We start from the raw sequence: 57,671 nt of genomic DNA, 5'->3' as shown, positions 1-57,671 counted from the left end.
GATCGGTGACGACGGAGGTGCGGCCAGCGGCAAGCGCGGGAATGAGATCGCCATAACCCGGCTTGTCGAGACCGTCATTCTTCAGCGCCCAGAGCAGCGTGATGAGTTCGGCCGGCGCGGGCTTCAGCAGCGCCGGCATGAAGATATGGTAGGCGCCGAAGCGGATGCCGTAGCGGCGCAGCGAGGCGCGCGCATCCTGATCCAGCGTCTTCACCTCTTCGGCGACGTCGCGACGGAACATCACCCCGAGATTTTCGACCAGCTGGAAAGCAAGACCCTTGGCGAGCCCCTGCAGGTCCTCGGCGCGCGACAGGTCGTCGAGCGGCTTCAGCACGGTCGCGACATGGTGATTGACGAAGCGCTCCAGGCGGGCGGCAACATGATCTCGGGCATTGCCGGTGAGCTGCTCGTCGGCCAGCAGGATGAGGCGCGGATGCATGATGTGATCACTGGCCGTGAGGCGTGCCACCGGATCGCCAAGCCAGCGGACGAAACCGTCCGAACCGACCGCCAGATCGCTGTTGCCGCAGGCATAGAGACGCGCCGCGCGCGCCTCGAATTCCAGTGCGAGCGCCTTCTGGGCCGCTACCTGCACGGCCTTCGCATCCGGGCCGTCACCCCCGGAGACGGGCGTAAACCGGAAACCGGCTAGTTGACCGACGTGGTGTCCCTCGACGAAGACATCCCCATTCACACTGATTTCAGCTTCCAGCATCGCATTCTCTCTCAGGCGCTTCATGAGCACAGATGTCCTGCGATCAACAAAGCGTTTCGTCAACCTTTCATGTAGCGCGTCCGACAACCTGTCCTCGATTTCTCGCGTCTTTTCTTGCCAGTGTGTCGGATGCGCCAGCCAGCCTGGACGGTTGGAAACATAGGTCCAGGTCCGAATTTGGGCGATACGCGCAGAAAGCGTATCGATTTCGCCGTCGGTACGGTCCGCGCGCTGCACCTGCTCGGCCATGAAACTCTCATTGACCGTGCCGTGGCGCACGAGATCGAAAAACAGCGTCGAGATCAGATCGGCATGCTGCGCCGGCGTAATGCGCCGGTAATCGGGAAGCGCGCAGGCCTCCCACAGCTTTTCCACCCGCTCGGGCGTCGTCGCCAGATCGACAACCTCCGGATAGCGGGAGAGATAATCCAGTGCCTGACTGTCGGTCGCCGGCAGCGCGCGCGTCAGCCCCGCAACGGTCGGCGCCGCATCGAGACTCGCGCGAAGGTCGCGAAGCGAGGCGAAATCGAGCGCCTTGGAACGCCACTGCAGCACCTTCACCTGATCGAAATGATGGCCCTCGATGCGCTCCACCAGTTCATCGTCGAAGGGCTGCACCTGGCCGGTCACGCCGAAGGTGCCATCCTTCAGGTGACGGCCCGCGCGGCCGGCGATCTGGCCGAGCTCGCCGGGATTGAGATTGCGGAACTGGTAGCCGTCGAACTTGCGGTCCTGGGCGAAGGCCACATGGTCCACATCAAGGTTGAGGCCCATGCCGATCGCATCGGTCGCCACCAGATATTCCACGTCGCCAGCCTGGTAGAGACCCACCTGCGCGTTTCGGGTGCGCGGGCTCAGGGCTCCCAGCACAACGGCCGCCCCGCCCCGCTGGCGGCGGATCAGCTCGGCAATCGCATAGACCTCGTCCGCCGAGAAGGCGACGATGGCGGAGCGCTGCGGCAGGCGGGTAATCTTCTTCTGGCCGGCATAAAACAGCGTCGACAGACGCGGACGTTCCACCACGGTGATGCCGGGCAGCAGCTTTTCGAGAATGGGCCGCATGGTGCCGGCGCCGAGAAGCAGCGTTTCCTCGCGCCCGCGCAGATGCAGGATGCGGTCGGTGAAGATGTGGCCGCGCTCCAGATCACCGGCCAGCTGCACCTCGTCGATGGCGACGAAGGCAGCCTTCGTCTCGCGCGGCATGGCCTCCACGGTGCAGACGGAAAAGCGCGCGCCAGGCGGCGAGATCTTTTCCTCGCCCGTGACCAGCGCCACATGCTGGGGGCCGACCTTCTCAACCACCCGTGTATAGACCTCGCGCGCCAGAAGGCGAAGCGGCAGGCCGATCACGCCGGACCCGTGCGCGACCATCCGCTCGATGGCGAAATGCGTCTTGCCGGTGTTGGTCGGGCCGAGGACCGCGGTGACGCCGCGACCACTCAAGATCATGGGGTTGGAATTCAAGGCACTATCCGCACTTTTCGTGGCGCTGCCGGCACACGCGGCGCCGAGATTGCGCCACACATGGCGTCCCGCGCGCCGGAAGGCAAGCGGCAAGCGATGCAGGTCCCGTTTTTTTGGTCGGCGCCCGCGTGCAAAGCCATGCCCGGCGGGCAGACAAAGGTGGAGGCAGAACAGGGTGGGAACGAATCAGCGACGAATCGCTGACCGCTGAAGATTCAGGATTTGTTCACGACAATATATTGTGTTCACAGTCGATCCACACACCAGATCAAGAAATACGGCGCCCGATTGCAGCCGCCCTCGCCACCATCCGCACCGAGTCTGCCCGTTGCCGGGAATCGCGTGAGTCAATCCCCCTGCCCTCCTTCCCGTTGAACCCGGTTGAATTGTCCGCCGCCACACCGGCGCATGCATCAATACTGGCAGGAACGAGCTGGATACATGACGTATACAGGCGATCAGTTCACCCGAAGCGATAGGACGCAGAGGCCCCGCAGCGGCTGGCATGACGGGGACCGCAGGGGTTTTTACGCCCCTGGAACCAAAAACATCGAAGCACGTTCTTGCCGCACCATCACAGGCATTTGCGCAGCGGAGACCATCGCATGCTCGGAACAGTTCTCCTCATCATCCTCATCCTCCTGCTGATCGGCGCCCTGCCGAACTGGGGCTACAGTCGCGGCTGGGGATATGGACCATCCGGCGGCCTGGGTCTGATCCTGTTGATCTTGATCATCCTGCTGCTCATGGGCAGAATTTAGATTGCGAATATTCGCACGGACACAGGGAAGGAAAACGGACATGAAAAAGATCCTGGCAGTCGCCGCCGTCATGGGCATGCTTGCATCCTGCACCACCACGGAAAAGGGCACGGCGATCGGCGCGGGCACCGGCGCGGTTCTGGGCGGCGCGATCAGCAACAGCTGGGGTGGCGCGGCCGTCGGCGCCGTCGCGGGCGGCCTGGTCGGCGCTGCCATCGGCGAATCGCAGAAGCACAAGGGTTACTGCGTCTACCGCGATCGCTACGGCCGCACCTATGAGGCACGTTGCCGATAAACCTTTCCTTTGCCTGCGGAAAAGCCGGTGCGCAGCCCCGGCTTTTCATGCAGCAAGACCTGCAGCGGACACGAGGCAGATGGCAGGACGCCGGAGCGGAAGCCCCGGCGCCCTTCGCGGATCAGAGATCTGGCAAGCCTCACATGAAGTACTGGCCGCCATTGGCCGTGATGGTCGAGCCGGTGATGAAGCCGGCATCGTCAGAGGCGAGGAACACCACGCAGCGGGCGATCTCCTCCGGCTGGCCGAGCCGGCCGACGGGGATCTGCGGCAGGATGCGCTCGTTCATGACCTTTTCCGGCACGGCCATCACCATTTCTGTGGCGATATAGCCGGGGCAAATCGCATTGACGGTGATGTTCTTCGCCGCCCCCTCCTGGGCCAGCGCCTTGGTGAAGCCGATATCGCCCGCCTTGGCGGCCGAATAATTGGCCTGGCCCATCTGGCCCTTCTGGCCATTGATCGAGGAAATGCTGATGATGCGGCCGAAGCCGCGATCGCGCATGCCGCCCCAGACCGGATGCGTCATGTTGAACAGGCCGGTCAGGTTGGTGCTGATCACCTCGTTCCACTGCTGCGGCGTCATCTTGTGAAACATCGCGTCGCGGGTAATGCCGGCATTGTTGACCAGGATGTCGACGGGACCGACAGCGGCCTCCACCTTCGCGATGCCTTCGACGCAAGCCTCGTAGGAAGAGACGTCCCACTTGAAGACGGCAATGCCTGTCTCCTCCTGGAAAGCGCGGGCGCGCTCGTCATTGCCCGCATAATTGGCGGCAACCGTGTAGCCGGCCGCCTTCAGACCCACCGAAATAGCCGCGCCGATCCCGCGCGTGCCACCGGATACCAATGCCACTCTCGTCATGCTGCACTCCCCTTCACGGATAAAACGCCCGGCCCTTCTGGCGTGGTCGGATGAAATGAAAGCGCGCTGCAGCGATTGGCCTCGGGCAACGCGCCGTAAGGTCTGCCTTTCAAAGCCGCGATGAGCACGGTTTCGCCCTGCGTCCCGTGCTCACCGGGTCTGAAGCGCAATCACATGGCTTCGAAGCACATGGCAACGCCCATGCCGCCGCCGATGCACAGCGTGGCAAGGCCCTTCCTGGCACCGCGACGCTTCATCTCGAACACAAGCGTGTTGAGAACGCGTGCACCGGAGGCACCGATGGGATGGCCGATGGCGATCGCACCGCCATTGACGTTGACGATCGACGGATCCCAGCCCATGTCCTTGTTGACGGCGCAGGCCTGGGCGGCAAAGGCCTCGTTGGCCTCGACCAGATCGAGATCGCCGACCGACCAGCCTGCCTTTTCCAGCGCCTTGCGCGAGGCCGGGATCGGACCCGTGCCCATGATCTGCGGATCCACGCCGGCAGTGGCCCAGGAAACGATGCGCACCAGCGGCGTGATGCCGCGGCGGGCAGCTTCGGCCTCGGTCATCAGCAGGGCGGCGGCGGCGCCGTCATTGATGCCGGAAGCATTGCCGGCCGTCACGGTGCCTTCCTTGTCGAAGGCCGGGCGCAGCTTGGCCATGCCGTCGAGGGTTGCCCCTTCGCGGATATACTCGTCCTTGTCGATCGTCACGTCGCCCTTGCGGCCCTTCAGCACGAAGGGGACGATTTCGTCGGCGAAGCGCCCGGCCTTCTGGGCGGCTTCCGCCTTGTTCTGCGAAGCGACGGCGAACTGGTCCTGCTCGTCGCGCGACAACTGCCACTGGCGGGCGATGTTTTCCGCGGTAATCCCCATGTGATAGCCGTAGAAGGCGTCGGTCAGACCATCCTTGATCATGGTGTCGATCATCTTCATGTCACCCATCTTGGTGCCATTGCGAAGATGGGCGCAGTGCGGCGCCATGGACATGGATTCCTGGCCGCCGGCCACGATGATCTTCGCATCGCCGAGCGCGATCTGCTGCATGCCGAGGGCCACCGCGCGCAGGCCGGAACCGCAGAGCTGGTTGATGCCCCAGGCGGTCGCCTCCTGCGGCAGGCCGGCCTTCATCGCTGCCTGGCGCGCCGGGTTCTGCCCCTCACCGGCCGGCAGCACCTGACCGAGGATCACCTCGTCCACCTCTGCCGCCTCCACGCCGGCGCGCTCCAGCACGCCCTTGATCGCGGTTGCACCAAGCTCATGCGCGGCAACGCTGCCGAAGGCGCCGTTGAACGAACCGACAGCGGTTCGGGCGGCGGATGCAATTACGATCGAGGGCTGTGTCATGGGCGTCTCCTCATTGTCCCTGGTTGTTGTTCCAGAGACTGACAAAGGTTCAGGTCCAAGTCAAACGGGCAATGCTATCAATTTATTGAGCTTTGTCAGAACTCTGACGATTGTATCAGAACGGGCTTGCAGACTGCCGCATTGCACAATTCATTTGTCAGCCCGGCTTGTTTGCGCATAAGGTTGCAGAGGGAGTGAAACATCACCTAACCATATTGACGGGATCAGGAGGCAATCATGGCGAAAACGGATGGCGAAGTGGTCATAAAGAAATATGCCAACCGCCGCCTCTACAATACGGGCACCAGCACCTACGTGACGCTGGAAGACCTGGCGACGATGGTCAAGAAGGGCGAGGACTTCGTGGTGCAGGACGCCAAGAGCGGCGAGGACATCACCCATTCCGTGCTGACGCAGATCATTTTCGAACAGGAGTCCAAGACCGGCAACACATTGCTGCCCATCTCCTTCCTGCGCCAGCTGATTTCCTATTACGGCGATCAGATGCAGATGGTCGTGCCGACCTTCCTCGAGCATTCGATGAAGACCTTTGCCGACCAGCAGACGCAGATGCGCGAGCACATGTCGCGTGCCTTCGGCGACACGCCGCTGACGAAGAACCTGCAGGTTCCGATGCAACTGATGGAAGAGCAGGTGCGCCGCAACACCGACATGTTCCGCCAGGCGATGCAGATGTTCTCGCCCTTCGGCACCCCGGGTCAGCCGGCAGGCGGCGAGGCGAAGAAGAGCCCGGACGCAAAGGATCTCGACGAGTTGAAGGAGCAGTTGCGCGCCCTCCAGACCCGGCTCGACAGCCTCGGATCCTGAGGGCCGGCGGCAGAAGCAGGGAATGCGTCGAGGGCCGCCATCATGCGGCCCTTTTTCATGCCCGCTTGATGGCCGTGCCGGCAATCTGCGGCAGCCGCCGGCGCAAGACGGTATCGCAGGCAACAAAAAAGGCCGGTCAATGCCGGCCTTCCTGATGCAGTCTCCCGGATGGGATTATGCGCTTTCCTTCGGCGTCAGAACCTGGCGACCGCGATACATGCCCGTCTTCAGGTCGATGTGGTGCGGACGGCGCAGTTCGCCGGAGTTCTTGTCTTCGACATAGGTCGGGGTCTTCAGGGCGTCAGCCGAGCGGCGCATACCGCGCTTCGACGGGCTCACTTTTCTCTTCGGTACTGCCATTCTCGTTACTCCAAATAGGCGTGCAAAGCGAAATCCGCGGCCGGGTTCGACCGTACAGGACCTGCCTCGATCTCGGAAATTGCGGGGGCTTATACATGCCCCACGGGGATTTGACCAGTCCCCGCACGGATTTTTTAAAGGCCGCGCGCGAATCAGGCCTCGTCTGCCGGAACGATCCACGTCTCCTTCAACGCCGCCTCCCGCCATTCGATCCAGGCGGGGTGCGCCTGTAGCGCCTGCATATAGGTCGCAACCGGCGTGTCAACCTCGAAATCATAGACATCGAGACGATTGACGACCGGCGCGAACATGGCATCGGCCGCCGAGAAGGCACCGAACAGGAAGGGACCGCCGGAGCGAGCGCAGCAGGTGGTCCAGATTTCGGTGATGCGCGCAACATCGGCCAGCACCGCATCGGAGACCTCGATCCGCCGCTTCGGCCGGCGCATGTTCATCGGGCAGGCGCCACGAAGCGCCCGAAAGCCCGAGAGCATTTCCATGGAGATGGCGCGGGCCACGGCACGATCCTGCAGCGCTTGCGGCCACAGACCGGCGTCAGGGAAAAGCTCGGCCACATATTCGATGATCGCCAGCGATTCCCACACCCGCACATCCCCATGATGCAGCACCGGCACCTTGCCGGTCGGCGAAATCTCGTGGAACAGCGGATTGCTGGCATCGTCATCGAAGGGAATGAGCACCTCGTCGAAATTGATGCCGGCGGCCTTCATGGCGATCCAGGGGCGGAACGACCAGGAGGAATAGTTCTTGTTGGCAATGTGGAGGGTCAGTCTGTGCATGGCGTGATCCTTCGGCGCTTCCCGGTGGCGAGACTAGGCCGAACGCCGGACCTTCACCAACGATAAATCCTGCTGTCAGTCATAAAGGCATCTGATGTATTCGCCGGAGGCCCGGGCCCGGCGCTCCACAAGGCTGGCGAGCCGTTGCATGCCGCGACCCGGCTTGCTGGCCACGCGGGTGAAGGGATTTGGCAGCGCCACCGCCAGGAGCGCCGCCTGCCGGCGGCTGAGCTGCGCGGCCGGAACGCCGAAATAATGCCGGGCCGCGGCCTCGACGCCGTAAATGCCCGGCCCCCATTCGGCCACGTTGAGATAGGTTTCCATCATGCGCCGCTTGGACCAGACGAGATCGGCCCACATGGCCAGCGGCAGTTCCAGCGCCTTGCGCAGGAAGGAGCGGCCGTTCCAGAGAAACAGGTTCTTTGATGTCTGCATGGGAATGGTGCTGGCCCCGCGCGTTGCCTCGCCATCGAGCGCATCCTCGACCACGCCGCGCATCTGCACCCAGTCGACCCCGTCGTGAAAGCAGAATTGCCCGTCCTCGGACATCATCACCGACTGCACCAGCACCGGGGCAATGGCATCAAACCCCACCCAGCGACGGTCATAGCCCTGGAAACGGGCAAGATCGGCCAGCATGAGAGTGGAGACTGGATGGATGAACGGCAGGGCATAGAGAAGAACAAGTGCGTAAGGCAGCACGAGCAGGCCCGCCAGCCCCAGAAGGGTGCGCCTCATCCACACGGGCAGCGATCGGCCATGCCACGATCTCGGCCCCGATGCTGGCAAAGGCTCCTCCATTTCGGACTGCCGTTCGGGTATGACGCCCAACTTTTCCACTCGTTTTCGTCTCTCCCTGCGGTACATAGCGGCTGATGGCGCCAAAGGCCAGTTGGCAACGGCAAAAGCCGGGCTGTTTTGCGTGAAACGCCGTTGCCAGCCTCGCGCGCGCATGCCAATGAACCGCCATGACGACGATCGACACCACCGCCTTCGAGACCCTTCTGCACCAGGCCGCCCGCGAGACGGAAACGCTGCTCTCTGCCCTTCTGGCACCGGAGCCGCTGGCGGACGAGATCGCCCGGCCGGCCGAACTTCTGGCCGCCATGCGGCACGGAACGCTGAACGGCGGCAAGCGGCTTCGCCCTTTCCTGGTCGCGCAGGCAACCGCGCTGTTCGACGGACCGGCTGCGGCGGCCGCCCGCGTCGGTGCGGCGCTCGAATGCCTGCACAGCTATTCGCTGGTGCATGACGACCTGCCGGCCATGGACGACGACGACCTGCGCCGCGGCCAGCCGACCGTGCACAAGGCCTTTTCCGAAGCCACCGCCATTCTCGCCGGCGACAGCCTGCTCACCTATGCCTTCGACATCATTGCTGCTGCGGAGACGGCGCTTCCCGACGACCGAAAGGTGCAGCTGGTGCTGGCGCTGTCACGCGCCGCCGGTCTTGGCGGCATGGCCGGCGGACAGGCACTCGACCTGGCGGCCGAGACGAACGCACCGGACGAAGCGGGCATCGTGATGCTGCAGGCGATGAAGACGGGCGCGCTCCTGCGCTTTGCCTGCGAGGCCGGAGCCATCATCGCCGGCGCGCCGGCGGCCGATCGCCAGCGCCTGCGTCGCTTCGGCGAGATCATCGGCCTTGCCTTCCAGCTCGCCGATGACGTGCTCGACATCACCGCCGATGCCGCGACCATGGGCAAGGCGACCGGCAAGGATGCAGGCCGCGGCAAGGCGACGCTGGTGGGCCGCCACGGCCTCGACTGGGCGGAGGCACGCCTCGACGCGCTGGTCGGCGAGGCGATCCTGCTGCTCGACCCTTATGGCGACAAGGCCGCCATTCTGATCGAAACAGCCCGTTTCGTTGCCAACCGCAAGAGCTGATGGCCGGCATGGATCACGCAGGCTGATGCCACCGATCACATCTTGGCGCGTGAAGGGGCTGCATTTTCCGATAGGATGGCCGCAGAACAACCGGATCAAGGCCCATGTCTGACCTTCTCGTGCATCTGCCGCAGCTCGCCGCGGCCTACCTGATCTATCTGATTGCCGTGGTGAGCCCCGGCCCGGCCAACATCGCCATCATCGGCACCGCCATCAACCAGGGCCGAAAGCCGGCCATCGTGATCGCACTCGGCATCTTCGCCGGTTCCTTCACCTGGGCCATGGCAGCGGCACTTGGCCTGTCCGCCATCCTGACCCGCTATGGCGAGGTGCTGCAGGTTCTGAAGGTTCTGGGCGGTCTCTATCTGCTCTATCTCGGCTTCAAGGCCTGCCGCGGCGCGCTGCGCCGCACATCCGTTGCGGACCTCGCCAAGCGCAGCAAGGACACGCCCTTGTCGAAAACCTTCCTGACCGGCTACGGCATCCACCTGACCAACCCGAAATCAATCTTCGGCTGGCTGGCGACCATTTCCGTCGGCCTGCCTCACGGCGCGTCCGCCAGCTCCGTGGCGCTTGTCGTCGCCGGCTGCCTTCTCACGGGCCTTGCCGTGTTCCTCGGCCATGCACTGCTATTCTCGACGGCGCGCGCCGGAAAGCTCTACCAGAGTGCACGCCGCCCGCTCGATGCGCTGATGGCGCTCGTCTTCGGAACGGCCGGCGTCAAGATGATCAGCAGCGCCCTCTGATCCACGCCAAAAAGGCGCCGCTTGCGCGACGCCTTTCGCTGGACATTCGAGCGGCCGATCAGCCGTTGTTGGTGATCGGTGCGATCTGCACTTCCACGCGACGGTTCTGGGCGCGGCCTTCCGGCGTGGCATTCGAGGCCACAGGCTGCGAGGCGCCGAAGCCGAGCGTCGACATGCGGCGCTGGTCGACACCGCGCGTGGCAAGATAGTTGGCAACCGAGGCCGCGCGGCGTTCCGACAGAGCCTGGTTATGGGCCACGCTGCCGGTGGAATCGGTATGGCCGTTCACGTCGATGAAGGTGCGGTTGAACTTGTTCAGCACGATGGCGACCGAGTTCAGCGTCGCATAGAAGCCGGGCAGCACCTGGTCCTGGTCCGTCGGGAAGGTGATGTTCGACGGCATGTTCAAGACGATGCGATCGCCGACACGGGTGACGGAGACGCCGGTGCCCTGCAACTGGGCGCGCAGTTCCGCTTCCTGCTGGTCCATGTAGTTGCCGATGGCGCCACCGGCCAGCGCGCCGATGCCGGCACCGATCAGGGCTGCATCGCGACGGCCATGCGCCGAGCCGCCGACGGCCAGACCTGCCAGCGCACCGAGGCCGGCGCCAATGGCCGCACCGCCTGCGAGGTTCGAGGTCTTCTGTTGCCCCGTATAGGGATCGGTCGTGGTGCAGGCGGAAAGATAGGTCGCGCACATCGCGACAAGCACAATTTTCTTCAGCATCGAATCTTCGTCCCCGTCATGTCGGTTCGCATTCCTTTAACATGAATTGCGGCAATAGCGAGGACGTCCAGCCGCCGTTCGATGAGCGCTCCAACCTTACTCGGCAGCCGTCTTCTGGCCGAAGCGCTTCTCGATATAGTCGATGACCAGCGCCTCGAAATCCGAGGCGATGTTCGGGCCGCGCAGCGTCAGCGCCTTCTGGCCGTCGATGAACACGGGGGCGGCCGGCGTCTCGCCGGTGCCGGGCAGCGAGATGCCGATATCGGCATGCTTGCTTTCGCCCGGGCCGTTGACGATACAGCCCATCACGGCGACGTTGAGCGCCTCCACACCCGGATATTTTTCGCGCCAGACCGGCATGTTCTTGCGGATATCGTCCTGGATGCGCTGGGCAAGTTCCTGGAACACGGTGGAGGTGGTGCGGCCGCAGCCGGGGCAGGCGGCAACAACCGGAATGAACTGCCGGAAGCCCATGACCTGCAGCAGTTCCTGCGCCACCTGCACCTCACGGGTGCGGTCGCCATTCGGCTCCGGCGTCAGCGACACGCGGATCGTATCGCCGATGCCCTGCTGCAGCACATAACCCATGGCCGCAGAGGAGGCGACGATGCCCTTCGATCCCATGCCCGCTTCGGTGAGGCCGAGATGCAGGGCGTGGTCGGAACGCTCGGAGAGCATGGAATAGACGGCGATCAGGTCCTGCACCTGGCTGACCTTGGCCGAGAGAATGATGCGGTTGCGCGGCAGGCCGATCTCTTCGGCGAGTTCCGCAGACAGCAGCGCCGACTGACAGATCGCTTCGTGCATCACCTGGCGGGCCGAAAGCGGCGAGCCGGCCTTCTGGTTCTCGTCCATCAACCGCGTCAGGAGATCCTGGTCGAGCGAGCCCCAGTTGACGCCGATGCGCACCGGCTTGTCATAGCGGATCGCCATCTCGACGATCTCGGCGAACTGCTTGTCCTTCTTGTCCTTGAAGCCGACATTGCCGGGATTGATGCGATATTTCGCCAAAGCCTCGGCACAGGCCGGATGATCGGCCAGAAGCTTGTGGCCAATGTAATGGAAATCGCCGACCAGCGGCACATCCATGCCGAGCCTGAGCAGCCGCTCGCGGATCTTCGGCACGGCAGCGGCACTCTCGTCGCGGTCGACCGTGATGCGCACGATTTCGGAGCCGGCCCGGAAGAGCGCCGCCACCTGGGCGACGGTCGCATCCACATCGGCGGTATCGGTGTTCGTCATCGACTGGACGACGACCGGCGCGCCACCGCCGACGATGACGCCGCCCACATCGACGGCAACGGAGGCACGACGCGGTTTCGGATCATAATCGGCAACCATCGGAGATCTCGCACTTGAAGCAGAAGTGCCTTTCAGGTGGATCAAGCGCGGGGGCTTGTCAACACCCGCGCCGGATCACATTCGCGCCGTCACGGCGAATGCGCGCTGCCCGCGGCCCTGTCCGCATGGCGGGCAAGGCCCGAAAGCGCCAGCACCACCAGATGCAGCACCGGCAGGCCGATGAAGATGGCTGCCAGACCGGTATGTTCGGCAATGAAGCCGATGGCGGAGGGCGCAACGAGAATGCCGGAATAGCCCATGGTTGTGACGACCGAAAGACCGATGCCCTGCGCCATGCCCGGCAGGTTTCCGGCGGCGGAAAAGGCAATCGGCACCATGTTGGATATGCCGATGCCGGCAATGGCAAAGCCCAGAATGGCCATTGCCGGCCCGGTCGCAAGCCCCGCCGTCAGCAAGCCGATGATCGAGGCGACCGTGCAGAAACGCAGCGTGTTGACCGCCCCGAAACGGTCACGCACAAGATCGCCGGCAAAACGCATCGCCGCCATGGTGAGCGAAAAGGCGCCGAAGGCAAGGCCCGACAGCTGTACGGAGGCACCGAGTTCGTTGCGGAAATAGAGCGCGCCCCAATCGAGGATCGCGCCCTCCGGGATCATGCTGAACAGTGCCACGACACCGATAAGCCAGGGCAGCGGCGTCATCGGCAGGCGTACCTTTTCCTTGGCTTCTTCCGGATGCGGCTGGTCCAGCAGCATCATGGGCCACGCAGCCGCCACCATGGCCGCCGCCAGCAGCGTGACGAGCAGGCTGTGGCCGACGACGCCGAGCCAGGCGATCAGCAGGCCGCCGCTTGCCGAACCGAACAGGCCACCAAGGCTCCAGAACGCGTGGCAGGAGGACATGATCGAGCGCCGCATCCGCTTCTCCGTCGCCACGGCATTGGCATTCATCGCGACATCCATCGCGCCGATCAGGCCGCCGAACAGGAAGATGGCGATGGCACCCGTCCAGATGCTGCCGACCAGGCTGAGGAAAAGCAGCGTCGGCAGCGCCAGAAGGGCCGCAATGCGCGTGACCCAGGTGGAACCGAGCCGGGCGATCTGGATGCCGGCAACCGGCATCATCAGGATCGAGCCGACGCCGAAGGCCAGGATCATCAGGCCGAGCGCGCCTTCGCCAAGCGACAGTCGCGCGGCAAATTCCGGAATCTTCGGCGCCCAGGCGCCGATCAGGAAGCCGTTCATCAGGAACATCAGCGCCACGGCCGCGCGCTCGCGGGTGACGACGGGCGCGCGGGCAAGCGCGCCGCTCACGGCTGGATTGTCAGTCATTGCAATGCTCTCTCCCCGGGGTCCTTTCAGACCCCTCACGTCCCGGCCACGACGATTTGGCAGCCGGCATCCCGAACGGACCTCAGCCGAGCCGGATCGATACCCGGCTCGGTCAGCAGGCAGTGATATTGGTCGGCCGCCGCCACCGTATAGGGGGCCGAGACCTCGAATTTTTCGCGCGTCGCCGCCACGGCGACCCTGCGGCTGCGGGCGGCAACGAACTGCTTGAAGGCCGCATCCTCCAGCCCGAAGGCTGAGAGCCCGCCATCGGCATCGATGCCGCAGGTGCCGATGAAGCAGAGATCCGGACGGATGTGTGCCATGGCCTCGATGGCGCGCGCCCCAACCGATCCGCCCGCCACCCGGTCCAGGCTGCCGCCGATCAGGATGACTTCCACCAGCGGCTTCTCCTGCAGGGCAAGGGCAATGGCCGGCGAATTGGTTGCAGCGGTAAGCGCCAGATCGTCCGGCAGCGCCTCGGCAATGGCAAGATTTGTGCTGCCCGCATCGAAATAGACGAGGCATTGCGCCGGGATCAGCGAGATGGCCGCAGCGGCAAGCGTCTTCTTGCGCTCGGCTGCCACGCCGATGCGCTGCTTCAGCGTGGTGCGGCCGGGACCGATGGCAAGCGCACCGCCATAAACCCGCTCGCAGAGACCGGCGGTCGCCATGTCGCGCAGATCGCGCCGGATCGTGTCTTCCGACACGCCGAACAGGCTGGCCAGCGCGGTGGCAACCACCCGCCCCTCCTGCTTCAGGCGCCGCAGGATTTCCGCCTGCCTCTCCTGCACCATCAGTTCCGTCATCACACTCTCCGCAAAACCACGCATCAACACGGATAAACATGCATGAACCAGCATTCAAGCCACAAAAGCTGGCAGCCCGTCACCTTTCGTGAGCAGGCCGGGTGAAGACAGAGAATTGAGGGGGGTGCCCGAAGGCCCGGCAGGGCCGGAAAGCGGAGTGCAACCATCCGCCGCGACGGACATGAATCACACGGTTTCGCTGGTCCCTTCTCCCCCTCGCCTGCGGGGGAGAAGACGCATTGCTGAGGCAGGCCGCCGGATGCCCGGCCGGCCTGAGACAGGCCGGAGTGGATCAGGCCGTATAGGTGATCAGCAGATCCTTGGCGTCAATCTGGTCGCCGGCCTTCACCAGCACCTCCGCCACGTCGCCGTCCTTTTCCGCATGCAGCGCCGTTTCCATCTTCATCGCTTCGATGGAGAGCAGCACGTCACCCGCCTTGACCTTCTGGCCGGCGGCCACGAAGACGCGGGAAATGACACCCGGCATCGGCGCACCCAGATGCGCGGCATTGCCGGCTTCGGCCTTGCGACGGGCAATGCTGGCGGCCGCCCGGCTGCGATCCGGCACCTTGATGCGGCGCGGCTGGCCGTTCAGTTCGAAGAAGACGGTGACGAGGCCCTGCGCATCCGGCGCACTCGCCGCCTGGTTCACCACCACCAGCGTCTTGCCCTTTTCGATATCGGCAAACAGTTCCTCGCCATCCGCCATGCCGTAGAAATAGGCGGGCGTCGGCAGAACAGAGACCGGACCATAGGTATCGGCGGCCAGCGCGAAGTCGGTGAAGACCTTCGGGTACATCAGGTAGCTGGCGAATTCGAAGTCATCGATGGCACGCCCGAGCTTCTCCTCGATCACCTTGCGCTCGGCCTCGAGATCGGCCTCCTTCAACAGTGAGCCGGGACGCTCGGTATAGGGTTTGTCGCCCTTCAGCGCCTTCTTCTGCAGCGCTTCCGGCCAGCCGCCCGGAGGCTGACCGAGATCGCCCTTCAGCATCGAGACGACGGAATCGGGGAAGGCGATGTCCTTGTCGGGGTTTACGACATCGGCGACCGTCAGGTCCTGCGAGACCATCATCAGCGCCATATCGCCGACGACCTTGGACGACGGCGTGACCTTGACGATATCGCCGAACATCTGGTTGACGTCCGCATAGGTCTGCGCCACCTCGTGCCAGCGGGTTTCGAGCCCCAGCGACCGGGCCTGTTCCTTGAGGTTGGTGAACTGGCCGCCCGGCATTTCGTGCAGATAAACTTCCGAAGCCGGCCCCTTGAGATCGCTCTCGAAGGCCGCGTACTGGTGGCGCACGGCCTCCCAATAGAAGGAGATGCGGCGGATCCAGGCGGGGTCGAGACCCGGATCACGCTCCGTGCCGGACAGCGCTTCCACGATCGAACCGAGGCAGGGCTGCGAGGTGTTGCCGGAGAAGGCGTCCATGGCGGCATCGACCGCATCGACGCCGGAATCAACGGCCGCCAGCACGGTGGCCGCGGCAATGCCGGACGTGTCGTGCGTGTGGAAGTGGATCGGCAGGTCGGTCGCCTCGCGCAGCGCCTTGAACAGCACGCGGGCAGCCGCCGGTTTCAGGAGACCGGCCATGTCCTTTACCGCGATGATATGGGCGCCGGCCTTCTCCAGCTCGGCGGCAAGAGCGGTGTAATATTTGAGGTCGTATTTCGGCCGCGCGCTGTTGAGCAGATCACCGGTATAACAAATCGTTGCCTCGCAGAGCTTGTTCTCCTCCTGGATCGCATCCATGGAGACGCGCATGTTGTCGACCCAGTTCAGGCAGTCGAAGACGCGGAACAGGTCGATGCCACCTTTCGCTGCCTGCCGGACGAAATATTTCACCACATTGTCCGGATAGTTGGTGTAGCCGACGCCGTTCGCACCGCGCAGCAGCATCTGCAGCAGGAAGTTTGGCGCGCCCTCACGGATCAGCGCCAGACGCTCCCACGGATCTTCCGTCAGGAAGCGCATCGAGACGTCGAAGGTGGCCCCGCCCCAGCATTCGAGCGAAAAGAGGTTCGGCAGCGCCCGCGCATAGACCGGCGCGATACGGGCAATGTCGAAGGTGCGCATGCGGGTGGCGAGCAGTGACTGGTGCCCGTCGCGCATGGTCGTATCGGTCAACAGCACCTGCGGCTGCGCCCGCATCCAGGCCGCAAAACCCTTCGGGCCGAGTTCGTCGAGCTTCTGCTTGGTGCCGGCAGGAACCGCACCGTTGATGTAGGGCACCACCGGCTTCGGTGCCTTTTCCGACGGTTTCGGACGCCCCTTGACCTCCGGATGGCCATTCACCGTGACATCCGCCAGATAGGTGAGCAGCTTGGTGGCACGGTCCTGCCGCTTGACCTGCTGGAAGAGCTCCGGCGTCGTATCGATAAAACGCGTCGTATAGGAATTGTCGCGGAAACTCGGATGGCCGATGATCGCTTCGAGGAAGGTCAGGTTGGTCGCGACACCGCGGATACGAAATTCGCGCAGCGCGCGGTCCATGCGGCTGATCGCCTCCTGCGGCGTGCCGCCCGAGGCCGTCACCTTGACCAGCAGCGGATCATAATAACGCGTGATGATCGCCCCGGTATAGGCAGTGCCGCCATCGAGGCGGATGCCAAAACCGGCCGCCGAACGGTAGGCGGTGATGCGGCCGTAATCGGGAATGAAATTCTGCTCCGGATCTTCCGTCGTGATTCGGCACTGCAGCGCATGGCCGTTCAGACGGATGTTCTCCTGTGCCGGAACGCCCGATTCCGGCGTGCCGATCGCCTCGCCTTCGAGGATGTGGATCTGCGCCTTGACGATGTCGATGCCGGTGACGACTTCGGTCACCGTGTGCTCGACCTGAATGCGCGGATTGACCTCGATGAAGTAGAATTTGCCCGTATCCGCATCCATCAGATATTCGACGGTGCCGGCGCCGATATAGTTCGTGGCGGCTGCGATCTTCAGCGAATAGCCGGCCAGTTCCTGCCGCTGTGCTTCCGACAGATAAGGCGCCGGCGCCCGCTCGACGACCTTCTGGTTGCGCCGCTGGATGGAGCAGTCACGCTCGAAAAGATGCACGACATTGCCATGCGTATCGCCCAGCACCTGGCTTTCCACGTGGCGGGCACGCTCCACCAGCTTTTCGAGATAGACTTCATCCTTGCCGAAGGCAGCCATGGCTTCGCGCTTGGCTTCCGTCACTTCCTTGGCAAGATCGGCTTCGGAGCGGATGACGCGCATGCCGCGGCCACCACCGCCCCAGGAGGCCTTCAGCATCACCGGGTAGCCGATTTCGGCGGCCATTTTCTTGACGGTCTCGATATCGTCCGGCAGCGGCTCGGTGGCCGGCACGACCGGAACACCGACGGAAATTGCCAGATTGCGGGCCGCGACCTTGTTGCCGAGCTGGCGCATGGTATCGGCCGTCGGGCCGATGAAGATAATGCCCGCCTCGTTGCAGGCCTCGACGAATTCCGGGCTTTCGGAGAGGAGGCCGTAACCGGGATGAATCGCATCCGCGCCGGAAAGCTTGGCGATGCGGATCACTTCCGAAATGGAGAGATAGCTTTCGATGGGGCCGAGATCACGCGAAAGATGCGGGCCGCGGCCGACCTGATAACTCTCGTCCGCCTTGAACCGGTGCAGCGAAAGCTTGTCTTCCTCTGCCCAGATCGCAACCGTTTTTATGCCCAGTTCGTTGGCCGCGCGAAACACGCGGATGGCAATTTCGGATCGGTTGGCGACAAGAATTTTCGATATCTTCAAGACGATCTCCCACTCGCTTTCGCGGGCATGCTGCACCCGCGAAGGAGATCATTACCGGCTTTTTAGCGAAGTGCAATTTCCCGCCGGCAGGGGGCGCAATTTTTATATGCGCTTGCTGTCACCCAGCTGTCAGCTGACCAGTCCGAGACGAAAGGCCATGGCAATGACATGCTGTCGGTTCTTGGCGTTGAACTTCTCCTGGATCACGTTGATGTACCAGTCGACGGTATGGCTGGAAATCTGCAGCTCGCGGGCGATCTCGTTCGAGGTCATCCCGTCGGCCAGCAGCGAAAGCACCTCCATCTGCCGCTTGGTCAGCTCCGTGTCATGGCCGCCGCTGCGCTCCAGATCGCTGGCGGCACCCTGCATTTCCAGAAGCCGCCAGAACAGTCGTCGCGCCGCGGTGTCAAACAGGGACAGTTCAGCCGGAGAAAGATCAACCGGCTGGCCGCCAATGGCAACCTGTCCGAGCAGGCCGGTGCGGCCATGGATCGGGAATGTATAACCGTCGATAATGCGGTAGCGGGCTGCGTCCTGCAGCATCCTAGCGGTTCGCTTATGATAGGGGTCGTCGCGGAACGCCTCCACGGCATCGCACCAGCGGAACGGACGCTGCGCCACCATCAGCATGCGCCGCATCGGATCGATCAGCCCATATTTCTTGGTGGCATAGGTCTTGCGCCATCCCTCCGGCCAGTGGCCGGCGAGCATAAGATTGGCCTGGTCTGAATTCGGCTTCTGGTTCAACCAGATACCATAGAAATCGAAGTCGTAGATGGAAAGAAGCGCCTCGAGTTCCCGCGTCAGTTCTGCCGGCGTCTTCGTTTCATTGATCAGGATCAAGAGCTGCAGAATTGAGTGAATCTTCACTCATACCCCCTGCCACGCAGTCCGTGGCCTTCTAATGTTAGAACTTTATTATTTTCACGTTTATAATCAAACCCTTATCAGGCGCAATCGAGACCGAGAAAAGTTCGATGTCATCGATAGTGGGCGCCATTCTCGCACAGATTGCAAGCCTGTTCTTGCTCCTTCCCATTTTTGGGCAATATTGCTCCACAGGCGAGGCCGGTTCCCGTTCACACTGCATACAGGTGGGGCGTGCTAACGCTGCGGCCGTTATACGTATCGACGTCACACCGAGGTCACACCGTTGAGTCTGTTCCAGGTCTATGCCCGCGCTCTGAAATATCTCGGATCCAGCCGGATCCGCGTAACGCTCGTGGTCATTGCAAACATCGTTCTGGCGGTCATCACCATTGCCGAGCCGATCCTGTTCGGGCGCATCATCGACGCGATTTCCGGCGGCGGCGACGTGACGCCCATCCTGCTGCTGTGGGGCGGCTTCGGCGTGTTCAACACGCTGGCCTATGTGCTGGTGGCGCGCGAGGCGGACCGTCTGGCGCATGGCCGCCGCGCCACGCTGCTGACCGAAGCCTTCGGCCGCATCATCTCCATGCCGCTTGCCTGGCACCACCAGCGCGGCACCTCGAACGCATTGCATACCCTGCTGCGCGCCAGCGAGACCCTGTTCGGCCTGTGGCTGGAATTCATGCGCACGCACCTTTCCACCATCGTGGCGCTCGGCCTGATGCTGCCCACGGCCCTTGCCATGGACTGGCGGCTGAGTTCGGTGCTGATCGTGCTTGGCATTCTCTACTGGATCATCGGCCGCACGGTCATGAACCGCACCAAGGAAGGCCAGGCCTCCGTCGAGGGGCACTATCACACGGTCTTCTCGCATGTCAGCGATTCGATCAGCAACGTCACCGTGCTGCACAGCTACAACCGCATCGAGGCCGAGACCCGGGCGCTGAAGGGCTTCACCGAGAAGCTGCTGACCGCCCAGTATCCGGTGCTGGACTGGTGGGCGCTCGCCAGCGCGCTGAACCGCATCGCCTCCACCGTCTCGATGCTGATCATCCTGGTCATCGGCGTGGTGCTGGTGCGCAATGGCGAGATCAAGGTCGGCGACGTGATCGCCTTCATCGGCTTTGCCAACCTGCTGATCGGCCGCCTGGATCTGCTGCGCCAGTTCGCCACGCAGATCTTCGAGGCCCGGTCCAAGCTTGAGGACTTCTTCCGGCTGGAGGATTCCGTCAAGGAGCGCGAGGAGCCGGCGGGCGCCGCCGAGCTTGCGCATGTGCGCGGCGAGGTGGAATTCCGCAACGTCTCCTTCGATTTCGCCAATACCACGCAGGGCGTGCGCGAGGTATCCTTCACCGCGCGGGCCGGCCAGACGGTCGCGATTGTCGGCCCGACCGGCGCCGGCAAGACCACCCTCGTCAACCTGCTGCAGCGCGTCTATGACCCGCAGCAGGGCCAGATCCTGATCGATGGCACCGATATCGCCACTGTCACCCGAAAGTCGCTGCGCCATTCCATCGCCACCGTCTTCCAGGATGCAGGCCTGCTGAACCGGTCGATCACCGAAAATATCCGGCTCGGCCGCGAGGATGCGAGCGAGAGCGAGGTGGTCGCCGCGGCCGAGGCTGCCGCCGCAACGGAATTCATCGAGAGCCGTCTGGCCGGCTTCGACACCCATGTCGGCGAGCGCGGCAACCGCCTGTCCGGCGGCGAGCGCCAGCGCATCGCCATTGCCCGCGCCATCCTCAAGAATGCACCGATCCTGGTGCTGGACGAAGCCACCAGCGCGCTGGACGTCGAAACCGAGGCCCGCGTCAAGGAAGCGATCGACCGGCTGCGCCGGGACCGCACCACCTTCATCATCGCACACCGCCTCTCCACCGTCCGCGATGCGGATGTGGTGCTGTTCCTCGATCATGGCCGTGTCATCGAAAAGGGCACCTATGACGAACTGTCGGCGCTTGGCGGCCGCTTTGCCTCGCTTCTGAAGACGAGCGGCATCCTGACGGACGACACGCGCGCCGTACCCGCGCCCGCGCCGGTTGCCCAGCCGGCCTGAAACGGCCGTCACACGCTTCGCACTCTTTACCAGGCGCTCACCTCGCTCTGTCACTGGACCTGCTATACCTACCGTATAGTCGGTTAATTTAGGGAGACGCCCTGCCGCGATCTTTTGCACCGGCAGGCATGAGGAGGGAGGAGCGCATGAAAGAGGAATTCGCACGGAAAGCAACAACGGGCCTGCTGGTACTGATCGGTCTGATGGGCCTTTCGGGAACGGCGGCCGCCGCTGGCTGCGGCACGCCGCAGGATGCAGGCCGCTACACGATGGAGGTCCGGTCGGGCGACAAGGCACGGCAGGTCGCCTATTTCATTCCGTCCGGCTATGACGGCAGCCGCAAGGTGCCGGTGGTCTTCGATTTCCACGGCAGCACCAGCACCGGCAACGAGCAGCTCGACCGCAGCGAATGGGAGCGCTTGGCCGAAGCCAAGGGCTTCATCGCGGTTGCGCCGCAGGGCCTGATGCCCGGGCAGAAGCCGGAGACCTTCTCCTGGAACGTGCCGGGTGTCACGGCGCCCGGCGGTCCGGACGACATGGCCTTCATCCGCGACGCGATCAAGGCGGTGGAAGACAGGTTCTGCGTCGATGACACCAGGATCTTCGGCACCGGCTTTTCGGGCGGCGGCCGCGTGCTGTCGCAATATATCTGCAATGGCAATACCGAGTTTGCCGCGGCAGGCTTCGTGGTCGGCCTGCGTGCCGGCTATCCAAAGGAGACGGCCGGCACATGGGCGCCGGACAGCGACACATGCAAGCCGGCCCGGCCGCTGTCGCTGATCGCCTTTGCCGGGCTGCAGGACAAGATCAATCCCTATGACGGCGGCGGCCTGCCCTACTGGCAATATGGCGCCGAGGCTGCCCTGCAGCGCTGGGTGGCGCTCGACGGCTGCAAGGGCGAGCCGACGGTCAGCGAAAACGGCACGGTACGCACCAGCCGGTACGAGGATTGTGCCGGCAAGGCGCGCATCGTCTCCACCGTGATCAGCGATGGCGGCCACACCTGGCCGTCCTCCACTGCCCTGCTGCGCTACCAGAAGCAGCTCGGCAAGATCTCCTACGCCGTCAACGCGACCGACGAGATCTGGCGCTTCTTCGAAACCGTTACGCCCTGAGAAGAGGGCTCCATCAGCAAGCCCCTCACGAAGAAGGCCCCGGATCGGTCAATCCGGGGCCTTTTCTTTGCGTGCTCGATCCGGCTCAGCCGAGGCGGAAGCCGTCTTCGGCCGTAACGGCCGTGCCGTTGACGGTCACGCGTGCCTCGCCATCCGTCATTTCGACGGCAATCGCATAGGTCCTGTCATCCAGCGTCAGCTCGGCCGAGAAGCCGCCCCACTCCGCCGGCAGGACCGGACGGACGAAGAGACGGTCACCCTCGCGGCGAATGCCGAGAATGCCTTCGACGGCGGCGCGGTAGAGCCAGCCGGCCGAGCCGGTATACCAGGTCCAGCCGCCGCGGCCGGTGAGATCGCCGACGCCGTAGACGTCCGCCGCCACGACGTAAGGCTCGACGCGGTAGTGATCGGCCGAGGCCCGGTCGAGCGCATGGTTGACCGGATTCAGCAGCTTGAAGGCCTTCCAGGCATCATCGCCGCGCTTCAGCGCCGCCAGCGCCAGCACCACCCAGATCGCCGCATGCGTATACTGGCCGCCGTTTTCGCGCACGCCCGGCGGATAGGCCTTGATATAGCCCGGATCCTTCGGCGTGGTGGCAAAGGCCGGCGTGAACAGGCGGATGAGGCCATCCTTCTCGTCCACCAGCTTGTCCATCACGGCATTCATCGCCTGCTGCTGACGGGCTGGATCCCCTTCGCCGGACAGCACGCTCCACGACTGGCCGAGCGAATCGATCGCGCATTCCAGATTGCCGTTGGCACCAAGCGGGCCGCCATCGTCGAAATAGCCGCGACGATAATAGCTGCCGTCCCAGCCCGCGGTTTCCAGCGCCTGCTTCAGCGCGGCAAGATGCGCCGTCCAGCGTTCGACGCGTGCCTGATCGGCCCGCTCTTCCGCGTAAGGCAGGAAGCGCCGCAGCGCTGCCGCCAGGAACCAGCCCAGCCAGACGCTCGTGCCGCGACCGCCGATGCCGACGCGGTTCATGCCGTCGTTCCAGTCACCGCCGAGGATCAGCGGCAGACCATTGGCGCCGGTCCGCTTGATGGCGAGATCGAGCGCGCGGGCGGCATGCTCGTAGAGCGAGGCCTGCTCGTCGGTCACTTCCGGCTTGAAGAAGGCATCATGCTGGCCTGCGGTCAGCACAGCCCCCTGCAGGAAGGGCGTTGTCTCGTCGAGGATCGCGGCATCACCGGTCGTCTGGATATACTGGTGCGTCGCATAGGCCAGCCACACCACGTCGTCCGAGATCGAGGTGCGGACACCTGCGCCGGTGCCCGGCAGCCACCAATGCTGCACGTCGCCTTCCTTGAACTGGCGGCTTGCGGCATTGACGATCTGGCGACGGGCAAGATCCGGCTCGTGCATCAGGAAGGCCAGCGTATCCTGCAACTGGTCGCGGAAGCCATAGGCACCCGACGACTGGTAGAAGGCCGTGCGCGACAGGATGCGGCAACCGAGCGCCTGATAGGGCAGCCAGGTATTGACCATCAGATCCATCGCCTTGTCCGGCGTCGAGATCTTCAGGCGGCCGGTGAAATCCTGCCAGAAGCCGTTGGTCTCCTTCAGCACGCCGTGGAAGGACTGGACCTTCACCTCGGCGGCCAGACCGGCCGCTTCCTCGCGGCTGGCGCAATCGCCCATGAAGAAGGTCACCACCTTCTCCTCGCCGGCGGCGATCTCGATATCCCGGGCAAGCGCCGCGCAGGGCGCGCCGTCCGGCTCCAGCGAGCCATTGAGCGCCGAACGTCCGGTCACTGCGGTCGGCGCGGCAATCGTACCGAACCGGCCGAGGAAATCGCGGCGACTGGTGGTGAAGCCGGAAGCCTCGCCATCCAGACCGAAGAAGGCCGTGCGGCGATAGTCGATGCTGTAGGGATTGGTGGCAAACAGCGTGCCCGTCGCCTCGTCGCGACCACTCAGGATGAAGGACTGGGTGCGCTGCGGGTTGTTGCCGAGGATCCACTCCGCATAGCCATAGACGCGCAGGCGCTTCGGCTCGGTGCCGGTGTTCTTCACGACCAGGCGCGAGAACTTGACCGGGCGGGTACGATCGACCGTCTGGGTCAGCGTCAGCGTCAGGCCGTCATCCTCGGAGACGAAGGTCGAGTAGCCGAGGCCATGGCGCGTCTCGAAGCGCACCGAGGGACGGCGCGACAGCGCCGCAAACGGGGTGGCCACCACGCCCGTGTCAAGATCCGTCACGTAGAAGGCCTCGCCGGGACGGTTGACGACCGGATCGTTCGACCACGGCGTCAGCTGGTAGTCGCGCGAGTTCTGGCTCCAGGTGAAGCCTGCGCCTTCCGCCGAGATATGGAAGCCGAAGATTTCGTTGGAGATGACGTTGATCCACGGATGCGGCGTGGCGCCACCGCCGGCCAGACGCACGACATATTCGCTGCCGTCCTGCGAGAAGCCGCCATAGCCGTTCCAGAACTGCAGGTCGTCGCCATCCGTCTCGACCGGCCGGCCGAAATCCTCGGCCGACAGCAATGCGCGGCGGTCCATCTCGGTCTCGACACCGCGCGGAGCGGAGAAGAGCGCGACGGCGCGCGCCACCTGATCCTCGATCTTGCCGTTGCGGGCATGCAGGACGACGCGCGAGGCGGCAATCAGTGCTGCCCAGGTGGTGTCGTCCATCAGGTCGCGGCGCAGCGCAAACACCTGCTGGCGACCTTCCGTCTGGCCGAGGCGACGGATGCTCTCGCTGATCTGGTCGATCGCGTGCTGCATGTCCTGCGCGTAGGAGGCAGGCTTTTCGTTGACGATGGCCAGATCGATCATCACGCCGCGCGAACGCAGATATTCCTGCGCCGACAGGGCTTCCTTGACGACTTCCATGTCCATTTCGTCATTGACGCGCAGCGTGAAGATCGGCAGGTCGCCGGAGATCGACAGGCCCCAGAGCTGGCGCTGCGAGGCAAGGCCGGATTCCACGGTCTGGGCATCGGCACGCAGATGCATGTCCGGATAGACGAGGTAGCGGCCGAGATGCTGGAAGGCGGCGGCCTGCTGCGAGTTGACGCCGATATGTCGCATCTGGACCTGCACGCGGGTCCAGGCCTGGGTCAGCTCGGTCGCAAACGAGTCCGGGTGGCGGTAGCGTTCGATCGCCACGTCGAGCTCCTCGCGGCTCGGCGCCGCGATGGTCCAGAAGATCACGCTCACCTTCTTGCCGGCCGGCACGCGCACGACGCGGCGCAGCGACAGGATCGGGTCGAGCGTGAAGCCATCGGTGCCGGAGAGCGTCGCATCCGGATCGAAGGCCGCAGCTTCGGCCAGCGTGCGGCCACGGCCGAGGAAGCGGCGACGGTCGGTCTCGAACTCGGTCGGACGCGAGGCACCCGCATTGTCGGCCGCCAGATGCGCGATCTGCATGGCCGGTTCGTTGGGATTGCGCTTGTTGCGCCAGGCGCGGATCACATCGCCGCGGCGGCCGATCTCGGTGCGGACGAACATCCGCGAGAAGACCGGATGCGCATTGTCGTCATCCTCGTTGGCAATCACCGGCTCCAGGTAGGAGGTGACTTCGATGAAGCGGTCCTCGGTGCCGGTGTTGAGCAGCGTCAGGCGGCGGCCTTCGGCATCATGCTCGGTGGCCACGATGCATTCGACCGTGGAGACGAGCGTGCCGACCGTCTTGTGGAATTCGGCCTTTTCGTCGCTGAAGACGGTCTTGACCTTCTCGCCCTCGATGCGGCGCGGCTCGGCCGTCGTCGACCACCACTGGCCGGTCGCGGTATCGCGCAGGAAGAGGAAGTTGCCCCAGCGATCCTCGACCGGATCAGGCTTCCAGCGGGTGACCGCAAGGCCGTTCCAGCGGGAATAGCCGGTGCCGGTTGCCGTCAGCATGGTCGAGTAATGGCCGTTCGAGAGGAAGACCATTTCGCGGTCGCGGCCGGCCGGATCCTGGATGGTGCGGATTTCGGGACGCAGCAGGTCGGCCTGGCCCTTGCCGGGCGTTTCCGGCTCGTACTTGGAGCCCATGACCGGCACTTCGCGCGGCGCCTTTTCCTGCAGGAGCAGTTCGGCCGCTTCCACGACGGGATCGGAATGAAAGAGTTCGCGCAGCTTGCCGTTGTTGACGACGTTGGCGATTGCCGCAATCGACATGCCGTGGTGGTGGGCATAGTAGTTGAACACAACGGCGCAACGCTTGCCTTCCGGAACGCGGGTCGGCGTGAAGTCGACCGCATCGTGGAAGCCGTATTTGCCGAGCGCACCCACGGCGCGCAGCTTCTGCAGGTTTTCGAGCGCTTCCAGCGGCTTGTACTGGCTGGCGAGGATCGAGGCATAGGGCGCCACGACGGCGTTCTGGCCGAGGCCGCGCTTCAGGCCGAGCGTCGGCACGCCGAAATTCGTGTACTGATAATTGTAGTTGTGGTCGCGGGCATTGAAGGCGGCCTCCGAAATCCCCCAGGGGATGTTCAGACGGCGACCATGGTTCATCTGCTCCTCGACGATCAGATTGTTCGTCTGGTTGAGGATACCGCCCTGGCGCTCCTGCATGACGAGCGGCGGCATCAGATATTCGAACATCGAGCCGGACCAGGAGATCAGTGCGCCACGCGCACCGATCGGCACGACCTGGCGGCCGAGACGATACCAGTGCTCGGTCGGCAAGTCGCCCTTGGCAATCGCAAACAGGCTGGTCAGGCGGCATTCGGATGCCAGAAGGTCATAGCAGGCCTCGTCGAGATCGTTGCTCTCGACGCGGTAACCGATAGAAAGCAGGCGGCGATCCTTCCGGTAGAGGAAGGTGAAATCCATCGAGAAGGCCAGATTGCGGGCCCGGTCGCGCAGCTGGATCAGGCGCTGGCGCAGCGGCTCGATATTCGTCATGTCGAAGGTGCTGTCGGCGATATGCGCCTCGCAGGCCGCCACCAGCATGTCTGCCCAGCGCGTCACTTCCGTGCTCTGCGCGGAGCTGACCTCGTGGTCGAGGTTGGTCGACAGCTTCAGGATATCACGTGCCAGGACCGCAAGGTTGATGATGCGGATCGAGGCGAATTCGTGCTCGCGCTTGACGGCGGCGAGCGCGTTGCCGAAGCCGATGATGCGCTCTTCCAGGCGCCGGCGCAGCGGGCGCACCGTCTTGCGGTCGTCCGGCAGTTCCTTCAGCGCCTCGGACAGGATGCCCGCCACGTCGCCGATGCCGTCGAGATTGGCCTGGAGATGCGCGGACGGCGCTTCCGCCCATTCGCGGCAGGCGGACGAGACGGCGATCAGGTGGCCGGCAAGGTTGCCGCTGTCGACGGTCGAGACATAGCGGGGCCCAAGCGTCTGCAGCGTATCGGTGTGATACCAGTTGAACAGATGGCCACGATACTTGTCCATCTTCTCGACGGTCGCGATCGTGTTCTCCAGACGGTCCAGCGTTTCCTGGAAGCTGATCCAGCCGAAATGACGGGCCGAGACGGTCGAGAGCAGGTAGACGCCGATATTGGTCGGCGAGGTGCGCTTGGCAACGATCGGCTCCGGCTTCTCCTGGAAATTGTCCGGCGGCAGGAAGTTCTGGTCTTCGGTAACGAAGGCTTCGTAATAGCGCCAGGTACGGCGCGAGATCTTGCGCAGCTCGACCGACACCGCCTCCGGAACGAACAGCGTGTCTTCCGTCTCGGCAGACTGGCTCACATACCAGGCGACGAGCGGCGACAGCACCCACAGCAGCACGAAGGGTAGGCCGACGAGGAAGGCATTGTCATCCGGCAGCGCGGCGAGCATCAGGCCGAACACGGCCGCAACCGGCGCATGCCACATGGAGCGGTAGTAATCCTGCGGGCTGCCCTGCGCCGACGACTGGATGCTGGCGGCGGTGCGCCATTCCAGCATCAGCTTGCGGCTGACGAACAGGCGATAGAGCGAGCGCACGATCGCGTCGATCATCATGAAGGCCGAGTCGGCGATGAAGACGATGCGGAGTGCCACCTGGGCGTTGGCCGAGCGGATATCCGACCAGACCGAGTAGAAGTGCGCGCGCGGCACGATGTCGGTGGAGCGCGGCAGGAGGCCGGTGATCAGCGACAGGGTGGGGGCCACGAACAGCGAGAAGATCAAGAGGATCTGCCAGATCAGCGCGCCGAGCGGGTCCATGAAGTACCAGCCGAGCACGGAGGAGAGGAACCAGGCGATCGGGGTCAGCGAACGGCGCAGGTTGTCGACCATCTTCCAGCGGCCGAGCGCGGTGACGCCGCGCATCGGGTCGAGGATGTAGGGCAGCAGCTGCCAGTCGCCGCGCGCCCAGCGATGCTGACGCGACACTTCCACCTCGTAGCGGGTGGGGAAGTCTTCCACCAGTTCCACGTCGGTGACGAGCGCGCAGCGTGCGAACGAGCCTTCCAGAAGGTCGTGGCTGAGGATCGCGTTTTCCTCGATGCGGCCGCGCAGCGCCGTCTCGAAGGCATCGACGTGATAGAGACCCTTGCCGGTGAACGAGCCTTCGCCGGTCAGATCCTGATAGACGTCGGAGACGGTGAAGACATAAGGATCGATGCCGCGGCTGATCGAATAGACGCGCTGGAACACCGAGGCATCCTTGCCGGTGGTCAGCGACGGCGTCACGCGCGGCTGCAGCAGGCCGTAGCCATGGATCACGCGGCCGGAATTCGGGTCGTGCACGGGACGGTTGATCGGGTGGTGCATCTTGCCGACCAGCTTCGTCACCGCATCGCGCATCAGGCGGGTGTCGGCGTCGAGCGTCATGACATACTGCACGTTTTCCGGCACCGCGTTGGCGCCCGGCATGTAGGTCGTGTCCTTGTCGCCGCGCAGCAAAAGGTTCAGCTCGTGCAGCTTGCCGCGCTTGCGTTCCCAGCCCATCCAGACACCTTCGGACGGATTGAACAGGCGGCGGCGATGCAGGAGATAGAAGCGCGTCTTGCCGTCGAAGGCATAGCGGGCGCTGAGCAGCGCCACCTCGCGGCGGGCATATTCCAGCACTTCGAGGTCGGCATCCGTCTGCTCGACCGTGCTGTCACGCCAGTCGCTCAGCAGCGCGAAATAGATCTCGCCATGCGGATTGGCGAGATAATGGACTTCCAGATTGCGCACCAGTTCGTCGACCGTATCGCGATTGGTGATCAGGCAGGGCACCACGACCAGCGTGCGGGCATCCTCCGGAATGCCTTCCTTGAATTCGTAGCCGACGAGACGCGCCGGCTTCACCACATAGGTGACGAGCGTGTTGAAGAGGCCGGTCGCGCCTTCCGAGGCAGGAAGCGAGAACATCAGCAGGAACAACAGGATGACCGGCGTGCTCATGCCGGCATGAGCCAGGAAGCCGCCCACGATGGCAAGCGCCAGGAAGGTGAAGAACAGAACCGGGATCGCCACCGCGAACCAGTTCATCTTCTGCGCGGTGCGCAGCAGGCGCTGGGCAATATTCGGCGTATAGCCGACGCGCTTTTCCAGCTCGGTGCGGTACATGCCGGTCAGGAAGGCGCCGACATTGGCCTTGTGCGGATCGGGCTCGGGGGCGGCGGCCGCTTCCGAGGCGAGCGCGATCGCCGCGCGAGCCACCTCGATTTCCGTCTTGCCGCAATAACGCGCAATCTTCTCGATGCGGTTGCGGTAGGAATTGCGCGAGCCGAAGTCGAGTTCGTTATAGTCGCTCTGCGCGCGCAGCACCTGGTCGACAAGGCAGACCTCCTCGAACCAGACGCTCCATTCGGTATCGTCGATCTCGCGCAGGCTCTTGATGATGTTGCCCATCGTGAGATTGCCGGAGGAGAGGCGGTTCTGCTCCGCCATCATCACTTCTTCGGTGTCGGTGCCGGCCGCATCGAGGCGCGCTTCCAGCCAGGCGATAGCGAAGGCGGGCGATTGCGAGGCGTTGCGCAGGCGATAGAGGAACTGCGTCGAGAAAGTATTGTCTTCCGTCAGCGGCTCGATCTTCTTCAGGATCTCGGCGGAGGCCGCCTCGTCGTTCAGCCTGATGATCTCGTCCGCCGCGTCATTGGCCTGCTGGCGCATGCGGCGCGACTTTTCCACGCGGATGGAGATGCGGCGCAGGTTTTCGATCAGCACGAAGCGCAGGAAGGAGGGCAGCGCCCAGAGTTCGCCGATCTCCAGCGACTGGTGCACCTGGAAACCTTCGGTCATCGCCGTCAGGTTATCGCGGTTCAGCGTGCTGTGGGTGTGGGCGACGTAGAGCCAGGCAAGCGCCAGCACGCGCGGCATCTCCATGCCGCCGATGCGGATGGTCGGCAGCTGGCGGTAGAACTTCCTCGGGAAGTCGCGACGGACCTCCTGGATCGCCTCCTCCACGATGTAGTGGTTGTCGAGCAGCCATTCCGCCGCCGGAGTAATGGTGGCGCCAGCCTCCACATCCTTGGCGGTGGTGCGATAGACGCGAAGGATTTCCTTCTCGTTTTCCTTGTGCCGCTCGCGGAAATCGAAGGGCATCAGCCCCGGAAGCGTCTGGGCGCCGTCGCGGGCAAGTGCCTCGCCGCAGCTGCGCAACTCCTCGGCATTCAGGTAGATCGCGCGGATCGCCTCGTTGTGGTCGATCTGCTTGCCTTCCGTTTCACGCGGGGTCTGAGAGGGCGTCTGATGAAATGACATTGTGTCGGCTTCTAAGAATGAGTGGCACTGTCTTGGCAAAAAGGGCGGCGGGAGGAGGCGCCCGTTCAGGTTTGGCGTTCAGCCTTAAGCGCAAGAAGACGAATGGAGGATGACACCGGGCGCGGCCCTTTTCGGCCGCCGGATGCGCGAACGGACGGGGAAAACCTGTTCACATGCTTCTCCAATATTGTCATCGCTCGCCTCTATCGCGCCAGGTCTGAATGAAACCTGAACGTAATCAGCCGGTTGGAATGGGGAATGCGATATGTCTTCTGCGCGTCGCGGCAGGGTAAAAACTCCGGCAACGGGCGTAAGTCTCCTCAGCTCCTTTGGTTCCATGACATCAAGATCAGCCGCGTTCAAGCGGGATCTTGAAGCGGGGCGTTTCCGGCGGCTTCGCGCGCCCTCGCAGTCCGCAGAACCTGCTGGCGTGCAAAGGGACTTAACCCCGGCCGGCCCGCCTGCTATGGCTGGCACTGGCTGCAGGACCTGCGGCCGATGCCAGTTCCTGACCGGGGTTTGCCGATGACGATCCAGTTTTCCAACTACCTTCCCGAGCTTGTCGCCACCCGGCGCTTCCTGCACCAGAACCCGGAACTCGGGCTTTCCGAGTTCAAGACCTCGGATTTCATTGCCGAGCAGCTGGTGGCCATGGGCTACGAGGTGACCCGAGGGCTTGGCCAGACGGGTCTCGTCGCCACCTTGAAGAACGGCACGAGCGAGCGCTCGATCGGCATCCGCGCCGATATCGACGCCCTGCCGATCCTGGAGGAAACCGGCCTCGACCATGCCAGCCAGACCCCCGGCCTGATGCATGCCTGCGGCCATGACGGGCACACGGCGATCCTGCTGGGCGCTGCGCGCGCGCTCGCCGAACGGCGCAATTTCGACGGCACGCTGAACCTGATCTTCCAGCCGGCCGAGGAAAATTTCGCCGGCGCCAAGCTGATGATGGATGACGGCCTCTTCCAGCGCTTCCCCTGCGACGCGGTGTTCGGCCTGCACAACGATCCGGCCATTCCCTTCGGCAGGATCGCCGTCAAGGAAGGCCCGATGATGGCGGCGGCCGACGAGTGCCTGATCGTCGTCAACGGCCGCGGCGGCCACGGCGCCGAGCCGCAGGACGCCAGCGATCCGATCGTGTGCGGCGCGAGCATCATCATGGCGCTGCAGACCATCGTCTCGCGCAACCTGCATGCCATGGACCAGGCGGTGATCACCGTCGGCGCCTTCAATTCCGGCAAGGCAAGCAACGTGATCCCCGAGCGGGCCGAAATGGCGATCACCGTCCGCTCCTTCGATCCGACGGTGCGCGACACGCTGGAGCGACGCATTCGCGAAGTGGCAGAAGGTCAGGCGGCAAGCTACGGCATGAGCGTGACGATCACCTATGAGCGCGGCTACGAGCCGACGATCAACCACAAGGCCGAGACGGATTTCGTGCGCCGGCTGGCCGGTCGCGTCGTGGGGGAAGCGAATGTCATCGATCTCGAGCGGCCGTCGATGGGCAGCGAGGATTTCGCCTTCATGCTGGCGGAACGTCCCGGCACCTATTTCCTGCTCGGCACCGGCAAGACGGACAACGACCCGCCGCTGCACCATCCGCGCTTCGACTTCAACGACGACGCCCTGCCGATCGGGGTGGCGATGTGGGTCGAGATTGCCGAGGAATGGCTGAAGACCGCCTGAGGTTGCCGGCAGGCGCACGGAACGACCGGTTTTGGTGGCACCGAGGCCGAAGCGGCCCTTGATCATCGGCGCCACCGCGCAATCTCACGCGTGAGCGAGACCGGACAGGCAAACGGGAGACGAGCCATGGCGGACGTGGATGCCGTTGTCATCGGTGCGGGTGTCGTGGGGCTGGCGGCGGCGCGCGAACTGGCGCTTGCCGGGCGCTCCGTGCTGGTTCTCGAAGAAGCGGGCGCCATCGGCACCGGCACCTCGTCGCGCAACAGCGAGGTGATCCATGCCGGCCTCTATTATCCGGAGGGCAGCCTGAAGGCCAGGCTCTGCGTCGAGGGCCGGGAGCGGCTCTACGCGTTCTGCCGCTCGCATGGCGTGGACCACCGCCGCGCCGGCAAGCTGATCGTCGCGAGCGATGCGGCGGAACTGCAGGGGCTTGCAAGCCTCAGGCAGAAGGGCGAGGCGAATGGCTGCACGGATCTTCGCCTGCTGACGGCGGCGGAGGCCGAGGCGCTCGAACCGGCGCTTGCCTGCGTCGGCGCGCTTCTGTCACCCTCGACCGGCATCATCGACAGCCACGGCCTGATGCTGGCCCTGCAGGGCGATGCCGAGAACGAAGGGGCGGCGTTTGCCTTTCACGCCCCCTTTGTTGCCGCAAGGCGCGCGGGCGACGACTTTGTGCTTCGAACCGGCGGCGCCGAACCGCTGGAGCTTTCAACCAAGATGATCGTCAACGCCGCCGGCCTTGCCGCCTCGCGGGTGGCACGGGCCATCGACGGACTGGCGGCAGGGACAGTTCCGGAAACCCGCTATGCCAAGGGCAATTACTTCCTGCTCGCCGGCCGCGCACCGTTCCGCCATCTCATCTATCCGGCGCCGCATGCCCACGGGCTTGGCGTGCACCTGACACTCGATCTCGGCGGGCAGGCGCGCTTCGGGCCGGATGTCGAATGGATCGATGCCATCGACTACCGGGTCAGGCCGGAGCGGGTGGCCGGCTTTGCCGAAGCCATCCGCCGCTACTGGCCGGACATGCCGGAGGATGCGCTGACACCGGGCTATAGCGGCATCCGCCCCAAGATCTGCGGACCGCTGGATCCGGCGGCGGATTTCCGCATCGACGGGCCGGAGGCACACGGGATTGCGGGCCTCGTCAACCTTTTCGGCATCGAAAGCCCCGGTCTTACCGCTTCGCTGGCCATTGCCCGCGAGGTCGGCGACCGACTGCTGCCGGACAGGCAGGCAAAAGCGGCCTGAGGCTTCTATCCGCTCTCGGCAAATCGCAATCTGGCCTTGATCGGCAGATGATCGGAGGCAATGCGGGCAAGCGCGGTATCATGCACGCGAACCTCACCGACAAGGCCCGGCCGGTTGCTCATGATGCGGTCGAGCGCCAGCACCGGAAGCCGGGAGGGAAAGCTCGGCACGGCCGGCGGCATGCCGCGGAACATCGGCGAGAGCGAATGCAGCGAGGAACGGTCGCCGAGCCGCCATTCGTTGAGGTCGCCCATCAGCAGCGTGGGTTCGTCGCCGCGTCCGGAGAGAATGTCGAGGATCATGCGCGCCTGCTGCTGGCGCGAGCGGTTGAGCAGGCCGAGATGGGCGGCGATGACGCGCAGCATCCGCCCATCCGGCATGTCGAGTTCGGTGATCAGCGCGCCGCGCGGCTCCAGCCCCGGCAGTTTCACCTGATGCACGTCGCGCACGGCGCCGCGGCGGAAGAACAGCACATTGCCGTGCCAGCCATGCGCCTTGGCAACGCCGGACAGCGGCACCGGCTGCAGCCCCGTCTCGCGCTCGACCCAGGCAAGGTCCAGCAGGCCGCGCCGCTCGCCGAAGCGGGTATCGGCCTCCTGCAGGGCCAGAAGATCCGGACCGATCTCGCGGATCACCTGGGCGATGCGACCGGGATCGAAACGCCCGTCGACACCGACGCATTTGTGCACATTGTAGGAGGCCACCAGGAGCGAGGCATCCGGCTGGCTCTGGTCCTCGTCGCCGGCGGCTGCACCGCGCTGCTTGCGATTGCGCAGCGAGTGAAGAATGCTGGCCCGCAGGGTGCTGTTCGTCGATTGCGTCATGCGGGGCGCCGGAATGTCATCGCCTGAATCATGACCTGACTATAGCGCCTTGCGGCAAGGCTTCCAGAGGCGCGGTCAAAGATAGGGCGAGCCGAGCCACAGGATGCGATCGATCAGCCGCAGGGCGAAGGGACGCGCCTGCAGGTCCTCCAGCAAGACCGGTGCGGCGGTCCTGAGCATGGCGTCGATGCGCGCCTCCAGCGCACCGGCGAAGTCGAGATCGTAGACTTCCATGTCGACCTCGAAGTTGAGGCGCAGCGAGCGCGGATCGAGATTTGAGGATCCGACATAGGCCCAGCGGCCGTCCACCGCCATCAGCTTGGAATGGTTGAACGGCCCGTCGGCGCGCCAGATGCGGCAATCGCCCTTCAGCACCTGGTCGAACTGCGCGGTCATGGCACGGTCCACCAGGGTGAGATTGTTGGTGGCCGGCACGATGATATCCACCGCCACGCCGCGCCTTGCCGCCGTGGCAAGCGCGGCGATCAGTTCCCGGTCCGGCAGGAAATAGGGAGAGACGATGCGGATCGAGGTTCGCGCGACGGAAAAGGCCCCCATCAGGATTTTCTGGTTGGTCTCGACGCTGCGATCCGGGCCGGAGGCCACCACGCGCGCCAGCATGGGACTGCCGGGCCGGGTTGCCGGAGGCTCGATCCGCCAGGCCTCGCCGGACAGCAGTTCGCCATGCGCAAAACGCCAGTCTTCGGCCGCGACCGAAAAGAGATCCGCCACGACCGGCCCGGTGACGCGGAAATGGGTATCGATGGCCTGAATGCCGCCATCGGGATGGCGGGCAAAGGCCTCGCGAATGTTCATGCCGCCGGTAAAGGCAACACGGCCGTCCACCACCATGATCTTGCGGTGGGTGCGCAGGTTGGCATAGGGCAGGCGCAGGCCCATGATCACATTGCCGTTGAACACATCGACCGTCACGCCGCCGTCGGTGAGCAGGCCAAGCACGCTCGGCACCGAATAGCGGGCGCCAACCGCATCGACCAGCACCCGGACGCTCACGCCGCGCTTCACCGCCTGGATCAGCGCCTCGGCAAAACGCCGGCCGATGCGGTCACGGTCGAAGATGTAGGTTTCGAGCAGGATGCTGCGCCTGGCCCCCGATATGGCCTCCAGCATGGCTTCATAGGCCGTATCGCCACCATCCAGCACCTCGATCCCGTTGCCGGTGGTGAGGAAATAGCGGTTGATCCGGTCGCCCAGCGTCTTCATCGACTGGAAGCGGCGGCCGAACTGGGCCGCAACCGCCACATCCTCCGCATCGAAGGCTTCGATATGGTCGAGGAAGGCGCCGCCCAGCAGTTCCCGCTGGTTTCCGAGCGCGCTGCGGCGGATGCGGTTGATGCCGGCAATCAGGTAGAGCAGCGCGCCGATGATCGGCGACAGCAGGATGACGCCGACCCAGCCGACGGCGGAGCGGACCTCCTCCTTGGTCATCGTGACATGAATGGCCGCCGGCACGCCCATCAGGATGGAGAGCGCAAAGACGATGTGCGGCCAGTAGTGGGAAAACAGATCCAGCATTCGCCGGAATATAGGGCTCGGCGCGGCGGGCGCAATCAGTCATCCCGCCGCGATGATGAAGAAGATCAGGCCGCGGCGAGCTGCGCCTGGAACTGGTCGAGCGAGGCCTCGAAGATGTCGAACATCGCACCCACCTGCTGTTCCGTGATGATCAGCGGCGGGCAGAGCGCCAGCGAATCGCCGATGGCACGCGAGAAGAGGCCGTTCTCCTGCATCACGGCCGCGAGCTTCGGGCCGAGCTGGCCGGTGGCAAAGCCCTCGCGCGGGGCAAGCTCCAGCGCGCCGATCAGGCCGATGCCGCGTGCCTCGATGGCGAGCGGATGGCTTTCCAACGCCTTGAAACGCGACTGGAACAGCGGCGCCAGCGCCTGCACGTTGCCGAGCAGGTTGCGCTCCTCGATGATTGCCAGGTTTTCCAGCGCGACGGCGGCGGCTACGGGGTGGCCGGAGCCGGTATAGCCATGGCCGAAGGTGCCGATCCGGCCGGATTCCTCGGCGATCGGCTGGTAGACGCGGTCGTTGATCAGCAGCGCCGAGATCGGCTGGTAGGAGGACGACAGCTGCTTGGAGACGGTGATGATGTCCGGCTCCATCCCCATGGTCGTGGTGCCGAACATTTCGCCGGTGCGGCCGAAGCCGCAGATCACCTCGTCGGCGATCAGCAGGATGTCATGCTTCTTCAAAACGGACTGGATGGCCTGCCAGTAGCCGGCGGGCGGCACGATGACGCCACCGGCGCCCATCACCGGCTCACCGATGAAGGCGGCGATGGTTTCCGGCCCCTCGCGCTCGATCAGCGCTTCGAGATCGGCGGCGCAGCGGGCAACGAAGGCTGCCTCGTCCTCGCCCTCCTGCGCGAAGGCGCGGTAATGCGGGCAGGTGGTGTGAAAGATCCCCGGCAGCGGCAGATCGAAGGAACGGTGGTTGTTCGGCAGGCCGGTCAGGCTGGCGCTCGCCACCGTCACACCGTGATAGCCCTTGATGCGGGAAATGATCTTCTTCTTTTCCGGCCTGCCGAGCGCGTTCGAGCGGTACCAGATCATCTTGATCGCGGTGTCGTTGGCCTCGGAACCGGAATTGGTGAAATAGGCCCTGGACATCGGCACCGGCGCCATCCGGATCAGCTTTTCTGCCAGATCCACCGCCGGCCCGTGCGTGCGGGCGCTGAAGGTGTGGTAGTAGGGCAGCTTTTCCAGCTGCCGGCGCGCGGCCTCGACGAGGCGCTGCTCGCCAAACCCGACGGCGACGCTCCACAGCCCGGCCATGCCCTCGATATAGCGCTTGCCGCCGGCATCGTAGACATAGATGCCCTCGCCGCGTTCAATCGCCAGCGCTCCGTCACGCTCCAGCGCCTTCGCATTGGTATAGGAATGCAGGTGATAGGCCCTGTCACGGCCTTCGATGGAGTTGGGCTGGATCGTCATGGCGCTTCCTGCAATGGTTCGGGATGAAATTTCGCGATCTGCGATCGCAATATCACGACCGAGATCGAAACGGAAGCCTTCCCGCAGCACTGTGCCGAAATGTGACTCCTGAGAAAAATTTTTTACAGAAATCTAACGACGCCCTGCGAATGTTGCGACAGGTAACCGACTCTTCCAGAAGCAAAGCCGCCATCCGGGGAACATATTCATGACGAGCGCCAAGAGCCTGGCCGCACCCGCGCCGCAGATCACTGCCACGCCGCGCTCCATGCGCGTGGTCACAGACGGCATCAGCATCGACCTGCAGCGTTTCAGCGCCGACAACAACCATGTGGTCAAGCAGATCAAGCTGCTGGCGATCAATGCCCTGATCGAGGCGGCGCGCGCCGGCGAGACGGGCAAGGGCTTTGCCGTCGTCGCCAACGAGGTACAGCGGCTGGCGCAGGTGGCTACCGACATTTCCGGCCGGTTCGAGAGCAATGTGCTCGGTCGCATCGGGCTCAGCCGCAGCATGGCGGACCAGCTGGTGACGGAAATGGAAGGCGTGCGCCTGACCGATCTTGCCCAGACGCTCGTGCAGCTGATCGTCCGCAACCTGTTCGAGCGCACCGCGGATGTGCGCTGGTGGGCGACCGACCCGGCACTGTGGGACGCCTTGCAGGCCCCCTCGCCGGAAAAGGCCGACTATGCCGCAACCCGGCTTGGCGTCATCAACCGCTTCTATACGGTCTACCACGATCTCGTCATGACCGATCTTTCCGGCCGCATCATCGCCTCGGCCAATCCGGCGCATCAGCGGCGTCTCGCCGGGCGCTCGCTTGCCGGCGATCCCTGGTTCCAGGCGGCTGCCCGCTGCGCATCCGGCGATCACTACATCGTCGACGAGGTCAAGGAGAGCCCGCTGCATGACGGCCATCACGTGCTGGTCTATGCCACCGGCATTCGCGAGGGCGGACGGGTGGATGGCCGCCTGATCGGCATGCTCGGCGTCTATTTCGACTGGCAGAACCAGGGCCATGCCATCGTGGAAAAGGAGGCGAACCTGCCGCAACAGCAGGTCGAGCGCACCACCGTGATGCTGCTCGATGAAAAGGCGCGGGTGATCGCCTGCAACCGCCCGGAACGGCTGTTCACCCATTTTGCGCTGAAGGTGGAGAAGGGCTGCCAGAAGGGCAGCTATTACAACGACCAGGGCGCCATCGTCGCCTATGCAAGAACCCTCGGCTACGAGGACTATGATGGCCTTGGCTGGTACGGTGTCGTGGTGCAGGAAACCGAAAACGACGAGGCGATCCGCAGCCAGCTGGACCTGCGGACGCCCCGGGGATCTGAGACGAAGATTTGAGCCGGGTCAGCCGGCCCGGCGACGCCCGCCCATGGCCTCGACCGGCGGTTCGGTGCCGGCGGGGATCGGACTGCGATAGGCCTGGCCCTTCAGCCGGCGCTTGAGGTCGGCCCAGGCCGATTCCCGCAGCTGATCGCTCTGCAGCGCCGCCAGTCCCGTGGCCGCCATGGCCTTGGCGGTCGAGATCATGCCCTTGTGGGCAATACCGCTTTTGCCCTGCGCCACCACCTGCCAGGTGTGCAATTGCGTGCCGATCGCCAGCGTCGGCCCATAGGCCTGCACGGTCGGCACCACCCAGCTGACATCGGCGACATCCGTCGAGCCGCCCATCTGGCGCACCTCGTTATGCGCGGGCAGGATGAAATCGGCGAGCGGCACGTCTCGCTCCTCCAGTCTTTCCTGCGCCCAGCTGGCGGCAATGTCTTCCGGGCTCAGCGTCGCGCGGATCGCCTCGGCAAAGGCGATATCCTCGCGGTCGAACTCCGGCGGGCCCATGCTCTGCCAGACATCCTGCATCACATCCATCAGCGGCGTGTTGACGATCAGATTGGAGACGCCCGAGAGGATCGTGTGTTCCACCTTCGTCTCGGTCATCAGCGCGGCGCCTTCCGCCACCTTCTTCACCCGCTCGATCAGCGAGAAAAGCCCGGCAAGCTCCGGCGCGCGCACCACATAGCGCACCTTGGCATGCGCCTGCACGACGTTGGGCGAAATGCCGCCGGCATCGAGCAGCGCATAATGGATGCGGCACTCCTGGTGCATGTGTTCGCGCAGATAGTTGACGCCGACATTCATCAGTTCCACCGCATCGAGCGCGCTGCGGCCAAGCTCGGGGCTGGCCGCGGCATGCGAGGAACGGCCGGTAAAGGTGAAGTCGATCCGGCAGTTGGCAAGCGAGGTCTCGCGCTGCACGCCGGCGAAATTGCTGGGATGCCAGCAGATGGCGATATCGACATCCTCGAAGGCGCCGGAGCGCACCATAAAGGCCTTTGCCGCACCGCCCTCTTCCGCCGGGCAGCCGTAATAGCGCACCCGGCCGGGCGTGCCGGTCGCCTCCAGCCAGTCCTTCAGCGCGGTCGCTGCCAGAAGCGAGGCGGAACCCAGGAGATTGTGCCCGCAACCATGGCCGTTGGCGCCGGCCGTCAGCGGTTCGTGCCGGGCAACACCGGCCTGCTGGCTGAGACCCGCCAGCGCATCATATTCGCCGAGAAAGGCGATGACCGGACCGCCCTCGCCTGCCTCGCCGATCAGCGCCGTCGGGATGTCGGCGACGTTTTCGGTAATGCGAAACCCTTGAGTTTCCAGCATTTCCCGGTGGGCGGCGGCCGATTCCTCTTCCATGTAGCAGGTTTCAGGCGTCGCCCAGACCCGGTCCGCCAGCTCCGTGAACACCTCCCTTTTTCTATCGACGGCATCGAAGATTTGCGGGAGGTTGCTGTTTGCGGACATTGGTTTCACCTGCATGCGACAATCAAGAATGGCCGACCCTATCCCAGCATCGGCAGAATGCAAATCTTTCCTGCAGCCTTTAAACCTGCCAGATTTCTGAGCAGAGGGCCTCTTCCAGCCGTTTCCACTGTTCCGGTCGTGGCAGACCAATGCGCAAGGTATCCGGCCGTTCAGCAAACCGCCGCACCAGAATGCCGGCCTCGCCCAGATGCCGGAACAGCCGCTCGGCCTCTGGATGCCGCAGATACCGGAAGAGCGAGGTGCCGCCGGCAACCGTCAGCCCCGCCGCAGACAGCAGCCGATCGAGTTCGCCTGCCTCCCGGTCGAGCCGCTGGCGCATATCCTGCTGCCAGACGTCATCTGCGAGTGCCGCAAGCCCGATCGCCAGCGTCGGGCCGGGGATAACCCAGGGTCCGAGCCGTGCCGAAAGCCGTGCGGCAACCGCTTCGCTCGCCACGGCAAAACCAAGCCGCACCCCGGCCAGCCCATAGAACTTGCCGAAGGAACGCAGCACCGCGAGCCCCTCGTGGACGCTGTCCGCCACCGAGGCTCCCGGCGCCAGCACGTCCATAAAGGCCTCGTCCACCACCAGCAATCCGCCCTTGCCTTCAAGATGCCGACCAAGGGCGAGGAGTTCGTCGCGTGCAATCAACCGCCCGTCCGGATTGTTGGGATTGACGACGATCGCCAGATCCGCCGCAAAAAGATCCGCCACCTCCTGCGTCTCGCGGACGGCAAAGCCGGCTAACCGCGCCATCTGCGCATGTTCAGCATAGGTCGGAGACAGGATCGCCGCTGTCTTTCCGTCCGGCGAAAAGCTGCCGAAACGCGCCTCGATCAAGAGCGGCAGCAGAATCTGCGTGCCGGCCGCCGCCGCGATCTGATCACCCGACGCCGCGCCATAGACGTTCGCCGCAACGCCCCTCAGCCGCGCCAGATCGTCCGGCTCCGGCAGCCGGGAAAAGGCTTCGGGAGAAAGCGGCGGAACTGGATAGGCGTGCGGATTGATGCCGGTGGAGAGATCGATCCACGGCCGCGGTGCTGCCGGAAACAGGCTTTCCGCCCGTCTCAGGTTGCCGCCATGCTCGATTCTGTGCATGACAGGCTCCGTCTGCCCCTTTTGTGTCTCTCCGGTCCCGTCCATGGCCTTCTCTCTCGCCTTCCTTGCGCTCGTTATTGAACGGCTTGTCGGTTATCCGCAATGGCTTGTGGATCGCATCGGTCATCCGGTGATGTGGATCGGCACGCTGATCGACCGGCTGGAGCGGCGTCTGAACCGGCTGGAGCTGGATTTTGCCACTCGCCGGCGTAATGGCGTGATCGCCTTTGTGCTGCTGCTTCTGGCGACGCTCACCGTGTCCGTCGTCATCGAGCGCTCCCTGCTCTGGCTCCCCTTCGGCCTCATCGTGCTCGCCATACTGTCCTCCAGCCTCCTGGCCCAGAAAAGCCTGGAAAGCCATGTTCGCGCCGTGGCCGAGGGGCTGGAAACCGGCGGACTGGAGGCGGGCCGCAAGGCAGTCTCCATGATTGTCGGACGTGATCCGGACCAGCTGGACGAGGCGGGCGTCAGCCGGGCCGCGATCGAAAGCCTCGCCGAAAACTTCTCCGACGGCATCACGGCACCCGCCCTCTGGCTCGGGCTCCTCGGCCTGCCGGGTGGCGCGCTCTACAAGGCGACCAACACCGCCGACAGCATGATCGGCCACAAGAATGCCCGTTACGGCGCCTTCGGCTGGGCCGCCGCGAGATTCGACGATCTCGTCAACCTGCCGGCCTCGCGGCTGACCGCACTGCTGTTCGTCGCTGCCGCCTGCCTGGTGCCCGGCGCCTCACCGCGTAATGCTTGGGCTGCCGTGCGCCGCGATGCGGGCAAACACAAGTCGCCAAATGCCGGCTGGCCGGAGGCTGCCATGGCCGGCGCGCTGGGGCTCGGCCTTGCCGGGCCGCGCGTCTATGGCGGTGTGCTGGTGCAGGATCACGTGATGGGCGAAGGGGGACGCCGGGAGGCGACCGCCGCCGATATTCGCCGGGCGCTCAACCTCTCGCGGGTGGCAGACCTGCTGCTGATCGTGCTGTTCGGCCTGCTGGCGGACGGCTTTACCGCGCTATGGTAAGCAACCGGTCGAGATCGAGATGGCGCTCGAGATGCGCCGCCAGCCGGTCCAGCACCTCTTCCACGCCCTGCTCGTAATTAAGCCGCGACACCTCGCCGCCGAGCCGCGTCAGCCAGGCGGAGCGCTGCCGGTCATCGGCAAACAGGCCGTGCACATAGGTGCCGGAAACGAGGCCCGAGACGGAGACCGCCCCTTCCGCCCGCCCCGCGATGACCGCAAAGGATCGGCAACAATCCGGCCCGGACGTTTCTCCGACATGCATTTCATAGCCGGCAAACGAATTTCCGTCCACCGTCTCGCCGGTCACCGCCACCAGGTGCTTGTCCCCCGTCAGCCGCGTCTCCACATCGAGCAGCCCAAGCCCCGTTTCGACGGCACCGACGGGACCTTCGATCCCGTCCGGGTCCGAAACGCTCTTTCCCAGCATCTGGTAACCGCCGCAAAGACCGAGCACCGGTTTTCCCCGGCGCAGATGCGCGGCGATATCGATATTGAAGCCGGCGCCCTTCAGCGCCCTGAGGTCGGCAATCGTCGCCTTCGACCCGAGCAGAAGGATGAGATCGGCATCCGCCGGCAGCACACCGCCCGGCCGCACCCGAATGAGCTCCACGGATGGCTCCGCATCCAACGGGTCGAGATCGTCGAAGTTGGAAACATGCGGCAGGATCGGCACGGCAATGCGGATCTTGGCGCCGGGCTTTGCCGGAGCTGCTGAATTGAGCGCCAGCGCATCTTCCGCCGGCAGCCGCACCGCCTCGGCAAAATGCGGCAGGAGACCGATCGGCGACCAACCCGTAAACCCTTCGACCATCCGCATGCCCTCGTCGAACAGGCTCGGATCGCCGCGGAACCGGTTGACGATGAAACCGCGGATCATCGCCGCATCCTCCGGGTCCAGCACCGTCTTGGTGCCGGCAAGGCTGGCAATCACGCCGCCGCGGTCGATATCGCCGATCAGCACCACCGGAACGCCGGCGGCACGGGCAAACCCCATATTGGCGATATCGTTGCGGCGAAGGTTCACCTCCGAGGCACTGCCGGCGCCTTCCACCAGCACCAGATCGGCAGCCGACTTCAGACGCTCGAAACTCTCCAGCACCCGCGGCATCAGGCGAGCCTTGATCTCCTGGTATTCGGCGGCCCTGGCATTGCCCTCCACTTTGCCCTGCACGACCAGTTGCGCACCCACCTCGCTTTGCGGCTTCAGGAGAACCGGGTTCATATGCACGGAGAGGTCGGCGCGTGCGGCACGCGCCTGCAGCGCCTGCGCCCGGCCTATCTCGCCGCCATCGGCGGTGACGGCGGCATTGTTCGACATGTTCTGCGGCTTGAAGGGCAGCACCGTCAGCCCGCGCAGGGTAAAGGCACGCGCCAGGCCCGCGACGATCAGCGACTTGCCGACATCCGAGCCGGTGCCCTGGAACATCAGGGCCTTGGCGGGCTTGCCTGTCATCAGAACTCGATCCCGGCCTGCGCCTTCACGCCGGCCTTGAAGTGGTGTTTCACCAGCGTCATCTCGGTCACCATGTCGGCTGCCTCGATCAACGCCGGCTTGGCATTGCGCCCGGTCACGATGACATGCAGATCGTCGCGGCGCGCACCGAGATCGGCAAGCACGGTGTCGAGATCGAGGTAATCATAACGCAGCGCGATGTTGAGTTCGTCGAGGATCAGAAGTCCCACCTCCGGCAGCGCCATCATCTCCTCCGCCTTGTCCCAGGCCCGTTCGGCAGCGGCCACATCGCGCTTCAGGTCCTGCGTATCCCAGGTAAAACCCTCGCCCATCGTGTGCCACAGCACGCGATCGCCGAAGGCCTCCAGCGCCACGCGCTCGCCCGTATCCCAGGCGCCCTTGATGAACTGCACCACCGCGACCTTTCGCCCATGCCCCAGCATACGCAGCGCAAGGCCGAAGGCGGCCGTGGATTTTCCCTTGCCCGGCCCGGTATTGACGATCAGCAGGCCCTTTTCGATGGTCTTGGACGCCACCTCGGCATCCTGCACCGCCTTGCGGTTTTCCATCTTGCGGCGGTGCCGCTCGGCGACGCTTTCGTCGATCTCCTTCACGGGGCCTCTCCTCGGGGTCGTTTATCGAGCGGCGGACTATAGTCGAATGGTGCCGCACGGCAATGCGGCATTGACACAGGCTCGCGCAAACGCATAGTGAATCCTGCAACGGTCTTTTCCCGGCAACGGGGAAAGCTAAGAGGGAACGTGGTGCGGTTTTTGACCTAAACCACGGCTGCCCCCGCAACTGTAAGCGGCCCCCGCCTTGGATGAAGAGGCGGAACGTCCGGCGCAAAATGCCACTGAAGCGCGAACTTCGGGAAGGCGGCGTCCGGGACACAAACCGCGAGCCAGGAGACCTGCCGTTGAGGAAGGAAAGTCCAGCCGGGCGGGGTGCTCCGGAAGGGACGTTTTTGAAACCATGCGGGTCGTTCGATCCGTCGTGGCAGCACCCCATGACGATCAACACTCGGGGTGGATTTTGGATCTCTCGGCACGACACGAAAAGCGGCAGACCGATGCGGACACGACACCGCGTGTCATCATCCATGTCTGCGAAACCTGCCGCAGCGGCACAGAAGCGGCCGATGCGCCCCGCGACGGCGCGATCCTGACTGAGCGGGCAAAGGCGCTGTCCGCCGAAGGTGTCGAGATCCGCGCCGTGGCCTGTCTCGCCAACTGCAAACGTGCGCTGAGCGCCAGCATCCAGAGCGCCGAGGGCTGGTCCTATGTCTTTGGCGACCTGACTGTGGATTCCGCCGGGGATCTGCTCGAAGGCGCGCGCCTGCTGAGCCTGTCCGCCGATGGCCTGATGCCCTGGAAGGGCCGACCCGACACGCTGAAGCGCGGCATGATTGCCCGCATGCCGCCCCTGCCCCCCATTTTGCATCCCATGACGAACAAGACCTGAAGGACCGCCATCATGACCCAATCGCTCACCCGCGTGCCCTGCACCGTCGTCACCGGCTTTCTCGGCGCCGGCAAGACGACGCTGCTGCGCAATGCGCTGCAGACCATTCAGGGCAAGCGGCTTGCCGTGATCGTCAACGAATTCGGCGATGTCGGCATCGATGGCGAGATCCTGAAAAGCTGCGGCATCGAGAACTGCCCGGAAGACAATATCATCGAACTCGCCAATGGCTGCATCTGCTGCACGGTTGCCGATGACTTCGTGCCGGCCATCGACAGGATCCTGGCGATGGAACCGAAGGTCGATCATATCCTGATCGAAACCTCAGGCCTTGCCCTGCCGAAGCCGCTCGTCCAGGCCTTCCAGTGGCCGAGCGTGAAAAGCCGCGTCACCGTCGATGGCGTCATTGCCGTGGTGGACGGTCTGGCGCTCGCCGAAGGCCGCGTCGCCGATGACCTGGAGGCGCTCGCCGCCCAACGCGCCGAGGATCAGTCGCTCGATCACGACAACCCGGTAGAAGAGGTTTTCGAGGACCAGATCGCCTGCGCCGATCTCGTCATCCTCACCAAGGCCGACCTGCTCGATGCCGCCGGCCTCGACAAGGCCCGCGCCCATGTGGAAGACCACCTGCCACGTGCGGTTCGCATCGTGAATGCGGAAAACGGCGCAATCGACCCGGCGATCTTCATCGGGCTTGGCCTCGCGGTGGAAGACGACATCGAAAATCGCAAGACCCACCACGATGATGAACTGGATCACGAACACGACGATTTCGACAGCTTCGTGCTGGATATCCCGGCCATCGCAAGCCCGGAAGCGCTCAGTCAGCGCATCCAGGATGTGACGGACGCGGAAAAGGTGCTGCGCATCAAGGGTTATGTGGAAGTGGCCGGCAAACCGATGCGGCTTCTGGTGCAGGCCGTCGGGCCGCGCGTGAACCATTATTTTGACCGTCCCTGGGGAGCGGGCGAAACCCGCCGCTCGCGCCTCGTCGTGATCGGCGAAAAGGGCATCGACGCCGAAAAGATCGGCAGACTGCTGGCCGCCTGATGCACATCCTCGCCACCACATCCTCGTCGCTCGACGATCTGATCGAACCGGTCGATCTGAACCAGACACCGGGCGATGTGGTGGTGCTGTCCTTCACCGACAGCGATCTGAACGGCATTGCGGGCGCCTGGGGAAGGCTTCAGGCCAACCCGCTTTCGCTCAGGCTCGCCCAGCTGTCCGATCTCCGCCATCCGATGTCGGTCGATCTGTGGCTCGACAAGGTGGCGCGCCACGCCAGACTGATTCTCGTACGCGTGCTCGGCGGTTATGACCGCTGGCGTTACGGCGTGGACGAACTGGCAAGGCTGGCGCGGCGGCACAACATTCCCCTCTACCTCCTGCCCGGCGAATGCAGCGAGCGCGATGAGCGGCTGGAAGCCGCCTCGACCGTTGAACTCCAGGAAATCCAGGCAGTTCTCGCGCTGTTTCGTGCCGGCGGGCCGGACAATCTCGACCGGCTCGTTGGCCGGCTGACGACAAAAATATGCGGCGAGGCGATGGCACCGCTTGCCCCTGCAATGGATGTCCCGAAGCTGGGCTTCTACCGGCCGGAAGCGGGTATCGTTTCACTGGACGAGGCGTTGAAGGCGCGCGGGGAAAAGCCGCTTCTGCCGCTTCTCTTCTACCGCTCCATGCTGCTGGCAAGCGATATCGCGCCCATCGACGCCCTGACGCGAGCGCTTGAGGAGCGCGGTTTCGCAGTCCTACCGGTCTTTGTGCCGGGTCTCAAGGAGGCCGCGATCCTCGCCACACTGCGCGACACGCTCGCCCCTCTGAAGCCATCCGCCCTCATCACCACGACCGCCTTTGCCAGCAATGCAGACCTCGACGGACAAACCCTGTTCGATGTGCTGGGCGTTCCGGTGTTCCAGGCGGTGATTGCCACTACCAAACGGCAGGCATGGGCCGAAAGCCGGCGCGGGCTTGGTCCTTCCGATCTCGCCATGCATGTGGTGCTGCCGGAACTGGACAGCCGCATTCTGGCCGGCACGCTCTCCTTCAAGGCTGAGCGGGAGGCAGCCGCCGAATCCGGCTTCACCGGTTTTGCCAACCGCCCGGAACCCGACCGCGTCGAGGCGACGGCCGACCGGATCGCCAAACATCTCGACCTCTACACCACGCCGAAAGAGGCACGAAGGCTCGCCATCCTGATGCCGGATTATCCGGGCGCCGATGGCCGCACCGGTTACGCGGTCGGGCTCGACGTTCCCGAAAGCGTGCTGCAGATGCTGCGCGACCTGAAATCCGAGGGCTATGAGGTCTCCGATATCCCCGACACGGCCGCCGAGCTGATGGACCGGCTGCTGCGGAGGACAGAGGTCCTGAGCGTTGCCGAATACGAGGCTACGCTGCAAACCCTTCCCGACGAGGTTAAGCAGGCGATTGCCTCCACCTGGGGCGATCCGTTAGCCGACGAAGGACAACAGGGCGGCGTCTTTTCTTTCCGCGCCGTGCGTTTCGGAAACGTCACCGTGGCTTTGGCGCCGGATCGCGGCCGGGAAGCCGATCGCCGCACCGATTACCACGATCCGGCGCGTCCGCCGCGCCATGCGCTTGTCGCCTTCGGCGCCTTTCTTCAGCAGAAACTTCTAACCCAGGCCATCATCCATGTCGGCGCGCATGGCACGCTGGAATGGTTGCCGGGCAAGACGGTGGCGCTGTCGAAAGACTGTTTTCCGGAAATCGTTACAGGCAATCTGCCGGTGATCTATCCCTTCATCGTCTCCAATCCCGGCGAGGCGGCAGTGGCCAAACGGCGGATTGCCGCGCTGACCATCGGCCACCTGCCACCGGTATTGACGAGCGCCGGCCTGTCGCCGGCCCAGCAGCGCCTGGAACTGCTGGTCGATGAATATGCCCAGGCCGATGGGCTCGACCGCCGACGCCGGGACCGCCTGGCAAAACTCATCGTGGAAACAGCGGAAGACACCGGGCTTGCATCGGAAGCCGGCATTTCTCGCGATGAGGACCCCGATGCGGCCCTGGCCCGTATCGACGCCTTTCTTTGCGACCTCAAGGATTTCGCCATCAAGGATGGTCAGCACGTGTTTGGCCGCTCAGAGGAAGGCGAAACCGATCCGCTGCGGCTGCAGAGTGCCGAAGCCGAGCGCGCTGGCCTGCTGGCAGCCCTTGATGGTCGCCATATCCGCCCCGGCCCCTCCGGCGCGCCGTCCCGCGGACGCCTCGACGTGCTGCCGACCGGCCGTAATCTTTATGCCTCCGACCCGCGCACCATGCCGACGCCGACCGCCTTCGAGCTGGGGAAACTTGCCGCCGAGGAGGTGATCCGCCGTTACATGCAGGATCATGGCGACTGGCCGAAAAGCCTGGTGATCGACCTCTGGGGCAGCGCCACGCTGCGCAGCGGCGGCGAGGAAGTGGCGCAGGGACTGGCCCTTATGGGCGCTCGTCCCGTGCAGGATGCCGCGACCGGCCGGGTGACCGGCATCGAGGTTCTGGCCCCCGCGCAGCTCGGCCGACCCCGCGTCGATGTGACTTTCCGGATTTCCGGCCTGTTCCGCGACATGTTCCCCTCGCTGATCACGCTGCTTGATGCCGCCACCCGTTCCATCGCCGCACGCGAGGAGGCTGACGGCGACAATCCGCTGGCCGAAACAGCCCGCAGCGAAGGCAGCGTCCCGGCCCGCATCTTCGGTTCGGCCCCCGGCACCTATGGCGCCGGCATCGAGGAAAAGCTCTCCTCCGGCGACTGGCAGGCGCGGGACGAACTCGGCCGCGCCTATCTCTCCATGACCAGCCATGCCTTTGGCGGCGCCGATGGCGAAGGTTACGAAGCAGGCGAGGCGTTTGCCGAGCGCATCCGCGCCGCCGATCTTCTCGTGCACACGGGCGACGATCCGGGCCGCGACCTGCTGGATGGGTCGGGAGATGTCGCCTTTATGGGCGGATTTGCCGCAGCCCTTGCAGCACTCGGCGGCAAGGCCGACCTGATTGCGCTGGACACCACCGATCCACAGAAACCTCGCGCCCGCTCGGTGACGGAAGCCGTGACGCGTGTGGTGCGGGCCCGCGCCATCAATCCGCGCTTCATCACCGGCCAGATGCGCCACGGCCCGCGCGGGGCAGCGGAATTTGCCGAGACCGTGGACCGGCTGGTCGGTTTTGCCGAAACCACCAATGCCGTGCCGCACAGCCTGATCGAGGCGGTCTTCGATGCCTATGTGGCCGATGAGCGGGTGCGCGATTTCGTGCTGGAGCAGAACCCGGAAGCGGCGCGCGCCATTGCCGAACGGCTGATGTCTGCCCGCCGCCGCGGCCTCTGGCAGCCACGCCGCAATTCGGTCGATCGCGATCTCGAACTCCTGCACGGGTTCGCCCAGGCGAAAGCGCGAAGGAGGGCACGGCGATGAGTGCCGTCCCGACGCTTTCCACCGCCTCCATGGCCCGCGGCGCCTGCCCAGCGCTTGATGCCCCTATGCTGACCGGCGACGGTTATTTGTCGCGCATCGCGCTGGTCGATGCCATTTCGCCCAGAGAGCTCGCGGCGCTCTGCGCCCTGTCGGAGCGCCACGGCAATGGCATGATCGATATCTCCGCCCGCGGCAATCTGCAGATCCGCGGCCTGACGCCGACCTCGGCGGCCGCGCTGGAGGCGGACGTGCGCCGTCTCGCCCTGCCGCTGCGCGAGGGCCTTGCGGTGGAATGGTCGCCGCTCGCGGGTCTCGATCCCACGACAGACATCGATCCGCGGCCACTCGGTCTGGCGATCATGGCCCGCGCCAAAGACCTGCGCGGGAGCCTGGCACCCAAGCTCTCTGTGGTCATCGAGAGCTGCGGCCTGATCCGGCTCGATGACCTGCTGGCCGATATCCGGCTGGTGGCGACCGAAAACGATGTCCGCAAGGGATGGCACATCCTCCTCGGCGGCACCGCACGACAGGGTCGTGTCATCGGTTTCGTGCACGAAGATCAGGCGGCGGACTGTGTGGCGGCACTGCTGTCTCACCTTGCTGCCCTCGGCCCCCGCACCCGTGGCCGCGATGTCGATCCGGCAGGCCTGCCCGAAATGGTTTCCCATGCGCTGGAAGCCTCGACACCTCAGCTCTTGTCCCCCCATCGTGACGCCTTCGGCCTCCTCGACTTGAAGGACGGGAAGTGTGCGCTCCGTGTCGCCCTGCCCTTTGGCCAGATCCAGTCCCGGCAGCTTTCGGCCTTTGCGGATCATGCCAGACGATGTGGCATCGAAAGTGTCAGGCCGGCCGCAGAACACACGCTGCTGGCTTTCGGGTCACGGCAGGCATGCACGGCGCTGCAGGCGGCGGCAAAGACCCATGGCTTCATCACCGACGTAAACGATCCGCTGCGCCAGATCGATGCCTGCCCCGGCGCGCCGTCCTGCCAGTCGGCGCGTCTGGACACGCATGCGCTCGGCCGTCTTGCCGCCGAAGAGGCAGGCGAGCTTTTCGACGGTTCGCTCGGCCTGCATCTCTCCGGCTGCCTGAAGGCCTGTGCGCATCCCACCGCCGCCACCCTGGTTTTTGCCGGCACCGACGACGCAACACATCTTGTAATCGACGGCAAAACCACCGATACCCCCGCCAAACGGCTTTTCCCCCAAACGGAAGCTGCGGCTCTCTCCGCCCTTTCCGCGCTGATGCGTCAGGAACGCCAGCCGGGTGAAACGAGCCGTGACTGTCTGCGACGCCTGGGTCCCGAGCGGATCGCGGCAGCGCTTGCCTGAAGGATCATGATGACGACCTACGACTATATCCGCGAGGGCGATGCGATCTACGCCAAATCCTTCGCCATCATCCGCGCGGAGGCGGATCTTTCCCGCTTCAGCGAGGAGGAGGCGGATGTCGCGATCCGCATGATCCATGCGTGTGGCCTGGTGGAGGCCGCCAGCCAGTTCGAATTCTCTCCCGGTTTCGTCAGCGCCGCTCGTGCGGCGCTTCTCGCCGGAAAGCCGATCTTCTGCGATGCGCAGATGGTGGCGCATGGCGTCACCCGCGCCCGCCTTCCGGCGCAGAACGAGGTGATCTGCACACTGCGTGACCCGCAGGTGCCGGACCTGGCAAAGAAGGTGGGCAATACCCGATCCGCAGCGGCCATGGAGCTCTGGACGGAGAGACTGGAAGGCTCGGTGGTTGCCATCGGCAATGCGCCGACCGCGCTTTTCTACCTGCTGGAAATGCTGGACCGTGGCTGCCCGAAGCCGGCGGCGATCATCGGCATGCCGGTCGGGTTCGTCGGCGCTGCGGAAAGCAAGGAGGCACTGGCGGAAAGTCGGCACGGCATTCCCTATGCGATTGTCAAAGGCCGCATGGGCGGCTCGGCCATGACGGCAGCCGCCGTCAATGCGCTGGCGAGGGCCGGCCTGTGAGCGAGATGTCCCCCGGCAAGCTCTATGGCGTCGGCACCGGCCCCGGTGATCCGGAGCTTTTGACGCTGAAAGCCGTGAAAGCGCTGAATGCCGCCGATGTGCTGGCCTTCTTCGCCAAGCGCGGTGCCCGCGGCAATGGCCGTACCATCGTCGAGGCCCATGTTCGGGCCGATATCCTCGAACTGCCGCTCGTCTATCCGGTGACGGTGGAGGAGGACAAGGAAAGCGACAGCTACAAACGCGCCATCGACGGCTTCTTTGATCAGTCGGCGGCGGAAATCGCGGTTCACCTTCAGGCCGGACGCAATGTCGCGGTTCTGAGCGAAGGCGATCCGCTGTTCTACGGCTCCTACATGCACCTGCACCTGCGGCTTGCGCCGCATTTTCCGGCGGAAGTCATTCCGGGCGTCACCGCCATGTCCGGCTGCTGGTCGCTCGCCGGCCTGCCGCTGGTCCAGGGGGACGATATCCTGAGCGTGTTGCCCGGCACATTGCCGGAAGAGGCGCTGACGGCGCGGCTTGCCGGCACCGATGGCGCGGTGATCATGAAGGTTGGCCGCAACCTGCCAAAGATCCGCCGCGCGCTTGCCGCCACGGGAAAACTCGACGGCGCAATCTATGTGGAGCGCGGCACCATGCCGACCGGCCACGCCATGCCGCTGTGTCAACGCGACGAAACCATGCCCGCCCCTTACTTTTCGCTGGTGCTGGTGCCCGGCTGGAAGGGCCGCCCGCAGGGAGTGCCGGCATGACGGGCAAACTCACCGTTGTCGGCCTCGGCCCCGGCAGCCCGCAGCAGGTGACCCCGGAAGCGCTCGCCGCTGTTGCGGAAGCCAGCGATTTTTTCGGTTACGGCCCCTATGTGGACCGGCTGGAACTGAGGCCGGACCAGCGCCGCCACGCCTCCGACAATCGCGAAGAGCTTTCCCGCGCCAGTGCCGCCCTGACGCTTGCCGCGCTTGGGGAGAAGGTCTGTGTCGTCTCCGGTGGCGATCCCGGTGTTTTTGCTATGGCGGCTGCCGTGTGTGAGGCAATCGACAGTGGCCCCTCCGAGTGGCGCGCGATCGAATTCTCCGTCGTGCCGGGCGTCACCGCCATGCTGTCGGTCGCGGCAAAGGCCGGTGCACCGCTGGGGCATGATTTCTGCGCCATCTCGCTCTCCGACAATCTGAAGCCTTGGGCGGTGATTGAAAAGCGGCTGATTGCGGCGGCAGAGGCAGGCTTTGTCATGGCTTTCTATAATCCCGTCAGCAAGGCCCGGCCCCACCAGCTGGCAGAGGCCTTCGATATCCTGCGCGCCCATCTGCCGGGCACGGTTCCGGTGATTTTTGGCCGCGCCGCCGGTCGTCCCGACGAGAAGATCGTCGTGGTGCCGCTATCGGAGGCCCGTTCCGACATGGCCGATATGGCGACCTGCATCATCGTCGGATCGACGGAAACGCGGCTGATCGAACGCGAGGGCAACCGTCCGCTCGTTTATTCGCCGCGATCCTGGGGCAAGACCTTCGGTGGAAAGGCCTGATCCACATGGGACACGAGGTCATCCACCGTCTGAAAGGCGAGAACGTCCGGCAGAACCGGGCGGCGGATCATGATGACTTCGATGCCCAGCGCCCGCGCGGCGGCAATCTTGCCATAGCTTGCCGAACCGCCGGAATTCTTGCAGACAATGGCCTCGATGCCGTGGCCGGTCAGAAGCGCCCGTTCATCCGCCTCCTCGAAGGGACCGCGGGCCGTCAGATAGGTCACCGTGGGCAGAACGAGCGGCGGTTCGACGGCATCGACGCTGCGCACGAGATACGCATGCTGCGGCGCCGCCTCGAAGGGCAGCAGTTCCTGGCGTCCGAGCGCCAGAAAAGCCCGGCGCGACGGCTCTCCGAGAGCGGCCACCGCCGCCTCGACGCTGTCCACCTCCCGCCAGCGGTCACCCGCCTGCCGCTCCCAGCCGGGACGGCGCAAGGCGACCAGCGGAATGCCGGTGAGGTCCGCCGCCCGTGCGGCATTGGCGGAGATTTTTGCTGCATAGGGATGCGTGGCATCGATCAGCAGGTCGAACCCGTGCTCCGTCAGGTAACGGCCAAGGCCTTCCGCACCCCCGAAGCCACCGATGCGCACCGGAACCGGCTGGCGGGCCGGCGCTTTCGTGCGACCGGCCATGGACAGTTCCAGCCGAAAACGGCCGGTTTCGCTCAAACGTTCCGCCAGCTGCCGGGCTTCCGTCGTACCGCCCAGAATGAGAATGGAGGCGTTCATCATGGCTCCTGAATCATCCACCCCTCTTCTAAACGGCCAGCCCTGGTTGTCCATCGTCGGCATCGGCGAAGATGGCTTGGCGGGGCTTGGCGAGTTGGCACGACAGGCCATTACCGAGGCAGACTTCGTCTTCGGCGGCAAACGCCATCTGGAACTGGCGGGAACTGCCATCCGGGGCGCGTCAAGGCCCTGGCCGCAACCCTTCGACAGCGCCATGCAGGCGGTCCTAGTGCTCAAGGGCCGCAAGGTCTGCGTTCTGGCTTCCGGCGACCCGTTCTTTTTCGGCGTCGGCGTGACGCTGGCGCGCCAGCTGTCGAAACAGGATTATCGCGTTTTTCCCGCGCCTTCCGCCTTTTCGCTCGCCGCCTCGCGGCTCGGCTGGGCCCTGCAGGAGATCGAGACCGTCTCGCTGCATGGCCGCGCGCTCGACCTCATCCGCCCCCTGCTGCATCCGGGCCGCAAGGTGATTGCGCTGACCTCCGATGCCGACGGGCCGGCGCAACTGGCAAAGCTTCTGACGGAGACCGGTTTTGGCAGCAGCCGGCTGACGGTTCTCGAAGCACTCGGCGCCACCCGGGAAAAGACGCGATCAACGCCGGCCCGCGATTTTTCCCTTTCCCAAGTCGATCCACTGAATGTAGTGGCCCTTGAGGTGCAGGCAGAGATCACAGCCCGCGTGCTGCCGCTCGGTTTCGGCCTGCCCGACGACCTCTTCGAGCATGACGGGCAGATCACCAAACGCGAGATCCGGGCCGTGACGCTTTCCGCGCTCGCCCCCCGCCGCGGCGAGTTGTTGTGGGATATTGGCGCGGGCTCCGGCTCCATCGGCATCGAATGGATGCTGGCGCACCCCTCCATGTGGGCGATCGCCATCGAACATCACCCGGAACGCGCCGCCCGCATTCGCCGCAATGCGCAAAACTTCGGCGTGCCAGCGCTGCAGCTCATCGAAGGCAAAGCGCCGGACGCGCTAACCGGACTGCCCAAGCCCGACGCCATCTTCATCGGCGGCGGCGGCAGCGGCGACGGCGTGCTGGAGGCAGCGTTGGCAGCGCTGAAACCCGGTGGCCGGCTCGTTGCCAATGCCGTCACGCTGGAGATGGAGCAGATTCTGCTGAACGCCCATAGCCAATGGGGCGGCAGCCTGACGCGGCTTTCCGTTGACCGCGCCGAACCGGTGGGTCGGATGACTGGCTGGCGCCCGGCCATGCCCGTCACACAGTGGATTATGAGAAAGCCGGAGGATTGAACCCATGATGATTGCCGGAATCGGATGCCGTCGCGGCACCAGCGCAGAGGTCGTAATGGCCGTGCTTGAAGAGGCCCTCGCCGCCGCCGGCAAGGCGGGAGATCGTCCCGCCAAGCTGGCCACCGGCACGCTGAAGGCCGATGAGGTGGGGCTTCTGGACGCCGCAAAGCGTCTTGGTCTCGATCTCGCCATCCTCTCCGACGCGGAGATGGAGGCTGTCTCCGACCGCACGCTCACCGTCTCGCCGCACAGTGTTGGCCATGCCGGCGTCTCCAGCTTCTGCGAAGCGGCAGCCCTGGCCGCAGGCGGTGCTTCCGCAAAACTTCTCGGCCCCCGCCATGTCTCGCAGGGCGTCACCTGCGCGCTGGCGGTCGTTGAAGATCATGTCGAGGACGCCGCATGACGGTTCATTTCATCGGCGCTGGCCCCGGTGCCGCCGATCTGATTACGGTGCGCGGGCGCGATCTGATCGCCCGCTGCCCGGTCTGCCTCTTTGCCGGCTCCATCGTGCCGCGCGAATTGCTGGACTATTGCCCGGCAGATGCACGCATCGTCGACACGGCCTCGCTCTCCCTCGATGAGATCGAGGTCGAATATCTGCGCGCACACGAAGCAGGGCAAGACATCGCCCGCCTGCATTCCGGCGATCTTTCCGTCTGGAGCGCGGTCGCCGAACAGATGCGTCGGCTCGATCGCCTTGGCATCGATTATACGCTGACTCCCGGCGTGCCCTCCTTTGCGGCGGCGGCGGCGGCGCTGAAGCGCGAACTGACGATCCCGGAAGTGGCGCAAAGCCTGATCCTGACTCGCGTCTCCGGCCGTGCCTCGAAAATGCCGGAGCGGGAGACGCTGCAGAATTTCGCGGCAACCGGTGCGACACTCGCCATCCATCTCGCCATCCACGCGCTGGACAAGATCGTTGCGGATCTGACGCCGCATTACGGCGCCGACTGCCCCGTCGCGATTGTCGTGAAGGCCAGCTGGCCGGATGAAAAGATCCTGCGCGGCACGCTCTCCACCATCGGCGCTGAGGTGGCCGCCGAACCGATCGAGCGCACCGCGCTGATCTTTGTCGGTCCCGGTCTCAAGGCCGAGGATTTTCGCGAAAGCGCGCTCTACAGCACGGATTATGTGCGCCGCTTCCGCTCGCCCAAGGAGAAGGACGAGGCATGATGCGAGGGGGTGAAAGGCGCTTCGCCAACCAGTCTGCCCTCGCGGTCGAAGATCAGGATCTCGAGCGCGATCGCCTCGTTGCGCAAGGCAGCCGCCGCCGTCTGCCAGGCGCGCGCCGCGATGTGGTTGCCAAGCTCCAGCCCCTCGCCCTCTGCCAGCTGGAAGGCCTGCGCCACCGTGTTCGCCTGAACGATCGCACCGATCAGGCCGTCGCTTGCACCAATCTCGCGCGCGACGGCGGCCAGCGCCTCCAGATCCGCGAGGCCACGTTTGGAATGTACATCCAGCATGCCCTGCGACAGCTTGGTGATCTTGGCGACACCACCGGCCACCGTGACCTTCGGAACGGGATGCTTGCGCAGATATTTCAGCATGCCGCCGACGAAATCGCCCATGTCGAGCAGCGCAGTCTCCGGCAGGCCGTGATGCGCCTGCACGGCCTTCTCCGTCGTCATGCCGGTGGAACCGGCGACATGGTCGAGCCCTTCCGCGCGCGCCACATCGATGCCGCGCCAGATGGAATGGATCCAGGCCGAGCAGGAGAACGGGATGACAATGCCCGTCGTGCCGAGCACCGACAGGCCGCCGACAATGCCGAGACGCGGGTTGAGCGTCTTCTGCGCCAGCGCCTCGCCTCCCGGAATGGAGATCTCGACGTCGAAATCCGCGCGCTCGCCCGCCACCTCGGTGATCGCCTGCGCAATCATCTGGCGGGGAACCGGGTTGATGGCAGGTTCGCCCGGGGCAATGGGAAGTCCGGGGCGGGTCACCATGCCGACACCTGTGCCGGCGAAAAATCGGATGCCGGAACCGGAAGGACTAGGCCGCAGCGTGGCGATGACCAGCGCGCCGTGCGTGACATCCGGATCATCACCGGCATCCTTGACGATCCCGGCGCGGGCAAAGCCCTCCCCCTGTTCCTCCAGCGCCAGAACAAAACCCGGCCGCTGGCCGCCGGGCAGCGTCACCTCGACGAGATCGGGAAAGCCGTAACCGGTGAGCGCCAGGCAGGCGGCCTTGGCCGCCGCCGCCGCACAGGTGCCGGTGGTCCAGCCGCGGCGCAGGTCTTTTGCCGTCTCGTTTCCGATTTCCACTTCCATACGCGTTTCTATACCGGTGACACGGTCTTGCGTCATCGGCAAAAGGCATCCGCATGACAAACCCTGCCTTCGAACTTCTGGCTGAACGCCTGCCCGCCTTTCATCCGGGCCATGTGTGGCTGGCCGGCGCCGGTCCCGGCGACCCGCGTTACCTGACGCTGGAAGTGCTCGATGCGCTCGGCAAGGCCGATATCCTGGTGCATGACGCGCTGGTCTCCGACGAGGTGCTGAGTTTCGCGCCTCAGGCAGAGGTGATCTATGCCGGAAAGCGCGGCGGCAAGCCGTCTACCGCGCAGGAAGACATCACGCTCTCCCTCATTCGCCTGGCGCGGCAGGGCAAACGCGTGCTGCGCCTGAAGGGTG

44 protein-coding genes and 1 riboswitch (2 of these 45 only partly in view) are annotated in these 57,671 nt (G+C 64.7%); of the genes, 22 read left to right on the top strand and 22 right to left on the bottom strand.

Annotated features, from left to right (window positions below; translation table 11 throughout):
- Nucleotides 1-2,164 carry the 5' portion of a helicase-related protein gene (locus tag KLP42_RS11860; RefSeq protein WP_215567166.1) on the bottom strand. It extends 941 nt beyond the left edge of the window, so only the first 2,164 of its 3,105 coding nucleotides appear in the window; it begins with the start codon at nucleotides 2,162-2,164; its stop codon lies off the left edge, out of view.
- Between the two features lie 620 nt (nucleotides 2,165-2,784).
- On the opposite strand from KLP42_RS11860, the gene KLP42_RS11855 reads away from it, so the two are divergent.
- Nucleotides 2,785-2,940: a DUF3309 family protein gene (locus KLP42_RS11855; RefSeq protein ID WP_215566942.1), complete on the top strand. Its 156-nt coding sequence runs from the start codon at nucleotides 2,785-2,787 to the stop codon at nucleotides 2,938-2,940.
- 40 nt (nucleotides 2,941-2,980) lie between these two features.
- The gene (locus KLP42_RS11850; RefSeq protein ID WP_215566940.1) at nucleotides 2,981-3,235 is read left to right on the top strand and encodes a YMGG-like glycine zipper-containing protein; all 255 of its coding nucleotides are present in this window, start codon (nucleotides 2,981-2,983) and stop codon (nucleotides 3,233-3,235) included.
- Between the two features lie 139 nt (nucleotides 3,236-3,374).
- Here KLP42_RS11850 and KLP42_RS11845 read toward each other — a convergent pair whose 3' ends face one another.
- Both KLP42_RS11845 and KLP42_RS11840 read right to left on the bottom strand, forming a co-directional pair.
- Complete coding sequence (locus tag KLP42_RS11845) at nucleotides 3,375-4,100, bottom strand: beta-ketoacyl-ACP reductase (protein WP_215566938.1); 726 nt, start codon at nucleotides 4,098-4,100, stop codon at nucleotides 3,375-3,377.
- 170 nt (nucleotides 4,101-4,270) lie between these two features.
- Nucleotides 4,271-5,452: an acetyl-CoA C-acetyltransferase gene (locus KLP42_RS11840; protein WP_215566936.1), complete on the bottom strand. Its 1,182-nt coding sequence runs from the start codon at nucleotides 5,450-5,452 to the stop codon at nucleotides 4,271-4,273.
- A 237-nt stretch (nucleotides 5,453-5,689) separates the two neighbouring features.
- Between KLP42_RS11840 and phaR the strand changes: the two genes are divergently transcribed.
- A complete protein-coding gene (gene phaR, locus KLP42_RS11835) occupies nucleotides 5,690-6,280 on the top strand; it encodes a polyhydroxyalkanoate synthesis repressor PhaR (RefSeq protein ID WP_215566934.1) in 591 nt (196 codons plus the stop codon).
- A 174-nt stretch (nucleotides 6,281-6,454) separates the two neighbouring features.
- Here phaR and rpmF read toward each other — a convergent pair whose 3' ends face one another.
- The 3 genes from rpmF to mtgA form a co-directional block, all read right to left on the bottom strand.
- Nucleotides 6,455-6,640, bottom strand: a complete 186-nt coding sequence (gene rpmF / locus KLP42_RS11830; RefSeq protein WP_092999643.1) for a 50S ribosomal protein L32 — start codon at nucleotides 6,638-6,640, stop codon at nucleotides 6,455-6,457.
- 152 nt (nucleotides 6,641-6,792) lie between these two features.
- Nucleotides 6,793-7,440 (bottom strand): glutathione S-transferase family protein, encoded by a 648-nt coding sequence (locus KLP42_RS11825; RefSeq protein ID WP_215566932.1) that lies wholly within the window; start codon nucleotides 7,438-7,440, stop codon nucleotides 6,793-6,795.
- A gap of 75 nt (nucleotides 7,441-7,515) precedes the next feature.
- Nucleotides 7,516-8,178 carry a monofunctional biosynthetic peptidoglycan transglycosylase gene (mtgA, locus tag KLP42_RS11820; protein WP_252192942.1) on the bottom strand — a complete coding sequence of 221 codons (663 nt, stop codon included), beginning with the start codon at nucleotides 8,176-8,178 and terminating at the stop codon, nucleotides 7,516-7,518.
- Nucleotides 8,179-8,408: 230 nt separating this feature from the next.
- On the opposite strand from mtgA, the gene KLP42_RS11815 reads away from it, so the two are divergent.
- Both KLP42_RS11815 and KLP42_RS11810 read left to right on the top strand, forming a co-directional pair.
- A complete protein-coding gene (locus KLP42_RS11815) occupies nucleotides 8,409-9,326 on the top strand; it encodes a polyprenyl synthetase family protein (RefSeq protein ID WP_215566930.1) in 918 nt (305 codons plus the stop codon).
- 104 nt (nucleotides 9,327-9,430) lie between these two features.
- Nucleotides 9,431-10,072 carry a LysE family translocator gene (locus KLP42_RS11810; RefSeq protein ID WP_215566928.1) on the top strand — a complete coding sequence of 214 codons (642 nt, stop codon included), beginning with the start codon at nucleotides 9,431-9,433 and terminating at the stop codon, nucleotides 10,070-10,072.
- Nucleotides 10,073-10,130: 58 nt separating this feature from the next.
- On the opposite strand, the gene KLP42_RS11805 is transcribed toward KLP42_RS11810, so the two are convergent.
- From KLP42_RS11805 to KLP42_RS11780, 6 genes are all read right to left on the bottom strand, one after another.
- Nucleotides 10,131-10,799, bottom strand: a complete 669-nt coding sequence (locus KLP42_RS11805) for a YiaD family glycine zipper/OmpA-like lipoprotein (RefSeq protein ID WP_215566926.1) — start codon at nucleotides 10,797-10,799, stop codon at nucleotides 10,131-10,133.
- Between the two features lie 96 nt (nucleotides 10,800-10,895).
- Nucleotides 10,896-12,140, bottom strand: coding sequence for a flavodoxin-dependent (E)-4-hydroxy-3-methylbut-2-enyl-diphosphate synthase (gene ispG / locus KLP42_RS11800; RefSeq protein WP_215566924.1), 1,245 nt, complete (start codon nucleotides 12,138-12,140; stop codon nucleotides 10,896-10,898).
- Nucleotides 12,141-12,229: 89 nt separating this feature from the next.
- Nucleotides 12,230-13,432: an MFS transporter gene (locus tag KLP42_RS11795; RefSeq protein ID WP_215566922.1), complete on the bottom strand. Its 1,203-nt coding sequence runs from the start codon at nucleotides 13,430-13,432 to the stop codon at nucleotides 12,230-12,232.
- Nucleotides 13,433-13,467: 35 nt separating this feature from the next.
- Nucleotides 13,468-14,238, bottom strand: coding sequence for a DeoR/GlpR family DNA-binding transcription regulator (locus KLP42_RS11790; RefSeq protein WP_215566920.1), 771 nt, complete (start codon nucleotides 14,236-14,238; stop codon nucleotides 13,468-13,470).
- A 292-nt stretch (nucleotides 14,239-14,530) separates the two neighbouring features.
- A complete protein-coding gene (gene pyc, locus KLP42_RS11785) occupies nucleotides 14,531-17,989 on the bottom strand; it encodes a pyruvate carboxylase (protein WP_215566918.1) in 3,459 nt (1,152 codons plus the stop codon).
- Between the two features lie 129 nt (nucleotides 17,990-18,118).
- Nucleotides 18,119-18,859 (bottom strand): LuxR family transcriptional regulator, encoded by a 741-nt coding sequence (locus KLP42_RS11780; RefSeq protein ID WP_215566916.1) that lies wholly within the window; start codon nucleotides 18,857-18,859, stop codon nucleotides 18,119-18,121.
- A gap of 283 nt (nucleotides 18,860-19,142) precedes the next feature.
- Here KLP42_RS11780 and KLP42_RS11775 point away from each other — a divergent pair, with 283 nt between their 5' ends.
- Together KLP42_RS11775 and KLP42_RS11770 are read left to right on the top strand one after the other, a co-directional pair.
- A complete protein-coding gene (locus KLP42_RS11775) occupies nucleotides 19,143-20,915 on the top strand; it encodes a glucan ABC transporter ATP-binding protein/ permease (RefSeq protein ID WP_215566914.1) in 1,773 nt (590 codons plus the stop codon).
- A gap of 146 nt (nucleotides 20,916-21,061) precedes the next feature.
- Nucleotides 21,062-22,030 carry a CE1 family esterase gene (locus KLP42_RS11770; RefSeq protein ID WP_215566911.1) on the top strand — a complete coding sequence of 323 codons (969 nt, stop codon included), beginning with the start codon at nucleotides 21,062-21,064 and terminating at the stop codon, nucleotides 22,028-22,030.
- An 85-nt stretch (nucleotides 22,031-22,115) separates the two neighbouring features.
- On the opposite strand, the gene KLP42_RS11765 is transcribed toward KLP42_RS11770, so the two are convergent.
- Nucleotides 22,116-30,590, bottom strand: coding sequence for a GH36-type glycosyl hydrolase domain-containing protein (locus KLP42_RS11765; protein ID WP_215566909.1), 8,475 nt, complete (start codon nucleotides 30,588-30,590; stop codon nucleotides 22,116-22,118).
- 525 nt (nucleotides 30,591-31,115) lie between these two features.
- Between KLP42_RS11765 and KLP42_RS11760 the strand changes: the two genes are divergently transcribed.
- Entirely contained in the window at nucleotides 31,116-32,279 is a 1,164-nt protein-coding gene (locus KLP42_RS11760) for a M20 aminoacylase family protein (protein ID WP_215566907.1), read from the top strand.
- Between the two features lie 126 nt (nucleotides 32,280-32,405).
- Nucleotides 32,406-33,530 (top strand): NAD(P)/FAD-dependent oxidoreductase, encoded by a 1,125-nt coding sequence (locus KLP42_RS11755; RefSeq protein WP_215566905.1) that lies wholly within the window; start codon nucleotides 32,406-32,408, stop codon nucleotides 33,528-33,530.
- Nucleotides 33,531-33,535: 5 nt separating this feature from the next.
- On the opposite strand, the gene KLP42_RS11750 is transcribed toward KLP42_RS11755, so the two are convergent.
- The 3 genes from KLP42_RS11750 to KLP42_RS11740 form a co-directional block, all read right to left on the bottom strand.
- The gene (locus KLP42_RS11750; RefSeq protein WP_215566903.1) at nucleotides 33,536-34,354 is read right to left on the bottom strand and encodes an endonuclease/exonuclease/phosphatase family protein; all 819 of its coding nucleotides are present in this window, start codon (nucleotides 34,352-34,354) and stop codon (nucleotides 33,536-33,538) included.
- Nucleotides 34,355-34,429: 75 nt separating this feature from the next.
- The gene (gene cls / locus KLP42_RS11745) at nucleotides 34,430-35,890 is read right to left on the bottom strand and encodes a cardiolipin synthase (RefSeq protein WP_215566901.1); all 1,461 of its coding nucleotides are present in this window, start codon (nucleotides 35,888-35,890) and stop codon (nucleotides 34,430-34,432) included.
- A gap of 65 nt (nucleotides 35,891-35,955) precedes the next feature.
- A complete protein-coding gene (locus tag KLP42_RS11740) occupies nucleotides 35,956-37,314 on the bottom strand; it encodes an aspartate aminotransferase family protein (protein WP_215566899.1) in 1,359 nt (452 codons plus the stop codon).
- 208 nt (nucleotides 37,315-37,522) lie between these two features.
- Between KLP42_RS11740 and KLP42_RS27135 the strand changes: the two genes are divergently transcribed.
- Nucleotides 37,523-38,659, top strand: coding sequence for a methyl-accepting chemotaxis protein (locus KLP42_RS27135; RefSeq protein ID WP_215566897.1), 1,137 nt, complete (start codon nucleotides 37,523-37,525; stop codon nucleotides 38,657-38,659).
- Between the two features lie 6 nt (nucleotides 38,660-38,665).
- Here the strand turns inward: KLP42_RS27135 and KLP42_RS11730 are convergent, their stop codons facing one another.
- Nucleotides 38,666-40,108 (bottom strand): M20 family metallopeptidase, encoded by a 1,443-nt coding sequence (locus KLP42_RS11730; RefSeq protein WP_215566895.1) that lies wholly within the window; start codon nucleotides 40,106-40,108, stop codon nucleotides 38,666-38,668.
- Nucleotides 40,109-40,187: 79 nt separating this feature from the next.
- Entirely contained in the window at nucleotides 40,188-41,207 is a 1,020-nt protein-coding gene (cobD, locus tag KLP42_RS11725) for a threonine-phosphate decarboxylase CobD (protein ID WP_215566892.1), read from the bottom strand.
- A gap of 43 nt (nucleotides 41,208-41,250) precedes the next feature.
- On the opposite strand from cobD, the gene cbiB reads away from it, so the two are divergent.
- Nucleotides 41,251-42,222: an adenosylcobinamide-phosphate synthase CbiB gene (cbiB, locus tag KLP42_RS11720; RefSeq protein ID WP_215566890.1), complete on the top strand. Its 972-nt coding sequence runs from the start codon at nucleotides 41,251-41,253 to the stop codon at nucleotides 42,220-42,222.
- On the opposite strand, the gene KLP42_RS11715 is transcribed toward cbiB, so the two are convergent.
- Both KLP42_RS11715 and cobO read right to left on the bottom strand, forming a co-directional pair.
- A complete protein-coding gene (locus KLP42_RS11715; RefSeq protein WP_215566888.1) occupies nucleotides 42,206-43,675 on the bottom strand; it encodes a cobyric acid synthase in 1,470 nt (489 codons plus the stop codon). The two genes, cbiB and KLP42_RS11715, sit on opposite strands and share 17 nt — an antisense overlap.
- Nucleotides 43,675-44,289: a cob(I)yrinic acid a,c-diamide adenosyltransferase gene (cobO, locus tag KLP42_RS11710; protein ID WP_215566886.1), complete on the bottom strand. Its 615-nt coding sequence runs from the start codon at nucleotides 44,287-44,289 to the stop codon at nucleotides 43,675-43,677. The genes KLP42_RS11715 and cobO overlap by 1 nt, the downstream gene beginning before the upstream one ends.
- A gap of 92 nt (nucleotides 44,290-44,381) precedes the next feature.
- Nucleotides 44,382-44,610: riboswitch (cobalamin riboswitch) on the top strand.
- A 61-nt stretch (nucleotides 44,611-44,671) separates the two neighbouring features.
- On the opposite strand from cobO, the gene KLP42_RS11705 reads away from it, so the two are divergent.
- From KLP42_RS11705 to KLP42_RS11675, 7 genes are read left to right on the top strand one after another with little or no spacing between them, the layout of a single operon-like run.
- Nucleotides 44,672-45,139: a DUF1636 family protein gene (locus tag KLP42_RS11705; RefSeq protein WP_353844872.1), complete on the top strand. Its 468-nt coding sequence runs from the start codon at nucleotides 44,672-44,674 to the stop codon at nucleotides 45,137-45,139.
- Nucleotides 45,140-45,151: 12 nt separating this feature from the next.
- A complete protein-coding gene (gene cobW, locus KLP42_RS11700; protein WP_215566883.1) occupies nucleotides 45,152-46,189 on the top strand; it encodes a cobalamin biosynthesis protein CobW in 1,038 nt (345 codons plus the stop codon).
- A complete protein-coding gene (gene cobN, locus KLP42_RS11695) occupies nucleotides 46,189-49,560 on the top strand; it encodes a cobaltochelatase subunit CobN (RefSeq protein WP_215566881.1) in 3,372 nt (1,123 codons plus the stop codon). The genes cobW and cobN overlap by 1 nt, the downstream gene beginning before the upstream one ends.
- Nucleotides 49,557-50,891: a precorrin-3B synthase gene (gene cobG, locus KLP42_RS11690; protein WP_215566879.1), complete on the top strand. Its 1,335-nt coding sequence runs from the start codon at nucleotides 49,557-49,559 to the stop codon at nucleotides 50,889-50,891. Before cobN ends, cobG begins: the two co-directional genes overlap by 4 nt.
- Nucleotides 50,892-50,900: 9 nt before the next feature.
- Entirely contained in the window at nucleotides 50,901-51,533 is a 633-nt protein-coding gene (locus tag KLP42_RS11685; RefSeq protein WP_215567164.1) for a precorrin-8X methylmutase, read from the top strand.
- 5 nt (nucleotides 51,534-51,538) lie between these two features.
- On the top strand, nucleotides 51,539-52,285 hold the full coding sequence (locus tag KLP42_RS11680; protein WP_215567163.1) for a precorrin-2 C(20)-methyltransferase: 747 nt from the start codon (nucleotides 51,539-51,541) through the stop codon (nucleotides 52,283-52,285).
- Nucleotides 52,282-53,055 (top strand): precorrin-3B C(17)-methyltransferase, encoded by a 774-nt coding sequence (locus KLP42_RS11675; protein WP_215566877.1) that lies wholly within the window; start codon nucleotides 52,282-52,284, stop codon nucleotides 53,053-53,055. Before KLP42_RS11680 ends, KLP42_RS11675 begins: the two co-directional genes overlap by 4 nt.
- Here KLP42_RS11675 and KLP42_RS11670 read toward each other — a convergent pair.
- On the bottom strand, nucleotides 53,010-53,786 hold the full coding sequence (locus KLP42_RS11670; RefSeq protein ID WP_215566875.1) for a cobalt-precorrin-6A reductase: 777 nt from the start codon (nucleotides 53,784-53,786) through the stop codon (nucleotides 53,010-53,012). The two genes, KLP42_RS11675 and KLP42_RS11670, sit on opposite strands and share 46 nt — an antisense overlap.
- 1 nt (nucleotide 53,787) lies before the next feature.
- Between KLP42_RS11670 and cbiE the strand changes: the two genes are divergently transcribed.
- The 3 genes from cbiE to cobM are packed head-to-tail and all read left to right on the top strand — an operon-like array spanning nucleotide 53,788 to nucleotide 56,208.
- A complete protein-coding gene (gene cbiE, locus KLP42_RS11665; RefSeq protein WP_215566873.1) occupies nucleotides 53,788-55,035 on the top strand; it encodes a precorrin-6y C5,15-methyltransferase (decarboxylating) subunit CbiE in 1,248 nt (415 codons plus the stop codon).
- Between the two features lie 4 nt (nucleotides 55,036-55,039).
- The gene (locus KLP42_RS11660; protein WP_215566871.1) at nucleotides 55,040-55,438 is read left to right on the top strand and encodes a cobalamin biosynthesis protein; all 399 of its coding nucleotides are present in this window, start codon (nucleotides 55,040-55,042) and stop codon (nucleotides 55,436-55,438) included.
- The gene (cobM, locus tag KLP42_RS11655) at nucleotides 55,435-56,208 is read left to right on the top strand and encodes a precorrin-4 C(11)-methyltransferase (protein ID WP_215566869.1); all 774 of its coding nucleotides are present in this window, start codon (nucleotides 55,435-55,437) and stop codon (nucleotides 56,206-56,208) included. The genes KLP42_RS11660 and cobM overlap by 4 nt, the downstream gene beginning before the upstream one ends.
- Here cobM and KLP42_RS11650 read toward each other — a convergent pair.
- Nucleotides 56,163-57,308, bottom strand: coding sequence for a cobalt-precorrin-5B (C(1))-methyltransferase (locus KLP42_RS11650; RefSeq protein ID WP_215567162.1), 1,146 nt, complete (start codon nucleotides 57,306-57,308; stop codon nucleotides 56,163-56,165). The genes cobM and KLP42_RS11650 overlap by 46 nt on opposite strands.
- Nucleotides 57,309-57,361: 53 nt before the next feature.
- Here KLP42_RS11650 and cobA point away from each other — a divergent pair, with 53 nt between their 5' ends.
- Nucleotides 57,362-57,671, top strand: partial view of a uroporphyrinogen-III C-methyltransferase gene (gene cobA, locus KLP42_RS11645; protein WP_215566867.1) — the 5' portion only. Its footprint extends 482 nt past the window's final position; 310 of the gene's 792 nt are visible here — the first part of the coding sequence; the start codon lies at nucleotides 57,362-57,364; its stop codon lies off the right edge, out of view.

Origin of the sequence: Rhizobium sp. CSW-27 (assembly GCF_018760785.1) — a bacterium.
GTDB lineage: Bacteria > Pseudomonadota > Alphaproteobacteria > Rhizobiales > Rhizobiaceae > Neorhizobium.
This window is presented reverse-complemented; position numbering and strand designations above follow the sequence as displayed.

Bases quoted from the DNA above. Each gene is read 5' to 3' on its own strand.
- KLP42_RS11855 (WP_215566942.1), top strand. From the start codon at position 2,785: ATGCTCGGAACAGTTCTCCTCATCATCCTCATCCTCCTGCTGATCGGC.
- KLP42_RS11850 (WP_215566940.1), top strand. From the start codon at position 2,981: ATGAAAAAGATCCTGGCAGTCGCCGCCGTCATGGGCATGCTTGCATCC.
- KLP42_RS11845 (WP_215566938.1), bottom strand. From the start codon at position 4,100: ATGACGAGAGTGGCATTGGTATCCGGTGGCACGCGCGGGATCGGCGCG.
- KLP42_RS11840 (WP_215566936.1), bottom strand. From the start codon at position 5,452: ATGACACAGCCCTCGATCGTAATTGCATCCGCCGCCCGAACCGCTGTC.
- phaR (WP_215566934.1), top strand. From the start codon at position 5,690: ATGGCGAAAACGGATGGCGAAGTGGTCATAAAGAAATATGCCAACCGC.
- rpmF (WP_092999643.1), bottom strand. From the start codon at position 6,640: ATGGCAGTACCGAAGAGAAAAGTGAGCCCGTCGAAGCGCGGTATGCGC.
- KLP42_RS11825 (WP_215566932.1), bottom strand. From the start codon at position 7,440: ATGCACAGACTGACCCTCCACATTGCCAACAAGAACTATTCCTCCTGG.
- mtgA (WP_252192942.1), bottom strand. From the start codon at position 8,178: ATGAGGCGCACCCTTCTGGGGCTGGCGGGCCTGCTCGTGCTGCCTTAC.
- KLP42_RS11815 (WP_215566930.1), top strand. From the start codon at position 8,409: ATGACGACGATCGACACCACCGCCTTCGAGACCCTTCTGCACCAGGCC.
- KLP42_RS11810 (WP_215566928.1), top strand. From the start codon at position 9,431: ATGTCTGACCTTCTCGTGCATCTGCCGCAGCTCGCCGCGGCCTACCTG.
- KLP42_RS11805 (WP_215566926.1), bottom strand. From the start codon at position 10,799: ATGCTGAAGAAAATTGTGCTTGTCGCGATGTGCGCGACCTATCTTTCC.
- ispG (WP_215566924.1), bottom strand. From the start codon at position 12,140: ATGGTTGCCGATTATGATCCGAAACCGCGTCGTGCCTCCGTTGCCGTC.
- KLP42_RS11795 (WP_215566922.1), bottom strand. From the start codon at position 13,432: ATGACTGACAATCCAGCCGTGAGCGGCGCGCTTGCCCGCGCGCCCGTC.
- KLP42_RS11790 (WP_215566920.1), bottom strand. From the start codon at position 14,238: ATGACGGAACTGATGGTGCAGGAGAGGCAGGCGGAAATCCTGCGGCGC.
- KLP42_RS11770 (WP_215566911.1), top strand. From the start codon at position 21,062: ATGAAAGAGGAATTCGCACGGAAAGCAACAACGGGCCTGCTGGTACTG.
- KLP42_RS11765 (WP_215566909.1), bottom strand. From the start codon at position 30,590: ATGTCATTTCATCAGACGCCCTCTCAGACCCCGCGTGAAACGGAAGGC.
- KLP42_RS11760 (WP_215566907.1), top strand. From the start codon at position 31,116: ATGACGATCCAGTTTTCCAACTACCTTCCCGAGCTTGTCGCCACCCGG.
- KLP42_RS11755 (WP_215566905.1), top strand. From the start codon at position 32,406: ATGGCGGACGTGGATGCCGTTGTCATCGGTGCGGGTGTCGTGGGGCTG.
- KLP42_RS11750 (WP_215566903.1), bottom strand. From the start codon at position 34,354: ATGACGCAATCGACGAACAGCACCCTGCGGGCCAGCATTCTTCACTCG.
- cls (WP_215566901.1), bottom strand. From the start codon at position 35,890: ATGCTGGATCTGTTTTCCCACTACTGGCCGCACATCGTCTTTGCGCTC.
- KLP42_RS11740 (WP_215566899.1), bottom strand. From the start codon at position 37,314: ATGACGATCCAGCCCAACTCCATCGAAGGCCGTGACAGGGCCTATCAC.
- KLP42_RS27135 (WP_215566897.1), top strand. From the start codon at position 37,523: ATGACGAGCGCCAAGAGCCTGGCCGCACCCGCGCCGCAGATCACTGCC.
- KLP42_RS11730 (WP_215566895.1), bottom strand. From the start codon at position 40,108: ATGTCCGCAAACAGCAACCTCCCGCAAATCTTCGATGCCGTCGATAGA.
- cobD (WP_215566892.1), bottom strand. From the start codon at position 41,207: ATGCACAGAATCGAGCATGGCGGCAACCTGAGACGGGCGGAAAGCCTG.
- cbiB (WP_215566890.1), top strand. From the start codon at position 41,251: ATGGCCTTCTCTCTCGCCTTCCTTGCGCTCGTTATTGAACGGCTTGTC.
- KLP42_RS11715 (WP_215566888.1), bottom strand. From the start codon at position 43,675: ATGACAGGCAAGCCCGCCAAGGCCCTGATGTTCCAGGGCACCGGCTCG.
- cobW (WP_215566883.1), top strand. From the start codon at position 45,152: ATGACCCAATCGCTCACCCGCGTGCCCTGCACCGTCGTCACCGGCTTT.
- cobN (WP_215566881.1), top strand. From the start codon at position 46,189: ATGCACATCCTCGCCACCACATCCTCGTCGCTCGACGATCTGATCGAA.
- cobG (WP_215566879.1), top strand. From the start codon at position 49,557: ATGAGTGCCGTCCCGACGCTTTCCACCGCCTCCATGGCCCGCGGCGCC.
- KLP42_RS11685 (WP_215567164.1), top strand. From the start codon at position 50,901: ATGACGACCTACGACTATATCCGCGAGGGCGATGCGATCTACGCCAAA.
- KLP42_RS11680 (WP_215567163.1), top strand. From the start codon at position 51,539: ATGTCCCCCGGCAAGCTCTATGGCGTCGGCACCGGCCCCGGTGATCCG.
- KLP42_RS11675 (WP_215566877.1), top strand. From the start codon at position 52,282: ATGACGGGCAAACTCACCGTTGTCGGCCTCGGCCCCGGCAGCCCGCAG.
- KLP42_RS11670 (WP_215566875.1), bottom strand. From the start codon at position 53,786: ATGAACGCCTCCATTCTCATTCTGGGCGGTACGACGGAAGCCCGGCAG.
- cbiE (WP_215566873.1), top strand. From the start codon at position 53,788: ATGGCTCCTGAATCATCCACCCCTCTTCTAAACGGCCAGCCCTGGTTG.
- KLP42_RS11660 (WP_215566871.1), top strand. From the start codon at position 55,040: ATGATGATTGCCGGAATCGGATGCCGTCGCGGCACCAGCGCAGAGGTC.
- cobM (WP_215566869.1), top strand. From the start codon at position 55,435: ATGACGGTTCATTTCATCGGCGCTGGCCCCGGTGCCGCCGATCTGATT.
- KLP42_RS11650 (WP_215567162.1), bottom strand. From the start codon at position 57,308: ATGGAAGTGGAAATCGGAAACGAGACGGCAAAAGACCTGCGCCGCGGC.